Raw genomic sequence first — 41,882 nt, 5'->3', positions numbered from 1 at the left:
CCGTCGAGCGCATGATGCGCGACGCCAAGATCACCCAGATCTACGAGGGCACCAACCAGGTCCAGCGCATCGTCATGGCCCGCAACCTCCCGTAACCCGGGCGCAGACCCCCCACGGGAACGGAACAGCCCCCGGCGCCACGTGCCGGGGGCTGCTTCCGTTGTTCGGGGGCCTTGTCGACGACGCGCGCCGCCCCGCGCCCGCCCGTCGCGTGAGCAGCGCGGTCACGAACACGTGCCGGTCAGAGCCGGAACAGCACTCCGCGCCAGGTCCAGCCCGCGTCGAGGACGACTTGGCGCAGGGGGTCCTTCATCTCGCGGGTCTCGAAGCGGAAGGTCTCGACTCGGCGCTCGCGGCCGTCCGGCCCCCTCTGCTTCTCCCACACCCGATACACCGCGTTCGCGGGACCGCGGGAGTGCTGGCCGCGGGTGTGGTCGCTCAGTGAGATCTCCCACTGCTCGTCGAGCGCCCGCACCTCGTGCTTCGCCGCGTCCAGGCGCATCCGGGTTCGAAGCCGTACCCGCAGCTGCGGGAGCTGGCACTCGGCGACCAGGTCGCCCTCCTTCCCGGTGCCGTTGCGTACGACGAAGAGGGCGCCCGGACCATTGAGCTCGAGCAGCGCCGAGCGGACCTCCTGGGCCGTGCGGCGTGGCACGCCCGCGTCGGGTTGCCGGGTGCCGAGGTAGCTGTCCAGGATGCCCATGGTCAGGCCCCCGCCCCTGCTCCGGAGCCCGTGTCCGCTCCCGCATCGATGTCCGGGCGAACCGTGCGCACGAAGTCCTGGAAGTCTCCCAGCACCTCGTCGTGCTGGGCGGCCGTGGCGGTCAAGGTCAGCCGGATCACCGCCCGCCTGTGCGGGTCCCGTACGTCAGCGAAGGTCAGGAACACCTGAGACTGCACGAGGTCGTGCCGCGTATCGCCGACGACACCTGAGAACGTCAGCCGCTGGGTAAGGGCGGGCGCCTCCGCAGAGCCGATCTCGCGACGGTGGACCACGACAACCGGCCCGGTGGCCTCTTGCAGGCGCTGCGCCGATTCGTCCGCGAGTTCGTGCAGGGCCACCGACGGCGGCGGAACCTCACCGCCGATGGTGATGTTGGCGGTGAAGCCGGCGTCCGGGTGCGGATGCACCGCGGCGAAGGCTACGCCGGGCACGTCGACGCCGTCCGGGGGCGCGGCCGGGAGCCAGCCCTCCGGTAGGCGGAATTCGATCGGCACCGGCAGTGTCGTGGGCATCGTGGGCCCTCCTTCCCGAGTGAAGTACATCAGGAGAACCAGCCTCCGACGGTGTCCTTGACGGAGCCGGCGGCGTCACCGAGCGCGTCAGCCCCGTCGCCGACGAGGTCGCCCACTGCGTCGGCCGCGTCGCCGATGCTCTTGCCGACCTTGTCCGGATCGACGGTGAACTCGAGGCCCACGGCACCGCCCAGGGCCGGGGAGAGTCCCACCTTGCCGCCGAACTCGTACACGCCTTCGTCGTTCTTCTCGAAGCCCCACTTGGCCTCGGCGCCGGGTCCGGCCCAGCCCTCGGCCGTACCGCCGATTCCGATTCCGGCGATCTCGACGCCTCCGGCCGCGGAGCCCTTCGCCCCGGCGAAGGCCTTCGCGTTGACGCTGACACCTTCCTTGCCCGCCTTGAGACCGGCGCTCGCCTCGGCTCCGGCGAAGCCCTCGGCACGGCCGTAGACACCGGCGTACGGGCCGTACTCGGCACGCCCCTCGGCGAGCCCGCGGAGTCCTGCGGACGCCTCGGCCTTGGCGACGAGGCCCGCATCGGTGAAGCCGAAATTGGCGGTGGCCCTGGCGCCTCCGTAGCCGTCGGCGACCCCGGAGAGTTTCCAGTTCCCGTTGGTCAGCGATCCTTCGGCGGTGGCGTGGAACAGGTCGGCGGCGGCCTTGACCGAGCCCTCCTTGCCGTACTTGGGGCCGGTGACCTTGAACTCGGCGCCGGGGCCGGTCAGATCGGCCTTGCCCTCGGACTTCCAGCCGTCCGTCTCCGTTGTGGCGTCGTCCTTCGCCTTCGCCGCCGCGACGGCCTTTGCGAGGTCTCCCTCCGCGTGCGCGTTGAACCCGTTGAAGGTGGCGTCGTTGCCCTTGCCGAAGCTGTCCTTGTTGCTGTCGACAACGGCGGCCGCGAGGGCGGTGCGGACGCTCTGGTCCGCTTCGGAGACGGCCTTGACCCGGTCGTCGATGTGCCGCTGCCACGAGGCAACGGACTCACGGATCATCGTCTCGCCATCGGGATCATGGTGGTACGCACTGCGCTCGGACGGCGTGAGCTTGGCCCAGTTGAAGGCGACGTGCCCCTGCTCGGACACGGTCATGCCGGCGGCGATCGCGTCATCGCGGGCGCTCTCGAGCTTCTTCTTGAGGTCGGTGAACTTCTCGTGCGCGTCCCGCAGCAGGCTCGCGATCGCCTTGGCCTCGATCTGGGCGGCAGAGTACTCGTACCGGGTCGCGGCGAAGTTCGTCTGGGCGACGCCGGCGCTCACACCGGCCCACGAAGGGCCCATGGAGATCTTCTGGACGGTGTCACGGTAGCGGGTCTCGACCTTGCCCAGCTCGCCCGCCATCGCCTCCCACTCGGTGGCGGCCGTCGTCAGCAGGCCGAGGTTGGTGGTCATGATCTCGTAGTAGGTGGTGGACATCGCAGCCCCTACAGGTGGTTCAGCTTGGACTGTGCCAGCAGCTGATTGCCCACGCCGGTGTCATTGCGCGCGAAAAGGCCTGAGGCTCCGCGCAGTGCATTCTTCTCAGCGGCCAGACGCCCCATCAGGCTCCGGACCTGCCGGTCCCACGTGTCCGCTACCACCTTCAGGCCAGCGGCCGTCTCCCAGCCGTCGAAGCCCTTACGCGCGCTCTCGGTGGCCGTGTCGGCCCGCTCGGCGGCCTTCCTGGTGTTCGGCTCGAGCTCGTTCTCGATGGTGCCCGCGGCCGCCTTCTTCTGCGCCGGCGTCGACGCGAAATCCGCCGCTCCCTGCCCGGAATCCGTTGTCATCGTTGATCCCCCGTCTACCCCGAGTCGGCAAGTTGCGATCATACGATCGCAAAGGTGCGCCATGGCAAGTCCCGCTGGGAACTGTCACATTGCCGCGCTCCTCCCGGCCGCCCGGGAACCGTCAGCGAGTCTCCGCCCCCTGCCGCGCCCGCGCACGAGCCCCCCGCAGGGGCCGCGTCCGCGTCCGCCGCTCCTCGACTCCAGCTGGCTCCTCGCCGCGCTGCGCGGAGCGAGCCTGCTGCTCGCCGCAGGGCGGTCCTCGTGATCGTGTGGCTGCCGTGGATGGGCGATATGGGCGTGCACGCCGCCACCATCGAAGGCTGCGGCACGACCTGCTCCACCCGGGCAATCCGATGGTCGACTCGCCACGGACAACCCCTACTACTCGCCGTGGACCGTCTGCCTCGCCCTGTTCGCCAAGGCCACCGGACTCGACACCTTCGGCGTGCTGCGGTGCGCCGTCGTCGTCGGCCTGGTCCTCCTCGCCGCCGGTGTACGGCGGTTCGTCTGCACCCTCAGCGCCCACCCGGCCGCGCCCCTGCTCGCCGTGCCGTGCCTGCTGCTCCTGTGGGGGCATACGCCCCTTCATGGGGAGCGGCTTCCTCGGCCTGGCCTCCCTCTCGGCGAACGCCTCGTACCCGAGCGCCTTCGCCACCGGTACGGCTTCGGCTTCCACTTCCCCGCCCTGCTCGCCCACCCGTTGCGCCGGCCCGGCGGCCTACTTCGCCCCCGGCACCCCGCGCGAGGTACGGAGGGGCCCGGACGGCCGGGGGCTCTACGAGGTGGTCGGGGCCGGGGTCAGCGGTTCGAGGTGACCGTGACCGGCTCGTCGTTCTGGATCTCCTTGACCAGCTGCTTCACCTTCGGCATGTCCCACTTCAGGGAGTTCTGCGGGGCCGTGCCGTTGATCGGGATGTTCATCGACTTGCCGTCGCCGCCGCTGATGCCCTTCATCGCGAAGAACATCTTGCCGAGGTCGTACAGCGACATGTCCTTGTCCACGATCAGCGTGTCCAGGCCCGCGCCCAGCGTCGGGTAGAGCTTGAACGGGTTGAGGATCGTGCCCGGGGTCGCCGCCTGGTTGGCCAGGGCCGACAGGAACTTCTGCTGGTTCTTGGTGCGCTGGAGGTCCGACTCGGCGAAGGCGTAGCGGGTGCGGACGAAGGCCAGGGCCTGCTCGCCGTTGAGGGTCTGGGTGCCGGCCTGGAAGTCGGCGCCCGACTTCTTGTCCTTGAAGCCCTTCTCGATGTTCATCTCGACGCCGCCGAGCGCGTCCACGATGTTCGCGAAGCCGGCGAAGCCGATCTCCGCGTAGTGGTCGATGCGCAGGCCGGTGTTGTACTCGACCGTGCGGACCAGCAGCTCCGGGCCGTCCATCGCGTAGGCCGCGTTCAGCTTCGAGCCGCCGCGCGCCGCGTACTTCTTGCCGGACTCGGAGCCCACGAAGGACGGGATCGTCACCCACGAGTCGCGGGGGAGCGAGATCATCGTGTTCCCGCTGGAGCAGGCTGCGAGGATCATCATCGAGTCGGTCCGCTTGCCCTCGGCGGAACCGGTGTGCAGCTTCTTCTTCTCCTCGGCGGACATGCCCTCGCGGCTGTCCGAGCCGACGATCAGGTACGTGGTGCAGTCGCCCTCCGCCGGCCGCTCGATGACCTTGGCCAGATCGACCTCGTTGCGCATCTTCGAGCTCGCCCACGCGTACGTGCCGGCGCCCCAGCCGACCAGCGCCACCACGAGCACGATCGAGCCGATCTTGATCCGGCGCCGCCAGTCCGGCGCACCGGCGCCGGCGCCCGCACCGCCCGCACCCGGGCCGCCCGGCCGCGGCGGGGCGTACTGCGGCGGGACGGTGCCCCGGCCGCCGCCCTGCTGCCCGCCGTACACCTGGCCGTCGCTGTAACCGGAGTCGTAGCCGGACGCCTGGGCCTGGGTGAAGTTGGGGTTGTAGCCCTGGTCGTACTGCGGCTGCCGGTGCTGCTGCGGCGGCTGCGGGGGCACCGGCGGACGCTGCACGTGGCGCATCCGGCGGGGTCCCTCGGGCTGGGCGTCGGGCCAGTCATTCATGCGGAACAGTCTGCCGGTCCGCGCCCGCGGGCCGACAGGGCGGGTGGGGAATCGGACCGGCGCTGTTGCCAAGCTGATGCAAACCGGACGGCGTCGCGACCTGCCGCAAGGGCGGGCATAAGGTAGAGGGCATGACAGATCAGGGCGCTATCCCGGGCAAGCCCACCTCCGCCTCCCGCACCACCCTCAGCCACATCATGACCAGCCACGACACCAACCTGCTCGGTACGGTGCACGGCGGCGTGATCATGAAGCTGGTGGACGACGCCGCGGGCGCGGTCGCGGGCCGGCACTCGGGCGGCCCCGCCGTCACGGCCTCCATGGACGAGATGGCCTTCCTTGAGCCGGTCCGCGTGGGCGACCTGCTGCACGTGAAGGCCCAGGTCAACTGGACCGGCCGGTCCTCCATGGAGGTCGGCGTCCGGGTCATGGCCGAGCGCTGGAACGAGTCCACCCCGGCCACCCAGGTCGGCTCCGCCTACCTCGTCTTCGCCGCCGTCGACGCCGACGGCAAGCCCCGCCCGGTCCCCCCGGTCATCCCGGAGACGGAGCGCGACAAGCGCCGCTACCAGGAGGCCCAGATCCGCCGCACCCACCGCCTGGCCCGCCGCCGCGCGATCATGGAACTCCGCGAGCAGCGCAAGGCCGAGGGCTACGAGGACTGAGCCCGGCGGTCGGCTCGGACCCCCTGGCGAGTGAGCCGAAGGGGCGCGCCGGGGGAACAGCCCCGAGCGCGCGCGGGGCCCCGAGGCGCGAGGGGGCGAGCACGTACGGGGCCGTGAGCCCGGCCGACAGCGCCCCGGAGGCGAACCGGGCCGCGAAAAGTCACGGGCACACCACCTGGTCGCCGCGGACCGCCTCGAACTGGCCCGACTGCTGTTCCCGCTCCCGGACCGGCGTCACCGCCTTGTAGTCCGCGCCCACCGTCACCCGCAGGGTCGCGCCCTGGCCCTTGACCGGGCGCAGTTCGGCGCCGGGGAGGGCCGCGGCCAGGGACTTCGCCGAGCGGTCCCAGCCGGGGTCGTACTCGACGAGGGTGCGGGCGTGCTCCCGGCCGCCGGGGGCGGTGCGCGGGGCGCGGGTCGTGTCGAAGCCGGTGGCGCGCAGGGCCGCGTCGACCCGGCCGCCGAGGCCGTCGGTGCCGGTCCCGTTGTAGACCTGGACCCGGATCGTCCGGGGCGCCACGTCCACGTCGACGGGCCGGGGCCCCTTGGGGGCGGCCGGGCGGCCCGGGGAGAGCGGCCGGTCCTCGCGCAGCGACTGGAACAGCTTCTGCGCCTTCGCCGCGTCCCACTTCACGGTGGAGCCGATCCCCTTCACGGGGAAGCTCATCTCGCCGATCGGCACCGACACGAACTCGGACGAGGCGGGCGTGAAGCCGTTCATGGCCTTCGCGAGGGCCAGCAGCTGCGGGGTGCCGAAGCCCTGGTCGGCGCGGACGGAGCTCAGCATGGTGCCGGCGACCTCGCGGAAGCGCACCGGGTTGAGGAGCACCCCGCCGCTGGTCACCCGGTCGATCAGGGCCGCCAGGAACTTCTGCTGGCGCTGCATCCGCCCGATGTCGGCGGCGCCGTCGACGTGCCGGGCGCGCACGTACTGCAGGGCCTGTCCGCCGTCCAGCTCGTGCGTCCCGGCGGCCAGGTCGAGGCCGGAGTGGGAGTCCTTCAGCGGCTTGGTGGTGCAGATCTGCACCCCGCCGACCGCGTCCACGGTGCGCATGAAGCTGGTGAAGTCGACCTCCAGGTAGTGGTCGATCTTCACGCCGGTCATCGACTCCACGGTCCGCACGGTCAGCCCGGGGCCGCCCTCGGCGTAGGCCGCGTTCAGCTTCACGGGGTGCGCGTGGTGGTGCTTGCCGGTGGTGAGGTCGGTGTGCTCGGGCATCTCGGCGTACGAGTCGCGGGGGAGCGACACCACGCTGGCCCGCTCCCGGTCCTCCGAGATGTGCACCAGCATCACGGTGTCCGTGCAGTGGCAGGGGGCGCCGCCGAGCCGGTACTTCCGGCGCTCCTCCTCGCTGATCCGGTCGCGGCCGTCGGTGCCGACGACCAGCACGTTCATGCCGTGCCCGGCCTGCGGCCGGTTCTTCATGTCCTTGAAGGGGTCGATCCGGTGGAGCCCGGTGTCCAGGCTGGTCACCACCGCGTGCCCGATGCCGCCGGCGGCCAGCACCACCACGGACAGCGTGGTCGCCATCCGCATGCCCCACCGCGGCCGGCTCGGCCGGGGCCCGCGCCGCCGGGCGGGGGCGGGACGGGCGGCGGGCCGGGGCGGACGGGGCGGCGTGCGGGGCGGTGTGGGCACCTGGGGACACCTCCGCTGGTACGACAGGGGGACCGTGAGCACCGTAGGCCCATACGATCAGCGCCACCGCGCTGCGACCCGGCGGCACGCGCCCGTGTCCCCCGTTCGCGGTAACGTGACCCCCGATGAACGCCAATCCCCCTGTGTCTGTGATCATGCCGGTCCTCAACGAGGAGCGGCATCTGCGCAACTCGGTCCGTCACATCCTGGAGCAGGAGTACGACGGCGAGATGGAGGTGGTGATCGCGCTCGGGCCGTCCACGGACCGCACCGACGAGATCGCCGCCGAGCTCGTACGCGAGGACCCGAGGGTCCACACCGTGCCGAACCCCACCGGCCGCACCCCCGCCGCCCTGAACGCGGCGATCAAGGCCTCGCGCCACCCGATCGTGGTCCGGGTGGACGGCCACGGCATGCTGTCGCCCAACTACATCGCGACCGCCGTCCGCCTCCTGGAGGAGACGGGCGCGATGAACGTCGGCGGCATCATGCACGCCGAGGGCGAGAACGCCTGGGAGGACGCGGTCGCCGCCGCGATGACCTCGAAGATCGGCGTGGGCAACGCGGCCTTCCACACGGGCGGCGCGGCCGGCCCGGCGGAGACGGTCTACCTGGGCGTCTTCCGCCGCGAGGCGCTGGAGCAGCAGGGCGGCTACAACGAGGAGTTCATCCGCGCCCAGGACTGGGAGCTGAACTTCCGCATCCGCGAGGCCGGCGGGCTGATCTGGTTCTCGCCGGAGCTGCGGGTGCAGTACCGCCCGCGGCCGAGCGTGCGCGCCCTCGCGAAGCAGTACAAGGACTACGGCCGCTGGCGGCACGTCGTCGCCCGCTACCACGAGGGCTCGATCAACCTGCGCTACCTCGCCCCGCCGACCGCCGTGTGCGCGATCGCCGCGGGCCTCGTGGTCGGCGCGACCCTCACCCCGCTGGGCTTCGTGATCCCGGCCGGCTACCTGGCGGCGATCACCGCCGGTTCCGTCCCGGCCGGCAAGGGCCTGTCCCTGAAGGCCCGCCTGCAGATCCCGGTGGCGCTTGCGACCATGCACATGTCGTGGGGCTTCGGCTTCCTGACCAGCCCGCGCGCGCTCGCGAAGAAGGTCATCGCGAGCCGTCGCCCGGCGGTGAGGGCCGGCGAGACGGTCTGACACCGCCGCACGAGGCGCTCGTACGCGACGGAGGCCGGGCCCCTTCCGAGGGGCCCGGCCTCCGTCGTCCGTACGGCGGGTGGGGTCAGGACTTCCCGTCCCACTTGTAGACCGAGTAGACGTTCATGCAGTCGGTCTTGTCGTCCGCGCCCTCGGGCAGGTCGCCGGCCGTCACGGCCGGCTTCTTGTAGGTGCTGCCCTCGCGCCAGTCGGAGCCGACCACCAGGGTCAGCCCGGTGACCTTGGCGTCCGCGCGGACCGCCGTGACCGGCAGGCCGAGGGCGGTGGCCACGGACGTGGCGTCGGCCTTGCCCTGCTCGCCGGCGGCCTTGGCGTAGAGGACCACGGTGTCCTTGCGCGGCTGGGCGTCCCGGGAGGCCTCGGCCAGGGCGAAGCCCTTGCCGCGCAGCTCCTTGGCCACGGCACTGGCCCGGCCCTCCTGGGCCGCCTCGCCGTCGCCCGCCGTGCCGTTGATCACCGTGACGGCGAGGGAGCCGGGCGCCTGGGCGGTGGCCGCCGGCCGGGCGGACGCGGACGGCTTCGGCTTGTCCTTGCCGTCGGCCGGGTCGCCGTTCTTGTCCATGGCGACGTCCTCGCGGAGCATCGACCACATCTTCTCGGCCGCCTGCGGCTTGACCTGGAGCCAGGCCTTCGGGTTCGGGGGGTACTCGGTGGTCGGCACGGTGGCCGTGGTCAGCCGGTCCAGCTTCACGTTCTTCAGCTGCATCGACAGGTCGAACAGCTTCTTCACGGTGCCGATCTCGTCGGAGACCCGGAAGGCCTTCGTGGCGGTCTCGGCGAGCCCCATCAGCCGCGGGGTGTCCGTCCAGGCGTTCTGTTCCTGGAGCTTCTTCATCAGCCCGTTCATGTACATGTGCTGGGCCTGGGCGCGGCCCTGGTCGCTGCCCCAGGCGTGCCGGGTGCGCAGCCACTGCAGCGCCTGCTCGCCCTGGACGTCGTGGGTGCCCTCGGGGAGCTTGAGGCCGGAGCCGCCGGGCGCGTCGGGCGTCGACTTGTCGTAGACGCCGGTCTTCACGCAGACCGGGACGCCGCCGACCTCGTCGGCCATGGAGACCACGCCCGCGAAGTCGATCATCATCCAGTGGTCGATGTAGACCCCGGTGAGCTTCTCCCAGGTGGTGAGGGTGCAGCCGGCACCGCCGCGGGTCAGCGACTCGTTGATCGGACGGTTGGTGGTCTCCGGGTACTTCTTGCCGTCCTTGTCCGTGCACTCGGGGATCCGGACGACCGTGTCGCGCGGGATGGAGACGATCGAGGCGTTCTTCCGGTCCGCTGAGACGTGCAGCAGCATCTGCACGTCGGCGAGCGGCGGCCGGTTGCGGTCCTTCTTGCCGCCGCCCAGCGCCACGTTCCTGGGGTCGCTGCGGTCGTCGGACCCGATCAGGAGGATGTTCAGCGGGGTGTCGCCGAGCGCGTTCGGCGCGGCCTTCTTCACTCCGCTCTCGCCGCCCGCGCGCCCACCGCTGCGGATGTTGTCGTTGAGGTGCTCGTAGTACAGGTATCCGGCGCCGGCCGTGCCGAGTATCAGCACCGCCAGCGTCACGGCGGTCCAGCGCAGCGCCTTGCGCTTGCCGGACTTCTTGCCGCGGGCGCGCCGCCGCGACCCGCCGCGCCGGTGGCCCGAGCCCGTACGGCCCGTGCCGTCGCCCGGTTCGCCCCCGTCGCCGGGGCCGCCGCCGGCCCGCCGGGCGCGCGGGACCCGGCCGCCCGGGCCCTCGCCCGGACCGCCGGCGGCGGTGCCGTCGCCGGCCCCGCCCCCGTCCTCGTAGAGACTCTCGTCCCAGCCCAAGTCGCGGGCGCGCGAGGCGCGTTCCCGCGCCCCCTCCCTACGCACGCTGCTCCGTCCCACCCCAGGTCTCCTTGTTGACTCAGGCGTTCACTCAGGTGCGGCACTGGGCCGGACGGTGGTCCGGCTCATCTGGCGCACACCTGCTTGTCGGCCGTCTGCGCACCCTCCGGCGCCTTCGCCGGACCGGTGAGGGGCACCCCCGCCCCCTTGTAGTCGGCGCCGAGCACGAGCGTCATGGGCTCACGCTCCCCGGCGTCCTGTGTGCCCGGCTTGAGAGCCGTGGCGGGCAGGCCCATCAGGTCCGCGAGCTTGCGGGCCTGGTCGGCCTGGTTGGGCGCGTACGTGAGCGTGGTCTTCGCCGCCTTCTCGGGGGCGTTGCTCTTGTTGGTGGACCGCGTCACGCCGTGCTCGTTCTGGAGCCAGTCGATCGTCTTCTGCGCGGCGCCGGTCTTGCCGCTGCCGTTGTAGACGTCGACCCGGACCTCCCGCGCGGTGGAGCGGGCGCCTTCGAGGAGCTTCGCCTGGGCCGCGGCCTGGGCGTTCTTGGCGTCCGTCTCCTTCTTCTTCACCTCGGTGAGCGAGATGTCGGACTGCATCATCTCGAACAGCCGCGGCGCCTCGACCGGGTCGGGGACGACCGTGACGGGCTTGGGCTCGCTCGGGTTGTCGATGACCGGCATGGTCAGGAAGGTGATGTTCTTGGTGTCGATCTTGGCGAGTTCCTGGGCCATCGACTTGAGCTTGGAGATGCTCCCTATGCCGGTGTCGACGGTGAGCGCCTTGGTCGCCGCGTCGGCGAGGTCGTACAGCTTCGTCGGCGACGTGAGCGTGTCGTCCGACTTCATCTGACGGATCATCGAGCTGAGGAACTGCTGCTGGATCTTCATGCGGTCCAGGTCGCTCTCGTTGCCGAAGCTGTGCCGGGTGCGCACGAAGGCGAGGGCCTGCTCGCCCATGATCGTCGACTCGCCCTTGGGCAGCTTCAGGTGCGACTTGGGGTCGTTCACCGGTTTCGCCAGGCACACCTTCACGCCGCCGACGGCCGTCGTCATCTCCTTGACGGCGTTGAAGTCCGCCATCATGAAGTGGTCGACGGTCAGCCCGGTGATCTCCTTGACGGTGCGCATGGTGCAGCCCGGATCGCGGTCGGACTGCCCGAGGCTGATGTTGAAGCGCTCGTCGGTCTGGCCGGGGATCTTCTTGACGCTGCCGTCGGGCAGCTTCGTCTCGCACTCGGGGATGTCGATCACCAGGTCGCGCGGGATGGACATCGCCGTGGCGTTCGTCCGGTCCTTGGAGACGTGGAAGAGGATCGTGGTGTCGGCGTGGCCGGGGCTGTTCTTGTCCCCGTAGCCGGAGTTGCCCTCACCGGTCCGCTTGTCGGTGCCGATCAGCAGGACGTTGAAGGCCTCGTCCTTCTTGAAGCCGTCGCTGCCGCCCGCCACCTCGATGGTGTTGATGTTGTTGTCGAAGTGGTTGTAGAGCGCGTACGCGCCGGCGGCGCCCGCCACGACCACGAAGGCCATCGTGCCGCCGGTCCACATCAGGACCTTCTTCTTGCGCGACTTCTCCGGCCGGCGCTTGCGGCGGCCCGCGGAGCCCCGCTGGTCGGCGGGCTCGGCGGCCCGGCGGCGGCGCTGGCCCGGGACGGGCGGCGCGGTCTCGGTGGCGCGCTCACCGCGGTCGGGCGTTCTCGGTCCGGGCGGTGTGGCACTCCGGGCGGTACGGGTGGGGCGAGGGCGCGGGTGGGACGGTGCGGCCTGCGGCGACTGCCCAGCGGAGTGGTCCAGTCGCAGTTCGTAGTGGCCGGTCTGCGGGTTGAGCACCCACTGGTCGGCGGGGTCGATCTCGTCCGCCCGTCCACGGCTGTGCGCGTCCACGGTTACTTGAGTCCTCCGTCGGTGCCACGCGAGGCGCCTCCCCCTCGGGCGCTCGGTCTTCGATCCATCGAGTGCGCGACCACGCGGTCTCGTGATGCACAGGATCGCGTCACACTATCCGCCCAGTTCAGCGTGGGGCGACGTCCGTGACAAATTCCACGCCCCTTACAACCGGGCAATTTGCCCAAACCTCATCGGGCACCTCCCATCCCTTGGCCCTCGCTTTGCACATCGCGCCCCTCGGGCACGATCCCCACCCTGCTTCAGCACGATCCCTCCGCCGCGTTGCGGCCCGCGAAGGAGGGCGTCGCGGTGGGTGAGGCGGGGTCCGTCGCGGAGTCCGGCGACGGCCTCGACGAGGAGTTCTCGCCCGGGTGCACGGCCACCGGCAGATCGGCGCGCAGCCGCGCGAAGAGCTGGTTCGCGGCGGGCTGCACCAGTTCGTCACGGTTCGCGTCGTACGTGTACGGGCGCCGCGGCACCGTCAGGAACTGCACCTTCTCCGTCGGGATCGCCCGCATCGACCGCGCCAGGTCGTACAGGTCGCGCAGCGAGTCGAGACCCGGGTCCGTGGTGATCGAGCGGGTGGCCGCGTCGAGCACCGGATAGAGCTTCGTCGGATTGAGCAGCACCCCGTTGCTCTGCACCTTGTTGACGAGCGCCCCGAGGAACTGCTGCTGCCGGTCCATCCGGTCCGTGTCGCTGCCGTTGCCGATCGACTTGCGGGCCCGTACGAAACCGAGCGCCTGCTCGCCGTGCAGGGTCTGGCGCCCGGCCGGCAGCTTCAGGTGCGCGTCGCGGTCGTCGATCGGCTCCTTGAGGCAGATCTCCACCCCGTCCACGGCGTCGACCATCTTCTTGAAGCCCCGGAAGTCGATCACCATGTGGTGGTCGATCCGGATCTTCGTCAGCTTCTCCAGGGTGCGGATCGTGCAGGCCGTGCCGCCGAACTCGAAGGCCCAGTTGAACTGGGCGAACTGCTCCCGGGTGCGGGTCTTGTCCGCCCTGGCGCAGCTCGGGATCCGCACCATCAGGTCGCGCGGGATCGACACCGCCGTCGCGCCCCGGCCGCCGGCCGAGAGGTGCAGCAGGATCGTGGTGTCCGAGCGCTGGGTGCCCCGGTCCTTCCCGTACTTGCGGTTCCCCGGGCCGGTCCGGGTGTCCGAGCCGATGAGCAGGATGTTCCGGGCGGCGTTCACCGCGGGCGAGGGGCGCTCGTTCTCGTACCGGCGCAGCTCGGCCTCGGCGGTGGTGTCCGTGGTGATGTTCCCGTCCAGTTTCCGGTACAGCCACCAGCCGGTCCCGGCCGCCGCGAGCACCACGACCGCCGCCCCGAGCGCCGCCCACCGCAGCCAGTGCCGCCGCCTGCGGCCGTCCCCGCCCCCGTCCCCGGTGGGTGCGTCCGAGCTGTCCGTCACGTCTGAACCGTCCGTCCTCACTGGCGGCCGTCCCCTCGCTCCGTCGTCGAAGTGGACGCCCGTCCCCGGCGCTTGGTGGTGCGGAAGGCGATCCGACACCCCCCGGCCGATCATGTACCGCGAAGGGCGGAGGGAGCGGGGTACGCGGCGCGTCGATGGGCCGTACGGGGGAGAGGTGGCCTGGAGAGGGGGCCGGAGGCGGCGCGGGAGGGGCCCGCGGCGGGGCCCGTCGGGGCGGGGCGGGGCTCGGTGCGTTGCGGGGGCCGCGTGGCGGGGGCCCGCGGGCCGTGGCGGGGGTCCGTCGGTGTGGGGCGGGGGCCCGCGGGGCGGGGCCGAGGGGCGGGCCCGCCTCCGCCCCGCCGTCCGCGCCGCGCCCGCCGCGACCGTCAGTCCGCGAGGACCAGCGTCACCCGCTCGCTCTCCACCCGGCGCTCCAGGCCCTCGGCGCCGAGCTCCGCGAGGTTCCGGCACAGCACCACGGAGCCGCCCGCCGCCAGCGCCGCGTACAGCCCGGCCGAGACGCCCGCCCAGGAGTCGTACGGGCGGCCGGACAGCACCCGGCTCCCCGGGCCGAGGCCCCACTCCGCCGCGTCCGCCCGGGCGCGCTCGACGAGCTGGGCGCCCGTCAGTTCCGTACCGTCGACGACGAGGGCGGCCTCCTCCGGGTCCACCGGGACGAAGGGGGCGAAGCGGTCGCCCTGGCTCGGCACCTCCACCGCGTAGTCCGCGTAGCCCTCGGGCGGCGTCGGGAAGCGGCGCCCCAGCGGCGCGAGGGACAGCGCGATCCGGTCGCCCCGGCAGGCCAGGCCCGCCGCCAGGCCCTCGGGCCCGGCCACCACGTAGTCCGCGTCGGCCGGGTCGCCGCCGATCTCCGCCGTCACGCCCACCGAGGCGCAGGCGAGCAGCCACACGGCGGTCTGCCAGTGCGCGGGCAGCAGGAGAGCGAGGCGGTCGCCGGGCGAGGCGGACAGCTCGCCCTGGAGCAGATTGGCGGTCTTGGCCACCCAATTGGCGAAGGTGGCCACCGACAATTCCACGCGTTCACCGGTGGCGTCGTCGTAGAAAGTGACCAAGGGGCGGGCCGGGTCCGCGGCGAGCGCGGATCGCAGCAGGTCGGCAGGGGTGCGGTCGCTGGCGTTCACGCGGGCAAGGGTACGCGCGCCGCCGGACGGGGTCCGCCGTACCGGTGACCCCGTCCACCGGTCGGCCCGACGGGCCGTCAGTTTCCGTGCCGCCTCCCGCCGCGCGGAACCGCCGCACGGTGCGGACGATCGCTCCATGCGTGCCTACCTCGCCTCCTCGATCGCCGTCACGTGCGCGGCGGCACTCGCCGTGCCGCTCGCCCTCACGACCCCGGCCGGCGCGGCCGCAGCCCCAGCCGCCCCGCGGGTCCACCCGGCCGCGCCCGCCGAGCCCGCCGGATCGACCCAGTCGTTCCCCCTCGAACCCCTCGCGCGGCCCGCCCCGCTCGACGCCCCCCGCGGCCGCGCCCTGACCCCGCCCGCCGCCCCGGCGGGCGAGCGGGGCCTGGCCCGACGGGACGTCAGACCCTTCTCCCTGGTGGGCGTCGTGTGGAACGACGCCCGGACCCCGCTGCACGGCACCGTCCAGGTCCGCACCCGCGCCACCGCGGACGGCGCCTGGACCGGCTGGCAGGACGTGGAGACCCACAACGAGGAGCACGGCGCGGACCCGGGCACGCCCGAGGGACGTTCGCGCGCGCTGCGCGGTGCGACGGCCCCGCTGTGGGTCGGCGACTCGGACGGCGTGGAGGTCCGGGTACGCCCCGAGGCCGGCCCGGAGCACGCCGCCGCGGCCGCCGCCCTGCCGGCGGGCCTCCGCCTCGAACTCGTCGACCCGGGCCCGGACCCGGCGTCCGAGCGCACGGCCGACCCGATCTCCGGCCACCCGGCCGACGCGGTCTCCGGCCACCCGGCCGACCCGGCCGCCGACCCGGCGGCCGACCCGGCGGCCGGTGCCTCCCGTACGAGGGCCGCCGCCGTGGGCGGGAGCGCCGGGCTCGCCCCGTCCGAGGCCACCGTCCTGCCCGCTCTCACCCGGGCCGAGACGCTCGCCGAACTGCCCGCCGCGAACCGCGCCGCCCGCGCGGCGAAGCCGTACATCGGCCCCCGTCCCAAGATCATCACCCGCAAGGGCTGGGGCGCCGACGAGCGGCTGCGGGAGAAGGCCTTCGGCTACACGAAGAGCGTCAAGGCGGCCTTCGTGCACCACAGCGCCACCGGCAACAACTACAGCTGCAAGCAGGCCCCCTCGGTGCTGCGCAGCATCTACCGCTACCACGTGAAGAGCCTGGGCTGGCGTGACTTCGGCTACAACTTCGCCGTCGACAAGTGCGGAAACATCTACGAGGGGCGGGCCGGCGGCGTCGCCAAGCCGGTGCTCGGCGCCCACACCCTCGGCTTCAACACCAACAGCATGGGCGTCGTCGTGCTCGGCACCTTCGGCAGCACCACCCCGCCGGCCGCCGTCGTGACGGCCGTCGCGAAGCTGACGGCGTGGAAGCTGGGTCTGTACGGGGTGAATCCGAAGGGAAAGGTGACGCTCACCTCAGGAGGCGGGAACCTCTACAAAAAGGGCAGAAAGGTGAAGTTCAACGCCATCGCCGGTCACCGTGACGGATTCGCCACGGAATGCCCGGGCGGACGGCTCTACAACAAGCTCGGCACCGCGCGGTCCAGCTCTGCGAAATACCAGGGCAGGCGCTGACGGGGTCGCCGGTGCGGTGGTGGACTCAACCCTCTGCATAAACTGACCGGTCATATCGTACGGGCGGCCGAAATGGGCCCCCCGGCGATGAGACCGGACCCGACAGGAAGCAGAGACGACAGGTGACCGAAGCGATTCTTCTGGTCGGTGGCAAGGGCACCCGGCTGCGTCCCCTGACCGTCAACACGCCCAAGCCGATGGTCCCGGCGGCCGGCGTGCCCTTCCTGACCCACCAGCTGGCCCGCGCCCGCGCGGCCGGCGTGGACCACATCGTGCTGGCCACCTCCTACCTGGCGGAGGTCTTCGAACCGTACTTCGGTGACGGCTCGGCGCTCGGACTGAGCATCGAGTACGTCACCGAGGCGGAGCCCCTCGGCACCGGCGGCGCGATCCGCAACGTCGCCTCCCGGCTCCACTCGGGGCCCGACGAGCCCGTCCTGATCTTCAACGGCGACATCCTCACCGGCCTCGACATCGGCGCGCTCGTCGACACCCACGAGTCCTCCGGCGCGGACGTCTCGCTGCACCTCACCCGGGTCGAGGACCCGCGCGCCTTCGGCCTCGTGCCGACCGACGCGACCGGCCGCGTCACGGCCTTCCTGGAGAAGCCGCAGACGCCGGAGGAGATCGTCACCGACCAGATCAACGCGGGGGCGTACGTCTTCCGCCGCTCGGTCATCGACACCATCCCGGCCGGCCGGCCGGTCTCCGTCGAGCGCGAGACCTTCCCCGACCTGCTGGCCTCCGGCGCCCACCTCCAGGGCATGGTCGACTCCACCTACTGGCTGGACCTCGGGACCCCGCAGGCCTTCGTCCGCGGCTCCGCCGACCTGGTCCTCGGCCGCGCCCCGTCCCCGGCGGTGCCCGGCCGCTGCGGCGACCGCCTGGTCCTCGACACCGCCACCGTCGCCCCGGACGCCAAGCTCACCGGCGGCACGGTCGTCGGCCCCGGCGCGGTCGTCGGCTCCGGCGCGCGCGTCAACGGCTCCACGATCCTCGCCAACGCGGTGGTCGAACCCGGCGCCGTCGTCACCGACTCCCTCGTCGGCACCGGCGCCCGCATCGGCGCCCGCACCGTCCTCACCGGCGCGGTCATCGGCGACGGCGCCGACATCGGCCCGGACAACGAGCTCCGCGACGGCGTCCGCGTCTGGTGCGACGCCACCCTCCCGGCGGGCGCCGTCCGCTTCTCCAGCGACCAGTAGCACCCGGCCCGCGCCCGGGCGGGGCCGCGCCCGTCCGATCGGCCCGGCCCGCACCGACCCGGGCCCGAGTCGGCCGGGACACGACCCGCCAGGCCCGGACCGGCCCGCCTGGTCGCCCGCCCAGCTCGGTCCGCCCGCCCGGCCCGCCCGCTCGGCGCAGCCCCCTGTCACCGCCCGCGGCTACGCTCGTAGCCATGGCCGGCCGCTTCGACCCCCGCACCCCCGCCACCACCCGCACCACCACGCGCGGCGGCCATGTGCGCGTGCCCGCGCCCGCCGGCGAGCCCGGCGGCGAGCCCGGGGCCGAGCCCGGGTCCGAGAAGGGCCCGCTCGACCTCGACCTGGGTCTGACCCTCGGTCCGCTGCGCCGGGGCCCCGGCGACCCCACCTTCCGGACCACGGCCGACGGCTCGGTCTGGCGGGCCAGCCGGACGCCGGACGGGGCGGGGACGCTGCGGGTGCGGATCAGGGGCGGGGCGGTCGCGGCCGAGGCGTGGGGGCCGGGCGGCGGCTGGCTCATGGACCGGCTGCCCGCGCTGCTCGGCGCCGAGGACGACCCGGTCGCCTTCGTGCCCCGGCACAAGCTGCTCGCGCTCACCCACCGGGCCCGCCGCGGCCTGCGGCTCACCCGCACCGGACTGGTCCTGGAGTCGCTGATCCCGTCCGTCCTGGAGCAGAAGGTCACCACGGACGAGGCCTACCGTTCGTGGCGGCTGCTGGTGCGCGGATACGGCGAGCCGGCGCCCGGGCCCGCGCCCGAGGGCATGTACGTGATGCCCGAGCCCCGCACCTGGGCGATGATCCCGTCCTGGGAGTGGCACCGCGCGAACGTGGACGGCAAGCGCTCCGCCGCCATCGTCCGCGCCGCCCGGGTCGCCCCGCGCCTGGAGGAGGCGGCCCGCATGCCGCCCGCGGAGGCCCGCAAGCGCCTCGAACTCGTCCCGGGCATCGGCCCGTGGACCTCCGCGGAGACCGTCCAGCGCAGCAACGGCGCCCCGGACGAGGTCACCACCGGCGACCTGCACCTGCCGGGCATCGTCGGCTGGGCCCTGGCCGGGGACCGCACCGCCGACGACGCCACCATGCTGGAGCTGCTCGCGCCCTACGCGGGCCAGCGGCACCGGGCCGCCCGGCTGATCCTCCTGAGCGGCCGGGTGCCGCCGCGCCGGGCGCCCCGGTTCGCGCCCAACGACATCACCCGGTGGTGACCCGCGGGGCGACCGGCGGCGCGAGCGTCACCGCACCTCGATGAAGGCCTCCGGGTCCCGCGCCGCGCGCTCCTTCGGCGGCGCCGCCGGGCGGCCCACCGCGACCGCGCCCATCGGGTCCCAGCCGGCCGGCAGGCCGAGCACCTCCCGTACGACGTCCCGGCAGAACATCGTCGAGGACACCCAGGCCGAGCCCAGCCGCTCGCCCGCGAGCGCCACCAGCAGGTTCTGCACGCCCGCGCCCGTCGCGACCACGAACATCTCGCGCTCGGCGGCGTCCCGGCGCGGGTCGCCGTAGTGGTGGGCGCCGTCCGTGACCAGGCAGGGCACGATCAGGTACGGCGCCCTGCGCAGCACGTCGCCGCGGCGGACCCGCTTGGCGACGGACTCCTCGGACCGCCCGTCGCGCCGCAGGTCCGCGATCCACGCCTCGCGCATCGCGTCGAGCAGCCGGGTCCGCGACTCCTCGGACTCCAGGAGCACGAAGCGCCAGGGGGTGGTGTGGTGCGGGGCGGGCGCGGTGACGGCGGCGGCCACCGCCCGGCGTACGGCCCCGGGGTCGACCGGGTCGTCGGTGAACTCCCGTACGGTGCGCCGCAGGGTCACCGCCTCCCGTACGGCCTCCGAGGTGCCGAGCCGGAACATGTCGTCGGCGGCGCCGCGCACCAGCGCCCGCGCGCCGGGCTCGGTCGCGTCGCCCACCACGTGCGCGAGGCCCCGTACGACGGCCACCGGGCGCCCGGCGGCCTTGCCCTTCACCAGGTCGCCGGCGGCGGCCAGTTCGTCGGCGGTGGCGGTGACGGTGACGTTGAGCTCGTTGCCGTGGGAGTCGGTGCCGCCGCGCAGGTCGTCGAGGACCCGCACACCGGCCGCGCCGATGGCCACGTCGGTGAGCCCGCTGCGCCAGGGCCGCCCGAAGGTGTCGGTGACGATCACGCCGACCTCGACGCCGAGCGCCGCGCGCAGGCCCTCGCGGATCCGCGCGGCGGAGGCGTCCGGGTCCTCGGGCAGCAGCAGCACGGTCCCGGCGGGGGTGTTGGAGGCGTCGACGCCGGCGGCGGCCATGACGAGGCCCTGCCGGTTCTCGACGATCCGCAGGGCACCGCGCCGGGCCACCACCCGTACCGTCTCGGCGTCGATCGCCGCCTCCCGGTCGGCGGCGGCGATCACCCGGCCCTCCGCCTTGCTGACGATCTTCGAGGTGACGAGGAGCACGTCCCCGTCCAGCAGACCGGGCGCCGCCGCCGCGATCAGCTTCGCGAGGTCGTCCCCGCCCGCCACCTCGGGGATCCCGTCCACGGCCCACACCTCGAACCGCGCCGGCCGCTCCCCGGCGGGGCCCCCGGCGACATCGGCGCGGGCGCGGTCCGCCGTAGCTCCGGCGACCGTCACGCCACCGGCGCCCGGGCCCCGGGGCGTCACCTCGGCCGTCACGCGCCGGCTCCGCCGGCCTCGCCCGCCTCCGCCGCCAGGGCCAGCGCCTCGCGGGCCATCGCCGCCGTCGCGTCCAGGTCGGTCATCATCAGCGGCACCGCGCGGCAGCGGATGCCCGCCGCCTCGACCTCGGCGACCGTGCCCGCGTCGACGGTGTCGACCAGCCAGCCGTCCAGGAGCCCCGCTCCGTAGTGCAGGGCGACGGCCGCCGCCGTGGACTCCACGCCGACCGCCGCGAGCACCTTGTCGGCCATCCCGCGCACCGGCGCGTCGCCGACGATGGGGGAGAGGCCGACGACCGGGGCGCCGGCGGTGGCGACCGCCTCGCGGATGCCGGGCACGGCCAGGATCGTGCCGACGGACACCACCGGGTTGGACGGCGGGAAGAGGATGACGTCGGCCTCGGCGATCGCCTCCAGGACGCCCGGCGCGGGCTTCGCCTGCTCGGCGCCGACCGGCACGACGGCCCGCGCGTCGACGGAGGCGCGCAGCTTCACCCAGTACTCCTGGAAGTGCACGGCCCGCTGCTCGCCGTCCACCTCGATGGCCACGTGCGTCTCGACCCGGTCGTCGGACATCGGGATCAGCCGGACGCCGGGCCGCCAGCGGGCGCACAGCGCCTCGGTGACCGCGCTCAGCGGGTAGCCGGCGCCCAGCATCTGGGTGCGGACGATGTGGGTGGCGAAGTCCCGGTCGCCGAGGCCGAACCACTCGGGCCCGACCCCGTACGCCGCGAGCTCCTCCTTGACCGTGAAGGACTCGTCCTCGCGGCCCCAGCCCTGTTCCTCGTTGATGCCACCGCCGAGGGTGTACATCACGGTGTCGAGGTCGGGACAGACCTTGAGGCCGAAGAGATGGATGTCGTCACCGGTGTTGCCGACGACCGTGATCTCCGCGTCGGGCGCGGCCTGCTTGAGGCCGCGAAGGAAGCGGGCACCACCGATGCCACCGGCCAGAACCACAATGCGCATGCGGACAGTCTGTCAGCCGGGGAGCGATCCTCGGAGGGGCGGCCCGGCACCGGGCGCCCCGGACCGACGGACCGTCAGGCGGTCACGGCCCCCGGCACCGCCGCGCACCGCGAGGTCGGAGACTCGTGCATCGGCATCTCGGTGAGGCCCGGGTAGTACACGTGGAGGCTGACGGCGGGTTCGAGGGAGTCGTTGACCACCTCGTGGACGTAGCCGGGGGCGAAGACCTTCTGGGCGCCGGCGCCGAGGGTCCGGGTGCCGCGGGCGGTGCGCTCGGTCAGCTCCCCCTGGAGGACGGTGAGCACGCCGGAGGACGGGCCGTGGTCGTGCCGGCCGCTGCCCTGGCCGGGCAGCCAGGAGAGCAGCCAGACCTCGTATCCGGGGCCGGTGCGCAGCCGGTGGTACCAGCGGGTGGTGGCGTCGTACTCGACGTGGGGGGCCCACCGGGCGGGGTCGGCGGCGATCTCGCGGGCGAGGCCGACGAACTCGGCCACGGTGACGGGGTGCTCGCGGGCGGGCTGGAGGAGGTGCGGGACCTCAAGGATGTCGCCGGCGATCTGAAGGTCGCTGTCCATGTTCATGGGTGCGGTGGTTCCTCGACGGAAGTGCGGGGTGTCGCAGAGCGGGGGGAGGGTGGAGCGGGGTGGTGCGAGGAGTCCTGCGCGGGCGGCGGCGGGACGGCCGCGGCGGGGGCAGGGGCTGGAGCGCTACGGAACGAACGTGCGCGTCAACAGCAGGGACAGCAACAGCAACAGCGGTCCTGGACAGCGCGGCGGAACCCACGGGCGTGGGTCGCGGAGGGCGCTGCGGTCGCTGGCATGCCACCAAAGTGGCGGGAGGGACACCCGACTGTCAACTCAATGCCCGATTTGGCGGCAATGTTTCACCTCATCCGGTTACTGTGCCCGGAGAAAGGTTTGTGCACCGTGTGACCAGGACACATGGTGCCGCAGTCGCGCCGTGGGTACGGCGGGGGTTCGTGATCAGACTGTGATCCGGATCGCTTCCGTGGCCGAATCGCAACAGGATTCGACTCCCGGACGTCCTTCTCTGCGGGGCGTGGCGATGCGGGCAGGCCCGTGGCATGTGTCAGGTTTTTGGTGATTTGAACACTTTCCGCATAGGCTTGGTTCCGCAGAGTGAATACCGGGCCCAATAGCAGATCTCGGCTTGACTCGCACAGAGCACGAACTTGTAATTTCACTCGTGTCGTTCGGCCGGCTCGGTCCGGGATCGAAGACGGCCAATCACGGGGACGCAATGGACGGACGAGGGGCGCACATGACCGAGTTGTTCGAGGAACTGCTGGTCGAGGACGCGGACGAGGAACTCGGCTGGCAGGAGCGCGCACTGTGCGCCCAGACCGATCCCGAGTCCTTCTTCCCCGAGAAGGGCGGCTCGACCCGGGAGGCGAAAAAGGTCTGCCTCGCCTGCGAGGTGCGCTCCGAATGCCTCGAATACGCGCTGCAGAACGACGAGCGCTTCGGCATCTGGGGCGGTCTGTCCGAGCGCGAACGCCGCCGCCTCAAGAAGGCCGCCGTCTGACGCACGGCCCACGCATTCCGGCCACTCCACCGGCCACCCCATCGGCCGGTCCGGCGGCCACCCACCGCTCACCGGCCGGTCGCCCACCGGTCGCCCGGTGTCAGCCGTAACGCAAAGACGTACACGACGTACACAACGAACGGTCCGCAGCCCGTGGTTGTCCACAGGCGGCGGACCGTCGTCGTGCCAGCTACTAGTGTGGGCCTCCGTCCGAGACGCATCCACGCCCTTCACCGGGCGACCCCCGGCCGGAGGGGCCGTAGCTCGATGTCCTCAACTCCTGAGTTCCCACGACACGTCGTCACCGCCGTGCTCGTCGCCCACGACGGCGCCCGCTGGCTGCCGGACGCCCTCGCCGGGCTGCTCGCCCAGGAGCGCCCCGTCCAGAACGTGGTCGCCGCAGACACCGGCAGCGCCGACGACTCCGCACGGCTGCTCGCCGACTCCCTCGGCCCCGACCGCGTGCTCCACCTCGCCCGCCGCACCGGCTTCGGCGCCGCCGTCGACGAGGCCGCGCGCACCGCGCCCGTCCTCGGCCCCGAGGAACTGCCCTATCTGAAGCGCCCCAGCGGCTGGGACCCGGTCACCCGCACCTGGCGCGACGAGAACTACGACCTGCCCGAACTCCCGCACGGCGAGCCCGTGCAGTGGCTCTGGCTGCTCCACGACGACTGCGCGCCCGAACCCGGCGCGCTCACAGAACTCCTGCGGGTCGCCGACTCCGACGAGTACGCCGCCGTCATCGGCCCCAAGCTGCGCGGCTGGTACGACCGGAAGCAGCTCCTCGAGGCCGGCGTCTCCATCGCCCGCAGCGGCCGCCGCTGGACCGGCCTCGACCGCCGCGAACAGGACCAGGGGCAGCACGACCAGATCCGCTCCGTGCTCTCCGTCTCCAGCGCCGGCATGCTCATCCGCCGCGATGTCTTCGAGGAGCTCGGCGGCTTCGACCGCCGGCTGCCCCTCATGCGCGACGACGTCGACCTGTGCTGGCGCGCCCACGCCGCCGGCCACCGCGTCCTCGTCGCCCCCGACGCCGTGCTCCGGCACGCCGAGGCCTCCGCCCGCGAGCGCCGCACCGTCGACTGCGCCGGGCGCAGCGCCGCCAACCCGCACCGCGTCGACAAGGCCGGCGCCGTCTACACGCTGCTCGCCAACACCCGCGGCGCCGCCCTGCCCTACGTCTTCCTCCGCCTCGTCCTCGGCACCCTGCTGCGCACCCTCGGCTACCTCGTCGGCAAGGCGCCCGGCCAGGCCGTCGACGAGGTCATGGGCCTGCTCGCCACCCTGCTGCGGCCCGAGAAGATCCTCGCCGCCCGCAAGCGGCGCAAGAACCCCGCCGTCCCCGCGGGCGAACTCCGCGCGCTGTTCCCGCCGCCCGGCGCCACCGTCCGCGCCGCCGCCGAACAGCTCGCCTCCCACTTCGGCGGCTCCGACGCCGACTCCGGCGGCTCCCGGCACGGCGCCGTCGAGTCCGGCCCCGGCGGCGACGACGCCGACTACCTGGAGATCGAGCAGTTCGCCCGCCTCAAGAAGATCGCCCGCAAGCCGGGACCGGTCCTCTTCGCCCTGCTCCTCGTCGTCTCCGTGGTCGCCTGCCGCAACCTCCTCGGCGGCGGATCGCTGGCCGGCGGCGCCCTGCTGCCCGCCCCCGACACCGTCTCCGACCTCTGGTCGCGCTACGCCGACGGCTGGCACGCCATCGGCACCGGCGGCACCCAGACCGCCCCGCCCTACCTCGCCGTCCTCGCCGCGCTCTCCGCGCTGTTCCTCGGCTCCACCTCCTTCGCGCTCACCCTGCTGCTCGTCTGCTCGGTCCCGCTGGCCGGCTTCACCGCCTACTTCGCCTCCCGCGGCATCGTCGAGTCCCGACTGCTGCGCGCCTGGGCCGCCGTCGCCTACGCCTTCCTGCCCGCCGCCACCGGCGCGCTGGCCACCGGCCGCCTCGGCACCGCCGTCCTCGCGATCCTGCTCCCGCTGATCGCCCGCGCCGCCGTCGCCGCCCACGGCCTGAGCAGCCCCCACGGCGAACGCGGCAGCTGGCGCGCCACCTGGGCGTACACCTTCCTGCTCACCTTCGCGACCGCCTTCACCCCGGTCGTCTGGCCGCTCGCCGTCCTCCTCGGCCTCGGCGTGCTCGCCCTGCGCCGCGACGACATCACCGCCTACGGACTGCGCTTCCTCGCCGCCGTCGGCACCCCGATCCTGCTCCTCGCCCCCTGGTCGCTCACCCTGCTGACCAGCCCCTCCGCCTTCCTGCGCGAGGCCGGCCTGGACATCCGCACCGGCAGCGCCTCCGCGCTCGACCTGCTCGGCGCCAGCCCCGGCGGCCCCGGCACCCTCGGCGGACTCCTGCTCCTCGGCCTCGTCGGCGCCGGCCTCGCCGGACTGCTCCGCGAGGTCCGCACCCGCGCCGTCCGCGCCGCCTGGGCCGCCGCCCTCGCCGGCCTCCTCTTCGCCGTCCTCACCAACGGCGCCGGCGACGGCGAGACCGGCTGGTCCGGCCCCGCCACCCTGGTCTACGGCGCGGCCCTGCTCGCCGCCGGCACCATCGGCGCCGAGGGCGGCCGCACCCGCGTCGCCTCCCACGGCTTCGGCTGGCGCCAGCCCGTCGCCGCGCTCGTCGCCCTCGCCTGCGCCGCCGGACCGCTGCTGTCCGCGGCCGGCTGGATGATCGGCGGCGCCGACGGCCCGCTCACCCGCCGCGACCCGGTCCAGGTGCCCGCGTTCGTCGCCGAGGAGAGCGGCACCCGCGACCAGGCCCGCACCCTCGTCCTCGGCGCCGGCGCGTCCGGCCAGGTCTCGTACACCCTGGTCCGCGGCTCCGGCGCCCGCCTCGGCGACGCCGAACTCACCGCGAGCGCCGACCCCGACCCGCGCCTCGACCAGGTCGTCTCCCACCTCGTCGCCGGCTCCGGCGCCGACCAGACCGCGGAGCTGAGCGGCTTCGCCATCCGCTTCGTGCTGGTACGGGACGGCGCCCCGCGCTCCATGAGCCGCGTCCTCGACGCCACCCCGGGCCTGTCCCGGCTCAGCCAGCTCGACGGCAGCGCCCTGTGGGAGGTCAGCCGCGACCACGCGGTGGCCCGCGTCATGATCCTCCCCAAGGCCGGCGGAGCGCCCGGCGGCACGGCCACCGAGACCCCCGACGCCGCCCCGGCCGAGACCGCGCGCCCGCTCGCCGTCGCCGCCGGCCCCGTCGAGGCCCACACGACGATCCCCGCCGGACCGGCCGGGCGCGTCCTGCGCGTCGCCGACCGCGCCGACACCGGCTGGACCGCCACCCTCGACGGCCGGGAGCTCAAGCCCGTCACCCTCGACGGCTGGGCCCAGGGCTTCGAGCTCCCCACCGGCGGCGGCCGCCTCGACCTCGCCTTCGACGAGCCGGCCACCCACACCGCGTGGATCTGGACCCAGGCCTTCCTCGCCGTCGTCCTGCTCGTCCTCGCCCTGCCCGGCCGCCGCCGCGACATCGACGACGACCTGCCCGACGAGGAGCTCGCCCTCCCGGCCCAGGCCACCGCCGCCGACGGCGACGGCCGCCGGGCCCGCCGTCTGCGCGCCGCCGCCGAGGCCGAGGCCGCGGCCGAAGCGGCAACGGCCGCCGAAGCAGCCGCCGCCGGGGCCCCGGAGCCCGCACCCGCCCCGGAGCCCGCGCCCGCCCCCGTACCCGTGCCCGAGCAGCCGGCCTACGAGCCGCAGCAGGAATGGGACGCCGGATACGCCGCCCAGGGCTACCCGCAGGACCCGTACCAGGAGCAGTACGCGTACGACCCCTACGCCCAGCCCCAGCAGCCGTACTACGACGGCGGGCAGCACTACGACCCGTACGCGCAGCCCCAGCAGCAGTACCAGCCGGAGCAGCAGCCGCAGCACGGGTACGAGCAGGTCTACGACCCGTACGGCTACGGGCAGCAACAGCACGAGCAGCGTCCGGACGGGAGCAGCAACCAGTGAAGCGCACCACCCTCTCCCTGATCGCCGTCGCCGCCACCCTGGCCGCGGTGACCGGCGCCGCCGCCCTCACCGCCCCCGACGGCACCGTCCCGCAGAACCTCGTCGGGACCGCCCGGCTCCCCGTCGAGCGCACCGCCCTGCTCTGCCCCGCGCCCAGCAGCTCCGAGGTCTCCGAGACCACGTACACCTCGTACACCCCGGCCGCCAAGAGCGTGCCGGGCGCCAAGGAGCAGCGGACCGCCGCCAAGGCCGAGCTCAAGCCGGCCCCGCTCGCCCCGCCGCCCGGCGAGCAGCCCGCCAAGAACCCCACGGCGCTCAAGGCCCCGGCGACCGTCACCCGGCCGGGCACCCCCGTCAACGCCGAGGCGAAGGGCGCCGACGCCCCCGCCCTCGACGGCTCCGCCAGCGGCGGCCTCGCCCCCGGCTGGACCGTCCAGCAGACCACCGTCGTCCCGGCCGGCGGCGCCCGCGGCCTGCTCGGCGTCACCTGCACCGCCCCGGACACCGACTTCTGGTTCCCCGCCGCGTCCACCGCCAAGCAGCGCCAGGACTACGTCCACCTCACCAACCCCGACGACGGCACCGCCACCGCCGACATCGAGCTGTACGGGCCGGCCGGACCGCTCAAGTCGCTGTCCGCCGAGGGCATCCCGGTCCCCGCGCACTCCACCGTGCCGGTGCTGATCTCCACCCTCACCAGCGACGCCGCCCAGCAGGACCTCACGATCCACGTGACCACCCGCAGCGGCCGGGTCGGCGCCGTCGTCGGCGCCGCCGACGACACGGCCGGCGCCGACTGGCTGCCGGCCTCCGCCGACCCGAGCGGCACCGCCGTCCTGCCCGGCATCCCGGCCGACGCGACCTCGGTCCGCCTGGTCGCCTTCGCGCCCGGCGACGCCGACGCCGACCTCAAGGTCCAGCTGGTCACCCCGACCGGCACGATCGTCCCGGCGAGCGCCGACTCCCTGCACGTCAAGTCCGGCATGACCGCCGCCGTCGACCTGCCCGACCTCACCCGCGGCGAGCCCGGCTCGCTGCTGCTGACCCCCTCCGACCCCAAGAAGCCCGTCCCGGTCGTCGCCGCGCTCCGGGTGGCCCGCGGCAAGGGCGCGCAGCAGGAGATCGCGTTCATCCCGGCCGCCGCCCCGATCGAGGCCCGCGCCACCGTCGCCGACAACCGCGCCAAGGGCGCCACCCTCGCCCTGACCGCGCCCGCCGCCGGCGCCGAGGTGCGGATCACCGCCTCCGCCGGCTCCGGGGGCGGCACCCCGGTCACCAAGACCGTCACCCTCAAGGGCGGCACCACCACCTCGCTCGCCGCCCCGGTCCCCGACGGCCTCAAGGGCTCCTACGCCCTCACCGTCGAGCGCCTCTCCGGTGGCCCGGTGCACGCCTCGCGCCTGCTGGAGCTGCCGGAGGACGGCATCCCGATGTTCACGGTCCAGACCTTCGCGGACGACCACGGCACGGTGGAGGTGCCGGACGCCCGCCAGGACCTGACGGTCCTGGACGACTGAGGCCGGGCGGGACCGACGGGGACCGACCGGGGGCGGGCCGAGCGCCTTCGACACCCGGGTCGGGGACCCGACCGAGACCGGCCGGGGCCGACCGAGACCGGCCGGGGCCGACCGAGACCGGCCGGGGGCGGACGGGACCGACCGGGGCCGACGGGGACCGGCGGGCGGCGGACGGGACCGACCGGCACCGGGCCGCGCGCCTTCGACACCCCCCCGGGGGGGCGGGCGGCCCGGGTCAGTCCTGTCCGTAGCGCGGGTCGACCGACTCGGGGGAGAGGCCCAGCAGGTCGGCGACCTGCTCCACGACCACCTCGTGGACCAGCAGCGCCCGCTCGTCCCGGCTCTTCGCGCGGATCTCGACCGGCCGCCGGTAGACCACCACCCGGGCCGGCTCGTTCTTCTCCGCGGGCGTCGAACCGCCCAGCGGCACCACCGACTCGCCCGGCACCGTCGGAGGCACCTCCATGACCAGGAACTCGACGTCGGTGAGCTGCGGGAAACGCCGCTCCAGCCGCTCCACCGAGTCCAGGACCAGATCGCGGAAGGTGTCCGCCCGGCTCGCGGACAGCGGCACCTGCGGCGGGGCCACCGGCCCCCGCATGCCGCGGCCGTGCCGGTCGCGGCGTCGCACGCGCGGCGCCGCACTGTCCATGCTGTGGGTGCTGTCCGTCACTGACGCAGCGTAACTCTCCCGGCTGTTCCCGGGGCCGGTCGGAGCGGGGCGGAGAGCGGCCGTGGCCCCGAACGGACGGAGTCGCCGACCCCGTACGGGGGACGTGTCCGGCCGCGGACGGGCCCGTGGCGTCCGGGCCGACCGGCGGCGACGGCCGCCGGCCGGCCGCCGGCCTGTCGGAACCCGACCGATCCGGCCATGCGACGGCCCGATTTCCGAGACCGGATCGATCGGCCATCTGGCCGTGGTTGACCGGATTTCTCCCCCTCGTTGTCCGGATCGAACCGCCCCGGAACCCGCCCCGCACACCGCTCCCGCAGGTCAGAACGGGCGATCGCACCCGGTCCGTGGCGGACGTCACACCGCGACACGGTGGAGTGACCTGGGGGAGAGTCGTCGCGGCCCGCTCAAGAGTGCGGTACCGTCCAACGTCGTGAGCCCTGTACGTCGCTGTTCGCGCACCGCGTGCGGCCGCCCTGCCGTCGCGACACTGACGTACGTCTATGCCGATTCGACCGCGGTCCTCGGCCCGCTCGCCACCTACGCCGAGCCCCACTGCTACGACCTGTGCGCCGAGCACAGCGAGCGCCTCACCGCCCCGCGCGGCTGGGAGGTCGTGCGGCTCTCCGACGGCACCACCCCCACCCGGCCCAGCGGCGACGACCTCGAAGCCCTCGCCAACGCGGTACGGGAGGCGGCCCGCCCCCAGGAACGCGCGGCCGAGGCCGGCGGCGGCAAGCCCGGCCCGGGCGGCCGCGGCGGCGACCCCATGGAGGTCGGCCGGCGCGGGCACCTCAGGGTCCTGCGCTCACCCGACAACTGACCGGGGTCCGGTCCCGGGTAGTTTGGGCGTTCCGTGCGCGCGCCGCATCCGCGCCCACGCCAGCCGAGACCTCAGGAGGGTGGATCCGTGACTGCTGATCTGTCGCAGATCGTGAAGGCGTACGACGTCCGCGGAGTGGTTCCGGATCAGTGGGACGAGTCGCTCGCCGAGCTGTTCGGCGCGGCCTTCGTGCGGGTCGCCGACGCCGAAGCGATCGTCATCGGCCACGACATGCGCCCCTCCTCGCCCGGCCTCGCCGCCGCCTTCGCGCGCGGCGCCACCCGCCTCGGCGCCGACGTGACCCTGATCGGCCTCTGCTCGACCGACCAGCTGTACTTCGCGTCCGGCGCGCTCGGCCTGCCGGGCGCGATGTTCACCGCCTCCCACAACCCGGCCCAGTACAACGGCATCAAGATGTGCCGCGCCGGCGCCGCCCCCGTCGGCCAGGACACCGGCCTCTCCGAGATCCGCGCCCTCGTGGAGCGGTGGACGGAGGAGGGCGCCCCGGAACCGGCCGCGACCCAGGGCACCGTCACCGAGCGCGAGACCCTCAAGGACTACGCCGCCCACCTCCTCGGCCTCGTCGACCTCGGCGCCATCCGGCCGCTGAAGGTCGTCGTCGACGCCGGCAACGGCATGGGCGGCCACACCGTCCCCACCGTCTTCGACGGCCTCCCGCTCGACGTCGTCCCGATGTACTTCGAGCTCGACGGCACCTTCCCGAACCACGAGGCCAACCCCCTCGACCCGAAGAACATCGTCGACCTCCAGGCCCGCGTCCGCGCCGAGGGCGCCGACCTCGGCCTCGCCTTCGACGGCGACGCCGACCGCTGCTTCGTCGTCGACGAGAACGGCGACCCGGTCTCCCCGTCCGCGATCACCGCGCTCGTCGCGGCCCGCGAGCTGGCCAGGCACGGCGGCAGCGGCACGATCATCCACAACCTGATCACCTCCTGGTCCGTCCCGGAGGTCGTCCGCGAGAACGGCGGCACGCCGGTGCGGACGCGGGTCGGCCACTCCTTCATCAAGGAGGAGATGGCGAGGACCGGCGCCATCTTCGGCGGCGAGCACTCCGCCCACTACTACTTCAAGGACTTCTGGAACGCGGACACCGGCATGCTCGCCGCGCTCCACGTCCTCGCCGCCCTCGGCGGCCAGGACGGCCCGCTCTCCGCCCTGGTCTCCTCCTACGACCGCTACGTCTCCTCCGGCGAGATCAACTCCACGGTCGCCGACCAGTCCGCCCGCCTGGCCGCCGTCAAGGCCGCCTACGCCGACCGCGACGGCGTCACCCTCGACGAGCTCGACGGCCTCACCGTCACCGCCGCCGACTGGTGGTTCAACCTCCGCGCCTCCAACACGGAACCCCTCCTCCGCCTCAACGTCGAGGCCCGCGACGAACCCACCATGTCCACCCTCCGCGACGAGGTCCTGACCCTGATCCGCGCCTAGGCACGATCAGCCCCGTCGAAGGCCCGCCCCGGAAGGGACGGGCCTTCGCCGTTCCGGGTGCCGCCGCGACGCAGGCGTCGCCCGTCATCCGTCGCGGCCGCGCCGTTCCCCCGTTGGGGGTCGCGCCTTCCTGTGGGTGCGCTCGTCGGTCCCGTTGCGGGCATTCGTCCCGCATGGGGGTCCCCAGGGCGAAGCCCTAGGGGGACGGGCGGGCCCACGGGGACGGCGCCCTTGCGGGCGCCTTCCACACCCGCGCCTGGACCCGCCCCCCCCGAGGGTGCGGCGCTCGCCCGCGCCTGGACCCGCACCGCGAGGGCGCGCCCCGCACCGCGAGGGCGCGGCGTTCGTCCGCACCCGGACCCGTACCCCGAGGGCGCCCCGCACCGCGAGGGCGCGGCGTTCGTCCGCACCCGGACCCGTACCCCGAGGGCGCCCCGCACCGCGAGGGCGCGGCGTTCGTCCGCACCTGGACCCGCACCGCGAGGGCGCGCCCCGCACCGCGAGGGCGCGGCGTTCGTCCGCACCCGGACCCGTACCCCGAGGGCGCCCCGCACCGCGAGGGCGCGGCGTTCGTCCGCACCCGGACCCGTACCCCGAGGGCGCCCCGCACCGCGAGGGCGCGGCGTTCGTCCGCACCTGGACCCGCACCGCGAGGGCGCGCCCCGCACCGCCACGGCGCCGCGCCCACAAGCACCGCATCCCCAGGCCGCCGCGCCGCAGGCAACCGTCGCCCCCCGTTCCCCACCCCTTCCCCCACGCGCCGCCCCCCGGTCGGCCAAACCCCGCAACGTAACCCCCGGCACCCGCCCCGCACCAAGGGCGCCGCCCGCGCCCCGGCGGTAGGCTGAGCGGGCCCGTAAACCGTCCGTACGCCCAGGCCCACGCCCGCGTCGCCGTACCGCCCCGAAGGGACCACCATGCCGCTCGAAGCCGGCCTCCTGGAGATCCTGGCCTGCCCGGCCTGCCACGCCCCGCTGAACGACCGCTCGGCGGAGGAGACCCCGGAGCTCGTCTGCACCTCCGCCGACTGCGGACTCGCGTACCCCGTGCGCGACGGCATCCCGGTCCTCCTCGTCGACGAGGCCCGCCGCCCCGAGTGACCCGCGCCGCCGCCCGCCCCGCACCCCGGGAAGCCGGGGCGGGACGCCGGGCGGCGGACCCGGCGCGGGCGCGCTGACGCGCCGACGCGCACTCCTCGGGCCGACCCCGAGCCGACCTCGCCCGGGGGACCCTCCACGCCGGCCGGCCCACGCCGCACCCCCACCCTCGCCGGCCCCGCCCGCTCCGCCGACCGACCGGAGGCCCGCCCCATGTTCGACGAGACCCTCCTCGACGCACCGGACGCCCTCGCCCTCGCCGACCACCGCGGACTGCTCCGCGGCGCCGCCGGAGCGGGTGCGCGGGTACGGACCGCCGCCCGGCACGCCGCCGAGGCAGGCATCGCGAACCTCCGCCCCGAGGGCCGCCCCCGCGCCGTCCTCGTCGCCGGCCCCGGCACCGCCGCCGCCGGCGTCGCCGACCTGGTCGGCGCGCTCGCGGGCGCCGCGGCCCCGGTGATCCGCCTCCAGCCCACCGGCGTCGCCCCCGCCGCCGGCGCCCTGCGCTGGGCCCTGCCCGGCTGGGCCGGCTCCGTCGACCTGCTGCTCCTGCCGACCACGGACGGCGCCGAACCGGGCCTCGCGCTCCTCGCCGAGCAGGCGTACCGCCGCGGCATCACCGTGGTCGCCGTCGCCCCGCGCGAGTCCCCGCTCGCCGACGCGGTGGGCGGCTCGCGCGGCCTGCTCGTACCGATGGCGACGGCCCCGAACGAGACGCCCGAGGAGTACGAGGAGACCCTCGCCGCCAGCCCCGGCGCGCTGTGGGCGCTGTTCACGCCGCTGCTCGCGCTGCTCGACCGGGTGGGCCTGGTGGAGGCGCCGCCGGAGGCCCTCGAACAGGTCGCCGACCGCCTGGACCGTACGGCCGAGCGCTGCGGCCCGGCCATCGCCACGTACGGCAACCCGGCCAAGACCCTCGCCGCCGAGCTCGCCGACTCCCTCCCGCTCGTGTGGACGGAGGGCGAGGCCGCGGGACCGGCCGGCCGCCGTTTCGCCGCGGTCCTCGCCGAGCTCGCCGGGCTGCCCGCGCTCGCCGCCGAACTCCCCGAGGCGCTGCCCGCCCACGGCATGCTCCTCACGGGCGACTACGCGGCCGGCGCCGACCCGGACGACTTCTTCCGCGACCGCGTCGACGAGCCGCAGGCGCTGCGCGCCCGGGTGGTGCTGCTGCGCGACCGCCCCGCCGAGGGCAACGTGCTGAGCGCCGCCCCCGCCGCCCGCGAGCTGGCCCTCGGCCACGACACCGCGATCAGCGAGCTGGAACCGGAGGAGGGCAGCCCGCTGGAGAACCTCGCCGAACTCCTCGCCGTCACCGACTTCGCCGCCGTCTACCTCGCCCTCGCCTCGGCGGGCCGCGCCCCGGAGTAGCCGCACCGCACCCGTACCGGCCGGCCGGGGCAGGCAGTTCCCCACGTCCATCACCGCACCACCGCACTGAGAAGAGCTGGAAGCCCCATGGACCGCCTCGTCAACACCGTCCGCCCCTACGCCTGGGGATCCACGACGGCCATCCCGGCACTGCTCGGCGTCGCCCCCACCGGCGAGCCCCAGGCCGAGATGTGGATGGGCGCCCACCCCGGCGCCCCGTCCCGCACCGACCGAGGCCCCCTCAACGAGCTCATCGACGCCGACCCGGTCCGCGAACTCGGCCCGGCCACCGTCGAGAAGTTCGGCCCCCGCCTGCCCTTCCTCCTCAAGGTGCTCGCCGCCGGCGCCCCGCTCTCCCTCCAGGTCCACCCCGACCTCGACCAGGCGCGCGCCGGATTCGCCGCCGAGGAGGCCGCCGGCATCCCGGTCGACGCCCCGCACCGCAACTACAAGGACGCCAACCACAAGCCCGAACTCATCTGCGCGCTCACCCCCTTCCACGGCCTGTGCGGCTTCCGCGACCCCGCCGAGGCCGCCGACACCATGGCCGCCCTCGGCGTCGACTCCCTCAAGCCGTACGTCGACCTCCTCCACGCCCACCCCGAGAAGGCCGCGCTCCGCGAGGTCCTGACCGCGCTGCTCACCGCCGACCGCGCCGAGATCGCGCACACCGTCACCGAGGCCGCGCACGCCGCCGCCCGCCTCGGCGGCGCCCACGACACGTACGCCCGGATCGCCCACCACTACCCGAACGACCCCGGCGTCCTGGCCGCGATGCTGCTCAACGAGGTCGTCCTGCAGCCCGGCGAGGCGCTCTACCTCGGCGCCGGCGTCCCGCACGCCTACCTCGACGGCCTCGGCGTCGAGATCATGGCCAACTCCGACAACGTGCTGCGCTGCGGCCTCACCCCCAAGCACGTCGACGTCCCCGAACTCCTCCGGATCGTGCGCTTCGAGCCCAACGACCCCGGCGTCCTGCGCCCCGAGGCCTCCCCGTCCGGCGAGGAGCTCTACGACACCCCGATCGACGAGTTCCGGCTCTCCCGCTTCGTCCGTGCCGAGGACGCCGCGCCCACCGAACTCACCGCCCCCACCCCGCAGATCCTGCTCGCCGTGGCCGGCCGCCCCGCGATCGGCGGACTGCCCCTCGCACCCGGCGAATCCGCGTTCGTCCCGGCGGGCGAAAAGACCGAACTGTCCGGGGCGGGAACGGTCTTCCGCGCCACGGTCGTCGCCTGATGCGAGAATGACCGGCCGAACGACGGCAAAGGAACGGCAATAAGCTGCCGTCGACAAGGCGCCAGGGCGCCAGGCGACCGGGCCGGAGCACCGACGAAGGGAACAGACAGACCCATGAGCGCGTCAGGCGGAACCAAGGCGATCGTGGCGGCCCTCGCCGCCAATCTCGCGATCGCCGCAGCCAAGTTCGTGGCGTTCCTCTTCAGCGGTTCGTCCTCGATGCTGGCCGAGGCCGTCCACTCCCTCGCCGACTCCGGCAACCAGGGCCTGCTGCTGCTCGGCGGCAAGCGCGCCCAGCGCGAGGCCACCCCGCAGCACCCCTTCGGCTACGGCCGCGAGCGCTACATCTACGCCTTCCTCGTCTCCATCGTGCTGTTCTCGGTCGGCGGCATGTTCGCCATCTACGAGGGCTACGAGAAGATCAAGCACCCGCACCCGATCGAGGCCTGGTACTGGCCGGTCGGCGTGCTCGTCTTCGCGATCATCGCGGAGTCCTTCTCCTTCCGCACGGCGATCAAGGAGTCGAACGAGCTCCGCGGCAACCTCTCCTGGAAGGAGTTCGTGCGCCGCGCGAAGGCGCCCGAGCTCCCGGTCGTCCTCCTGGAGGACTTCGGCGCCCTGGTCGGTCTCGTCCTCGCCCTCGGCGGCGTCGGCCTGGCGCTCGGCACCGGCAACGGCGTCTGGGACGGCATCGGCACCGTCTGCATCGGTGTCCTGCTCGTCCTCATCGCGATCGTGCTCGCCGCCGAGACCAAGTCGCTGCTGCTCGGCGAGGCCGCCGGCATCGAGGACGTGAAGAAGATCGAGGAGGCGATCGTCGACGGCGACACCGTCACCCGCCTCATCCACATGCGCACGCTGCACCTCGGCCCGGAGGAGCTCCTCGTGGCCGCCAAGATCGCCGTCGCCCACGACGACACCGCCACCGAGGTCGCCCGCGCGATCGACGCGGCCGAGGAGCGCATCCGCGCCGCCGTCCCGATCGCCCGGGTGATCTACCTGGAGCCCGACATCTACAGCGAGAAGCGCGCCGCCGGCACCGCGACCCCCGCGGACACCGAGGCCTGACCCGCCCCATGCCACGGAAAAGGCCCCGGAACGGAGATCACCGTTCCGGGGCCTTCCCCGTGCCTCTCGTGCGTTTCCGCGCCTCGTGCGTTTCCGTGCCTCGTGCGGTGACGCGGCCCGCGCTCCGGCACCCGCGTTACGGGACGGGGTACGGCGCGGGCGGCGGCACCGCGCGCCGCCGGGCCGAGCGGCCGGCGAGCGAACCCGCGAGGCCCAGGCCGAACCCGGTCAGCAGGACCACCACGCCGCCGAAGAACGCGCCCGCACCGGCGAGCGCCGGCCCCGGCCGGTCCGTGGCCCGCTCCCGTACCGCCGCCAGCGGCACCGTGCCCCCGGCGCCGAGGTCCTGGTGATTGCGCGAGTCGATCGAATTGCCCCGGTTGTCGCCCAGCAGGAACAGGCGCCCCTCCGGCACCCTCACGTCGAAGTCCGGCGCGCCCCCGATCGGGTCGCCCTCCCGGACGTACGGCTCGTCGAGCGGCTCGCCGTTCACGTACAGCCGCCGGCCATCCGTCCTCACCCGGTCGCCGCCGACCCCGATCACCCGCTTCACGGCCAGGCTCTCGGTGATGCCCCACTCGGGCACGGAGACGAGGACCACGTCCCCGCGCCGCACCTCGGACGGCTCCACCCGCTCGGCGTAGAGCATCGCCCCGGGCGCGTACGTCGGCCGCATCGCGTCGCTCGGCACCCGGTGCGCCGGATACGCGCTGCGCAGCGCGAGCCCGGCGGCGACCAGCAGCACCCCCAGCGGCAGCAGCACCGCCCAGCCCGCGATCCGCAACCCGCGCCCCGACCTCGTCCGTCCCGGCCCCGTCCGCCCCGGTCCCATCGGCCTCCACCCTCCCAAAGCAGTCCGGCCCGCACCCTACCGGCGGGAAGGGACAGCGGGGCCGCCGCCTGTCGAGGCCGGATCCGGCCCCGATCCGGCCGAATCCGGCACCGGGCGGACTGTGGGCCGCTGCGCTGATCGGTGTAGATTCGTGACCAGCCAGACGTCGCTGCTGATGGCGGTCGGGCGGTCCCCACGCGGACCGGCCGAGGGAGAGAGGGCCTCCGACGACTGCACCGCGCAAGACGCGGGAGCACCGGGCATCCGTATGCCCGCGTCCTCCACAGCCGCGGTGCCAGGTGCCCACTCGACCCCTCGAACCCGATTGACGAGGAGCAACTCCAGTCATGACGACTGTCGCCAAGCAGGACTTCAAGGTCGCCGACCTCTCCCTGGCCGCCTTCGGCCGCAAGGAGATCACCCTCGCCGAGCACGAGATGCCCGGCCTGATGTCCATCCGCCGCGAGTACGCCGAGCAGCAGCCGCTGGCCGGCGCCCGCATCACCGGCTCCCTGCACATGACCGTGCAGACCGCCGTCCTCATCGAGACCCTCGTCGCCCTGGGCGCCGAGGTCCGCTGGGCCTCCTGCAACATCTTCTCCACCCAGGACCACGCCGCCGCGGCCATCGCCGTCGGCCCGAACGGCACCCCGGAGAACCCGCAGGGCGTCCCGGTCTTCGCCTGGAAGGGCGAGACCCTGGAGGAGTACTGGTGGTGCACCGAGCAGGCGCTGACCTGGCCGAACACCCCCACCGGCGGCCCGAACATGATCCTGGACGACGGTGGTGACGCCACCCTCCTCGTCCACAAGGGCGTCGAGTTCGAGAAGGCCGGCTCCGCCCCGGACCCGTCCACCGCGGACAGCGAGGAGTACGGCCACATCCTGCGCCTCCTCAACCGCACCCTCGCCGAGTCCCCGCAGAAGTGGACGCAGCTCGCGTCCGAGATCCGCGGCGTGACCGAGGAGACCACCACCGGTGTCCACCGTCTCTACGAGATGATGCAGGCCGGAACCCTCCTCTTCCCGGCGATCAATGTGAACGACGCCGTGACGAAGTCGAAGTTCGACAACAAGTACGGCTGCCGTCACTCGCTGATCGACGGCATCAACCGGGCCACCGACGTCCTGATCGGCGGCAAGACGGCCGTCGTGTGTGGTTACGGTGACGTCGGCAAGGGCTGTGCCGAGTCGCTGCGGGGCCAGGGTGCCCGGGTGATCGTGACGGAGATCGATCCGATCTGCGCGCTGCAGGCGGCGATGGACGGTTACCAGGTGACGACCCTGGACGAGGTCGTGGAGACCGCCGACATCTTCATCACGACGACGGGCAACAAGGACATCATCATGGCCTCGGACATGGCCCGGATGAAGCACCAGGCCATCGTCGGGAACATCGGGCACTTCGACAACGAGATCGACATGGCCGGTCTGGCGAAGATTCCGGGCATCGTGAAGGACGAGGTCAAGCCGCAGGTCCACACGTGGACGTTCCCGGACGGCAAGGTGCTGATCGTGCTGTCGGAGGGGCGTCTGCTGAACCTGGGCAACGCGACCGGTCACCCGTCCTTCGTGATGTCGAACTCGTTCGCGGACCAGACCCTGGCCCAGATCGAGCTCTTCACGAAGCCGGAGGAGTACCCGACCGACGTCTACGTGCTCCCGAAGCACCTGGACGAGAAGGTCGCCCGCCTCCACCTCGACGCGCTCGGCGTCAAGCTGACGACCCTCCGCCCGGAGCAGGCCGAGTACATCGGCGTCAAGGTCGAGGGCCCGTACAAGCCGGACCACTACCGCTACTGATCCCCACGACCGGCGGGTGACCGGCGCGCACGCACCGCACGCGCCGCCACCCGCCCGTCGCAGGAACCCGCAGCGGCACAGACAGGCCCCCGCACCCCCGTGCCGGGGGCCTGTCCCCGTTCCCCGCCGCTACCGCTCCAGGACGCACCCCGAGGACCCATGCCCCGCGGCCGATATTCGCTCCATGATCCGCACGATCACACCCCCCTCGGTGAAGAGCACTTCCACTGCGCGCCCGGCCCCTCCGGCTGGCGCTATGTCGCCCGGACCACGTCCCCCTCCGGCGACACCACGGGCTCCGTCGACCTGGCCGTCGACGCCCTGGGCCGCCCGATCCGCCTCGAACTCCACGCCGCCGACTGGCAGGTCCGCGGCGCCGCGCTCGACGGCGTCACCTGGGTCCGTACCGACCCCACCGGAACCCACGCCACCGAAGGCAATGTGCGCGCCCACGCCTTCACCGGCACGTCCCCGGCATTCCTCGTCGCGATCTCCCGACTCCTGCGCCTCACCCCCGAATCCCCGGAGACCCGCGTCCGGCTCGTCGCCTTCACGGATCCCGTGCTCGCCCCCCTGACGGTCGACCAGTCCTGGGCCCTGGTGAAGAGTGAAGCGCACACCACTGACAACGGCCCCCTGATCGTGGACGAGTACCAGGTCAGCACGCTCGACACGGGCGAACGGCACGCCGTCCACCTCGCCGGCGACGTGGTCCTCTCGGCCCCCGGCATCGAACTCGAAGAGCTCGACACCCCGCCCAACGTCTTCTGACCGCCCCGGGCCCTACGCGGGCGGCGCGAACCCGGTCGCAGGCGGGAGAGCGGTAGGCGCCGAAGGCGCTGAGGGGACTGTCGGAGCCGACGGAGCTGATGGAGGAGTAGGCGGAACCGACGGAACCGACGGGGCCACAGGGGCCGGAGCGACCGAAGGGGTGGAAGGAGCGGAAGGGGCCGGGGGGACGGAAGAGGTCGAGGGCGCTGCCGCGGCCCCCGGGGCGAACGCCCGGCGCGCCTCGCGCGCCTGCCGCTCGGCCACCACGCCCGCCAGATACGCCGCCGCCGGCACCCCGGGCGGCGCGGGAGCCCCCGTACGCGCCACCAGCTCCCCGGCCAGCCGCTCCGCCAGCCGCAGCCCGATCGCCGGATCCAGCTGCCGCATCCGCGTCAGGTACTGCCGGACCTCCAGCCACAGCGAGTCCGGCACCGCCGACAGATCCAGTCCGGCGAACCGCCCCACCAGCCACGGCGGCGGAGGCGGCACCAGCATCCCGGCCCCCGGCCCCGCGGCCACCCGCTCCCGCACCACCAGCGTCCCGGCGAACACGTCCCCGAGCCGCCGCCCCCGCTCGGACACGAGCGAGGCGACGCAGGCCACGACGCCGAAGGTCGTCAGGATCTCCACGGCCCCCATCGCCCCGCGCATCAGCGCGTGCCGGAAGCGGATCGGGCCGCCGTCCTCCCGCACCACGCGCAGCCCGAGCGCCAGCTTCCCGAGCGACCGCCCGTGCGACAGCGTCTCCACCGCGATCGGGGCGCCGACCAGCACGAGTACGAAGGAAGCGATCGACAGCGCCGCCACCGCCGCCTCGTCCAGAGACGCCGTGGCAACCACCAGCCCCATGCTGACCAGCAGGAACGCCGTCCACACCACGACCAGATCGATCAGGATCGCCAGCGCCCGCGTCGGCAGCCGCGCCGGCTCGAGCCCCAGATAGACGGCATCCCCCGTCACCACCCCGCTCACGGCCCCCACCCTTCCTCGCCCTACCGAACCCGGTCCGAACGCCAGTCTGCCAAGCTGACCCGCAGCGCGCCGCAGTAGCAGGACGAGCAAGAAGTACGAGCAAGAAGTACGAGCAGCACGGACCCGTACGCACCCCAGTGCCTGGAGCAGCAGCCGACCATGGACCTCGACGTCTTCGTCACCGCCCACCGCGCCGAGTGGGACCGCCTCGACCACCTGCTGCGCCGCGGCCGCCACCTCACCGGTGCCGAGGCCGACGAACTCGTCGCCCTCTACCAGCGCACCGCGACCCACCTCTCGCTCATCCAGTCCAGTGCCCCCGACCCCCTGCTCACGGCCCGGCTCACCCAGCTGATCGCCCGCGCCCGCGCCACGGTCACCGGCACCCGCCGCGCCTCCTGGCGCGACGCGGCCGAATTCCTCACCTCGGGATTCCCGGCCGCCGTCTACCGCTCCCGCCACTGGTGGATACCGACCGCGGTCCTCTCCACCCTCGTCGCGGCACTCATCGGCTGGTGGATCGGCAGCCACCCCGAGGTCCAGTCCGCGCTCGGCGCCCCCGCGTCGCTGCGCGAGATGACCCGCCCCGGCGGCCAGTACGAGACCTACTACTCCAGCCACCCGGCGGCCTCGTTCTCCGCCCAGGTCTGGACGAACAACGCCCAGGCCGCCGCCGTCTGCCTGGTCCTCGGTGCCTTCCTCGGCATCCCGGTGCTGTTCATCCTCTTCGCCAACATGCTGAACCTCGGCATCGGCATCGGTCTGATGGCCTCCGCCGGCCGCCTCGACGTCTTCCTCGGCCTGGTCCTTCCACATGGTCTCCTCGAACTGACCGCCGTCTTCGTCGCCGCCGGCACCGGCCTCCGCCTCGGCTGGACCGTCATCGACCCCGGCCCCACCACCCGCCGCGCAGCCCTCGCCCGGCAGGGCCGCTCCGCGATCGGCATGGCCATCGGCCTGGCCCTGGTCCTCTTCGTCTCGGGCCTGATCGAAGGCTTCGTGACCCCGTCCGGCCTGCCGACCTGGGCCCGCATCTCCCTCGGCGTCGCCGCCGAGCTGGCGTTCCTCCTGTACGTGTACGTGCTCGGCGGTCGCGCGGCCCGCGCAGGCGACACGGGCGACGTCGCGGAACCCGACCGCACGGCCGAGCTCCCGACCGCCGCCTGATGTGCGGAGCACCCCGCTGACCTGCTAGTCTCCTCTTCGCCCACGAAACCTGTTGACACAGGTGGAGGGGGGAGGTAGATTCAAACGGTTGCCTGGAGTTGGACAAGCTCGGGGCAGGACAGTTAGAATCTTTCTCGCTCCGGTCGAGGATTCGCATCCCGTTCGAGGATGACGAAGACGACGGAGCCCCCGATTCCTTATCCGAATCACCGAAGCCACCGATTAGGTCGGCGGAAATGATTCTGATAAAGTCGGAAAGCGCCGGAAGGCCTCGAAAGCGAAAGCAATCGGGACCGGAAAGCACCGAGGAAATCGGGTCGGAAAGATCTGATAGAGTCGAAAACGCAAGAACGAAGGAAGCGCCCGGAGGAAAGCCCGCGAGGGTGAGTACGAAGGAAGCGTCCGCACCTTGAGAACTCAACAGCGTGCCAAAAA

34 protein-coding genes are annotated in these 41,882 nt (G+C 73.6%); 18 read left to right on the top strand and 16 right to left on the bottom strand.

Annotated features, from left to right (window positions below):
* Positions 1 to 95, top strand: a 95-nt coding sequence (locus ACIGW2_RS33220) for an acyl-CoA dehydrogenase family protein (protein WP_132919430.1), incomplete at its 5' end; no start/stop codon positions are given.
* Between the two features lie 146 nt (positions 96 to 241).
* On the opposite strand, the gene ACIGW2_RS33215 is transcribed toward ACIGW2_RS33220, so the two are convergent.
* The 5 genes from ACIGW2_RS33215 to ACIGW2_RS33195 form a co-directional block, all read right to left on the bottom strand.
* On the bottom strand, positions 242 to 703 hold the full coding sequence (locus ACIGW2_RS33215; protein ID WP_391656926.1) for a hypothetical protein: 462 nt from the start codon (positions 701 to 703) through the stop codon (positions 242 to 244).
* Between the two features lie 2 nt (positions 704 to 705).
* Positions 706 to 1,236: a hypothetical protein gene (locus ACIGW2_RS33210; RefSeq protein ID WP_391656927.1), complete on the bottom strand. Its 531-nt coding sequence runs from the start codon at positions 1,234 to 1,236 to the stop codon at positions 706 to 708.
* Between the two features lie 29 nt (positions 1,237 to 1,265).
* Positions 1,266 to 2,648 carry a hypothetical protein gene (locus ACIGW2_RS33205; RefSeq protein ID WP_391656928.1) on the bottom strand — a complete coding sequence of 461 codons (1,383 nt, stop codon included), beginning with the start codon at positions 2,646 to 2,648 and terminating at the stop codon, positions 1,266 to 1,268.
* Positions 2,649 to 2,656: 8 nt separating this feature from the next.
* Positions 2,657 to 2,998, bottom strand: a complete 342-nt coding sequence (locus ACIGW2_RS33200) for a hypothetical protein (RefSeq protein ID WP_391656929.1) — start codon at positions 2,996 to 2,998, stop codon at positions 2,657 to 2,659.
* Between the two features lie 798 nt (positions 2,999 to 3,796).
* Complete coding sequence (locus ACIGW2_RS33195; protein WP_391656931.1) at positions 3,797 to 5,065, bottom strand: LCP family protein; 1,269 nt, start codon at positions 5,063 to 5,065, stop codon at positions 3,797 to 3,799.
* 131 nt (positions 5,066 to 5,196) lie between these two features.
* On the opposite strand from ACIGW2_RS33195, the gene ACIGW2_RS33190 reads away from it, so the two are divergent.
* The gene (locus ACIGW2_RS33190; RefSeq protein WP_356073684.1) at positions 5,197 to 5,730 is read left to right on the top strand and encodes an acyl-CoA thioesterase; all 534 of its coding nucleotides are present in this window, start codon (positions 5,197 to 5,199) and stop codon (positions 5,728 to 5,730) included.
* 160 nt (positions 5,731 to 5,890) lie between these two features.
* On the opposite strand, the gene ACIGW2_RS33185 is transcribed toward ACIGW2_RS33190, so the two are convergent.
* On the bottom strand, positions 5,891 to 7,267 hold the full coding sequence (locus tag ACIGW2_RS33185) for an LCP family protein (protein ID WP_391656932.1): 1,377 nt from the start codon (positions 7,265 to 7,267) through the stop codon (positions 5,891 to 5,893).
* A gap of 227 nt (positions 7,268 to 7,494) precedes the next feature.
* Between ACIGW2_RS33185 and ACIGW2_RS33180 the strand changes: the two genes are divergently transcribed.
* Positions 7,495 to 8,514 carry a glycosyltransferase family 2 protein gene (locus ACIGW2_RS33180; RefSeq protein WP_361590372.1) on the top strand — a complete coding sequence of 340 codons (1,020 nt, stop codon included), beginning with the start codon at positions 7,495 to 7,497 and terminating at the stop codon, positions 8,512 to 8,514.
* Positions 8,515 to 8,599: 85 nt separating this feature from the next.
* Here ACIGW2_RS33180 and ACIGW2_RS33175 read toward each other — a convergent pair whose 3' ends face one another.
* The 4 genes from ACIGW2_RS33175 to ACIGW2_RS33160 form a co-directional block, all read right to left on the bottom strand.
* The gene (locus ACIGW2_RS33175; RefSeq protein WP_399847802.1) at positions 8,600 to 10,384 is read right to left on the bottom strand and encodes an LCP family protein; all 1,785 of its coding nucleotides are present in this window, start codon (positions 10,382 to 10,384) and stop codon (positions 8,600 to 8,602) included.
* A gap of 65 nt (positions 10,385 to 10,449) precedes the next feature.
* Positions 10,450 to 12,204, bottom strand: a complete 1,755-nt coding sequence (locus ACIGW2_RS33170; RefSeq protein WP_391656934.1) for an LCP family protein — start codon at positions 12,202 to 12,204, stop codon at positions 10,450 to 10,452.
* 263 nt (positions 12,205 to 12,467) lie between these two features.
* Complete coding sequence (locus ACIGW2_RS33165; RefSeq protein WP_399847801.1) at positions 12,468 to 13,622, bottom strand: LCP family protein; 1,155 nt, start codon at positions 13,620 to 13,622, stop codon at positions 12,468 to 12,470.
* A 386-nt stretch (positions 13,623 to 14,008) separates the two neighbouring features.
* On the bottom strand, positions 14,009 to 14,764 hold the full coding sequence (locus ACIGW2_RS33160; protein ID WP_391656936.1) for a TIGR03089 family protein: 756 nt from the start codon (positions 14,762 to 14,764) through the stop codon (positions 14,009 to 14,011).
* Positions 14,765 to 14,900: 136 nt separating this feature from the next.
* On the opposite strand from ACIGW2_RS33160, the gene ACIGW2_RS33155 reads away from it, so the two are divergent.
* The 3 genes from ACIGW2_RS33155 to ACIGW2_RS33145 all read left to right on the top strand — a co-directional run bounded on the left by ACIGW2_RS33155 (position 14,901) and on the right by ACIGW2_RS33145 (position 18,762).
* On the top strand, positions 14,901 to 16,349 hold the full coding sequence (locus ACIGW2_RS33155; protein ID WP_391656937.1) for a peptidoglycan recognition protein: 1,449 nt from the start codon (positions 14,901 to 14,903) through the stop codon (positions 16,347 to 16,349).
* Positions 16,350 to 16,471: 122 nt separating this feature from the next.
* Entirely contained in the window at positions 16,472 to 17,554 is a 1,083-nt protein-coding gene (locus ACIGW2_RS33150) for a sugar phosphate nucleotidyltransferase (protein WP_391656938.1), read from the top strand.
* Between the two features lie 194 nt (positions 17,555 to 17,748).
* A complete protein-coding gene (locus tag ACIGW2_RS33145; RefSeq protein ID WP_399847799.1) occupies positions 17,749 to 18,762 on the top strand; it encodes a DNA-3-methyladenine glycosylase family protein in 1,014 nt (337 codons plus the stop codon).
* A 27-nt stretch (positions 18,763 to 18,789) separates the two neighbouring features.
* Here the strand turns inward: ACIGW2_RS33145 and ACIGW2_RS33140 are convergent, their stop codons facing one another.
* From ACIGW2_RS33140 to ACIGW2_RS33130, 3 genes are all read right to left on the bottom strand, one after another.
* Positions 18,790 to 20,070 (bottom strand): coenzyme F420-0:L-glutamate ligase, encoded by a 1,281-nt coding sequence (locus tag ACIGW2_RS33140; protein WP_399847806.1) that lies wholly within the window; start codon positions 20,068 to 20,070, stop codon positions 18,790 to 18,792.
* Between the two features lie 122 nt (positions 20,071 to 20,192).
* Entirely contained in the window at positions 20,193 to 21,167 is a 975-nt protein-coding gene (cofD, locus tag ACIGW2_RS33135) for a 2-phospho-L-lactate transferase (protein WP_391656940.1), read from the bottom strand.
* 74 nt (positions 21,168 to 21,241) lie between these two features.
* The gene (locus ACIGW2_RS33130; RefSeq protein WP_361590398.1) at positions 21,242 to 21,748 is read right to left on the bottom strand and encodes a cysteine dioxygenase family protein; all 507 of its coding nucleotides are present in this window, start codon (positions 21,746 to 21,748) and stop codon (positions 21,242 to 21,244) included.
* Positions 21,749 to 22,448: 700 nt separating this feature from the next.
* Here ACIGW2_RS33130 and ACIGW2_RS33125 point away from each other — a divergent pair.
* The 3 genes from ACIGW2_RS33125 to ACIGW2_RS33115 all read left to right on the top strand — a co-directional run bounded on the left by ACIGW2_RS33125 (position 22,449) and on the right by ACIGW2_RS33115 (position 28,183).
* The gene (locus ACIGW2_RS33125) at positions 22,449 to 22,712 is read left to right on the top strand and encodes a WhiB family transcriptional regulator (RefSeq protein WP_265868980.1); all 264 of its coding nucleotides are present in this window, start codon (positions 22,449 to 22,451) and stop codon (positions 22,710 to 22,712) included.
* Positions 22,713 to 22,979: 267 nt separating this feature from the next.
* The gene (locus tag ACIGW2_RS33120; RefSeq protein ID WP_399847795.1) at positions 22,980 to 26,666 is read left to right on the top strand and encodes a glycosyltransferase; all 3,687 of its coding nucleotides are present in this window, start codon (positions 22,980 to 22,982) and stop codon (positions 26,664 to 26,666) included.
* Positions 26,663 to 28,183: a DUF5719 family protein gene (locus ACIGW2_RS33115; protein WP_399847792.1), complete on the top strand. Its 1,521-nt coding sequence runs from the start codon at positions 26,663 to 26,665 to the stop codon at positions 28,181 to 28,183. The genes ACIGW2_RS33120 and ACIGW2_RS33115 overlap by 4 nt, the downstream gene beginning before the upstream one ends.
* A gap of 235 nt (positions 28,184 to 28,418) precedes the next feature.
* Here ACIGW2_RS33115 and ACIGW2_RS33110 read toward each other — a convergent pair whose 3' ends face one another.
* Positions 28,419 to 28,835: a metallopeptidase family protein gene (locus ACIGW2_RS33110; protein ID WP_356073726.1), complete on the bottom strand. Its 417-nt coding sequence runs from the start codon at positions 28,833 to 28,835 to the stop codon at positions 28,419 to 28,421.
* Between the two features lie 403 nt (positions 28,836 to 29,238).
* Between ACIGW2_RS33110 and ACIGW2_RS33105 the strand changes: the two genes are divergently transcribed.
* The 6 genes from ACIGW2_RS33105 (at position 29,239) to ACIGW2_RS33080 (ending at position 35,903) form a co-directional block, all read left to right on the top strand.
* On the top strand, positions 29,239 to 29,679 hold the full coding sequence (locus tag ACIGW2_RS33105) for a DUF3499 domain-containing protein (protein WP_356073729.1): 441 nt from the start codon (positions 29,239 to 29,241) through the stop codon (positions 29,677 to 29,679).
* Between the two features lie 87 nt (positions 29,680 to 29,766).
* A complete protein-coding gene (locus tag ACIGW2_RS33100; RefSeq protein WP_391656943.1) occupies positions 29,767 to 31,131 on the top strand; it encodes a phosphomannomutase/phosphoglucomutase in 1,365 nt (454 codons plus the stop codon).
* A gap of 917 nt (positions 31,132 to 32,048) precedes the next feature.
* Positions 32,049 to 32,231, top strand: a complete 183-nt coding sequence (locus ACIGW2_RS33095; RefSeq protein WP_356077011.1) for a Trm112 family protein — start codon at positions 32,049 to 32,051, stop codon at positions 32,229 to 32,231.
* Between the two features lie 210 nt (positions 32,232 to 32,441).
* Complete coding sequence (locus ACIGW2_RS33090; protein ID WP_391656944.1) at positions 32,442 to 33,596, top strand: SIS domain-containing protein; 1,155 nt, start codon at positions 32,442 to 32,444, stop codon at positions 33,594 to 33,596.
* 87 nt (positions 33,597 to 33,683) lie between these two features.
* Positions 33,684 to 34,835 (top strand): mannose-6-phosphate isomerase, class I, encoded by a 1,152-nt coding sequence (manA, locus tag ACIGW2_RS33085; protein ID WP_391656945.1) that lies wholly within the window; start codon positions 33,684 to 33,686, stop codon positions 34,833 to 34,835.
* Positions 34,836 to 34,949: 114 nt separating this feature from the next.
* Complete coding sequence (locus ACIGW2_RS33080; RefSeq protein WP_391656946.1) at positions 34,950 to 35,903, top strand: cation diffusion facilitator family transporter; 954 nt, start codon at positions 34,950 to 34,952, stop codon at positions 35,901 to 35,903.
* A 136-nt stretch (positions 35,904 to 36,039) separates the two neighbouring features.
* Here the strand turns inward: ACIGW2_RS33080 and lepB are convergent, their stop codons facing one another.
* Positions 36,040 to 36,687 carry a signal peptidase I gene (gene lepB, locus ACIGW2_RS33075; protein WP_391656947.1) on the bottom strand — a complete coding sequence of 216 codons (648 nt, stop codon included), beginning with the start codon at positions 36,685 to 36,687 and terminating at the stop codon, positions 36,040 to 36,042.
* Positions 36,688 to 37,082: 395 nt separating this feature from the next.
* Here lepB and ahcY point away from each other — a divergent pair, with 395 nt between their 5' ends.
* On the top strand, positions 37,083 to 38,537 hold the full coding sequence (gene ahcY, locus ACIGW2_RS33070) for an adenosylhomocysteinase (protein WP_391656948.1): 1,455 nt from the start codon (positions 37,083 to 37,085) through the stop codon (positions 38,535 to 38,537).
* A gap of 159 nt (positions 38,538 to 38,696) precedes the next feature.
* The gene (locus ACIGW2_RS33065) at positions 38,697 to 39,308 is read left to right on the top strand and encodes a hypothetical protein (protein ID WP_391656949.1); all 612 of its coding nucleotides are present in this window, start codon (positions 38,697 to 38,699) and stop codon (positions 39,306 to 39,308) included.
* A 12-nt stretch (positions 39,309 to 39,320) separates the two neighbouring features.
* Here ACIGW2_RS33065 and ACIGW2_RS33060 read toward each other — a convergent pair whose 3' ends face one another.
* On the bottom strand, positions 39,321 to 40,280 hold the full coding sequence (locus ACIGW2_RS33060; protein ID WP_391656950.1) for an RDD family protein: 960 nt from the start codon (positions 40,278 to 40,280) through the stop codon (positions 39,321 to 39,323).
* A gap of 159 nt (positions 40,281 to 40,439) precedes the next feature.
* Between ACIGW2_RS33060 and ACIGW2_RS33055 the strand changes: the two genes are divergently transcribed.
* Positions 40,440 to 41,447, top strand: coding sequence for a stage II sporulation protein M (locus ACIGW2_RS33055; protein WP_399847786.1), 1,008 nt, complete (start codon positions 40,440 to 40,442; stop codon positions 41,445 to 41,447).
* Positions 41,448 to 41,882 lie beyond the last annotated feature (435 nt).

The sequence above is a fragment of the Streptomyces sp. NPDC053541 genome (assembly GCF_044544705.1).
In the GTDB taxonomy this organism is placed as follows: Bacteria; Actinomycetota; Actinomycetes; order Streptomycetales; family Streptomycetaceae; genus Streptomyces.
Note: the sequence above shows the minus strand (reverse complement) of the source record. Positions and strands in the feature narration are given on the sequence as shown.

Bases quoted from the DNA above. Each gene is read 5' to 3' on its own strand.
- ACIGW2_RS33215 (WP_391656926.1), bottom strand. From the start codon at position 703: ATGGGCATCCTGGACAGCTACCTCGGCACCCGGCAACCCGACGCGGGC.
- ACIGW2_RS33210 (WP_391656927.1), bottom strand. From the start codon at position 1,236: ATGCCCACGACACTGCCGGTGCCGATCGAATTCCGCCTACCGGAGGGC.
- ACIGW2_RS33205 (WP_391656928.1), bottom strand. From the start codon at position 2,648: ATGTCCACCACCTACTACGAGATCATGACCACCAACCTCGGCCTGCTG.
- ACIGW2_RS33200 (WP_391656929.1), bottom strand. From the start codon at position 2,998: ATGACAACGGATTCCGGGCAGGGAGCGGCGGATTTCGCGTCGACGCCG.
- ACIGW2_RS33195 (WP_391656931.1), bottom strand. From the start codon at position 5,065: ATGAATGACTGGCCCGACGCCCAGCCCGAGGGACCCCGCCGGATGCGC.
- ACIGW2_RS33190 (WP_356073684.1), top strand. From the start codon at position 5,197: ATGACAGATCAGGGCGCTATCCCGGGCAAGCCCACCTCCGCCTCCCGC.
- ACIGW2_RS33185 (WP_391656932.1), bottom strand. From the start codon at position 7,267: ATGCGGATGGCGACCACGCTGTCCGTGGTGGTGCTGGCCGCCGGCGGC.
- ACIGW2_RS33180 (WP_361590372.1), top strand. From the start codon at position 7,495: ATGAACGCCAATCCCCCTGTGTCTGTGATCATGCCGGTCCTCAACGAG.
- ACIGW2_RS33155 (WP_391656937.1), top strand. From the start codon at position 14,901: ATGCGTGCCTACCTCGCCTCCTCGATCGCCGTCACGTGCGCGGCGGCA.
- ACIGW2_RS33145 (WP_399847799.1), top strand. From the start codon at position 17,749: ATGGCCGGCCGCTTCGACCCCCGCACCCCCGCCACCACCCGCACCACC.
- cofD (WP_391656940.1), bottom strand. From the start codon at position 21,167: ATGCGCATTGTGGTTCTGGCCGGTGGCATCGGTGGTGCCCGCTTCCTT.
- ACIGW2_RS33130 (WP_361590398.1), bottom strand. From the start codon at position 21,748: ATGAACATGGACAGCGACCTTCAGATCGCCGGCGACATCCTTGAGGTC.
- ACIGW2_RS33125 (WP_265868980.1), top strand. From the start codon at position 22,449: ATGACCGAGTTGTTCGAGGAACTGCTGGTCGAGGACGCGGACGAGGAA.
- ACIGW2_RS33120 (WP_399847795.1), top strand. From the start codon at position 22,980: ATGTCCTCAACTCCTGAGTTCCCACGACACGTCGTCACCGCCGTGCTC.
- ACIGW2_RS33110 (WP_356073726.1), bottom strand. From the start codon at position 28,835: ATGGACAGTGCGGCGCCGCGCGTGCGACGCCGCGACCGGCACGGCCGC.
- ACIGW2_RS33095 (WP_356077011.1), top strand. From the start codon at position 32,049: ATGCCGCTCGAAGCCGGCCTCCTGGAGATCCTGGCCTGCCCGGCCTGC.
- ACIGW2_RS33090 (WP_391656944.1), top strand. From the start codon at position 32,442: ATGTTCGACGAGACCCTCCTCGACGCACCGGACGCCCTCGCCCTCGCC.
- manA (WP_391656945.1), top strand. From the start codon at position 33,684: ATGGACCGCCTCGTCAACACCGTCCGCCCCTACGCCTGGGGATCCACG.
- ACIGW2_RS33080 (WP_391656946.1), top strand. From the start codon at position 34,950: ATGAGCGCGTCAGGCGGAACCAAGGCGATCGTGGCGGCCCTCGCCGCC.
- ahcY (WP_391656948.1), top strand. From the start codon at position 37,083: ATGACGACTGTCGCCAAGCAGGACTTCAAGGTCGCCGACCTCTCCCTG.
- ACIGW2_RS33065 (WP_391656949.1), top strand. From the start codon at position 38,697: ATGCCCCGCGGCCGATATTCGCTCCATGATCCGCACGATCACACCCCC.
- ACIGW2_RS33055 (WP_399847786.1), top strand. From the start codon at position 40,440: ATGGACCTCGACGTCTTCGTCACCGCCCACCGCGCCGAGTGGGACCGC.